The sequence below is a fragment of the Sphaerotilus mobilis genome (assembly GCF_004216565.1).
GTDB lineage: Bacteria > Pseudomonadota > Gammaproteobacteria > Burkholderiales > Burkholderiaceae_C > Sphaerotilus > Sphaerotilus mobilis.
Window position 1 is genome coordinate 1 of sequence record NZ_SGWV01000011.1, and the last position, 55,414, is coordinate 55,414.

The 55,414-nt window shown below is 69.3% G+C and carries 56 protein-coding genes and 1 tRNA gene (1 of these 57 cut by a window edge); 34 read left to right on the top strand and 23 right to left on the bottom strand.

Going from position 1 to position 55,414, the window contains the following annotated elements:
* Positions 1-153: 153 nt before the first annotated feature.
* A complete protein-coding gene (locus tag EV685_RS15225; RefSeq protein WP_130482918.1) occupies positions 154-483 on the bottom strand; it encodes a DUF3579 domain-containing protein in 330 nt (109 codons plus the stop codon).
* Positions 484-781: 298 nt separating this feature from the next.
* On the opposite strand from EV685_RS15225, the gene EV685_RS15230 reads away from it, so the two are divergent.
* Genes EV685_RS15230 through EV685_RS15285 form a run of 13 tightly spaced genes read left to right on the top strand, consistent with a single transcriptional unit; the run spans position 782 to position 12,569 of the window.
* Positions 782-1,993: an aspartate aminotransferase family protein gene (locus EV685_RS15230; RefSeq protein WP_130482919.1), complete on the top strand. Its 1,212-nt coding sequence runs from the start codon at positions 782-784 to the stop codon at positions 1,991-1,993.
* Positions 1,990-2,952, top strand: coding sequence for an ornithine carbamoyltransferase (gene argF / locus EV685_RS15235; RefSeq protein WP_130482920.1), 963 nt, complete (start codon positions 1,990-1,992; stop codon positions 2,950-2,952). Before EV685_RS15230 ends, argF begins: the two co-directional genes overlap by 4 nt.
* Positions 2,952-4,340, top strand: coding sequence for an AMP-binding protein (locus tag EV685_RS15240; RefSeq protein WP_242615616.1), 1,389 nt, complete (start codon positions 2,952-2,954; stop codon positions 4,338-4,340). The genes argF and EV685_RS15240 overlap by 1 nt, the downstream gene beginning before the upstream one ends.
* 56 nt (positions 4,341-4,396) lie before the next feature.
* Positions 4,397-4,741 carry an ApeI family dehydratase gene (locus EV685_RS21050; protein WP_242615617.1) on the top strand — a complete coding sequence of 115 codons (345 nt, stop codon included), beginning with the start codon at positions 4,397-4,399 and terminating at the stop codon, positions 4,739-4,741.
* Positions 4,731-5,696, top strand: coding sequence for an acyl-CoA synthetase (locus tag EV685_RS15245; protein WP_130482921.1), 966 nt, complete (start codon positions 4,731-4,733; stop codon positions 5,694-5,696). Before EV685_RS21050 ends, EV685_RS15245 begins: the two co-directional genes overlap by 11 nt.
* The gene (locus tag EV685_RS15250) at positions 5,671-6,282 is read left to right on the top strand and encodes an outer membrane lipoprotein carrier protein LolA (RefSeq protein ID WP_242615618.1); all 612 of its coding nucleotides are present in this window, start codon (positions 5,671-5,673) and stop codon (positions 6,280-6,282) included. The genes EV685_RS15245 and EV685_RS15250 overlap by 26 nt, the downstream gene beginning before the upstream one ends.
* Before the next feature lie 16 nt (positions 6,283-6,298).
* Positions 6,299-7,150, top strand: a complete 852-nt coding sequence (locus EV685_RS15255; RefSeq protein ID WP_242615619.1) for a polysaccharide deacetylase family protein — start codon at positions 6,299-6,301, stop codon at positions 7,148-7,150.
* Positions 7,151-7,156: 6 nt separating this feature from the next.
* On the top strand, positions 7,157-7,936 hold the full coding sequence (locus EV685_RS15260; RefSeq protein WP_130482922.1) for an SAM-dependent methyltransferase: 780 nt from the start codon (positions 7,157-7,159) through the stop codon (positions 7,934-7,936).
* A complete protein-coding gene (locus EV685_RS15265) occupies positions 7,933-9,135 on the top strand; it encodes a beta-ketoacyl-[acyl-carrier-protein] synthase family protein (protein ID WP_130482923.1) in 1,203 nt (400 codons plus the stop codon). Before EV685_RS15260 ends, EV685_RS15265 begins: the two co-directional genes overlap by 4 nt.
* Positions 9,132-9,950 (top strand): beta-ketoacyl synthase chain length factor, encoded by an 819-nt coding sequence (locus EV685_RS15270; RefSeq protein ID WP_130482924.1) that lies wholly within the window; start codon positions 9,132-9,134, stop codon positions 9,948-9,950. The genes EV685_RS15265 and EV685_RS15270 overlap by 4 nt, the downstream gene beginning before the upstream one ends.
* Complete coding sequence (locus EV685_RS15275; protein ID WP_130482925.1) at positions 9,947-10,441, top strand: hotdog family protein; 495 nt, start codon at positions 9,947-9,949, stop codon at positions 10,439-10,441. Before EV685_RS15270 ends, EV685_RS15275 begins: the two co-directional genes overlap by 4 nt.
* A gap of 17 nt (positions 10,442-10,458) precedes the next feature.
* The gene (gene fabG, locus EV685_RS15280; RefSeq protein WP_130482926.1) at positions 10,459-11,202 is read left to right on the top strand and encodes a 3-oxoacyl-ACP reductase FabG; all 744 of its coding nucleotides are present in this window, start codon (positions 10,459-10,461) and stop codon (positions 11,200-11,202) included.
* A 41-nt stretch (positions 11,203-11,243) separates the two neighbouring features.
* A complete protein-coding gene (locus tag EV685_RS15285; RefSeq protein WP_242615620.1) occupies positions 11,244-12,569 on the top strand; it encodes a cation:proton antiporter in 1,326 nt (441 codons plus the stop codon).
* On the opposite strand, the gene EV685_RS15290 is transcribed toward EV685_RS15285, so the two are convergent.
* Genes EV685_RS15290 through EV685_RS15305 form a run of 4 tightly spaced genes read right to left on the bottom strand, consistent with a single transcriptional unit; the run spans position 12,514 to position 16,128 of the window.
* Positions 12,514-13,335 (bottom strand): glycosyltransferase family 2 protein, encoded by an 822-nt coding sequence (locus EV685_RS15290; RefSeq protein ID WP_130482927.1) that lies wholly within the window; start codon positions 13,333-13,335, stop codon positions 12,514-12,516. The genes EV685_RS15285 and EV685_RS15290 overlap by 56 nt on opposite strands.
* A gap of 8 nt (positions 13,336-13,343) precedes the next feature.
* Entirely contained in the window at positions 13,344-14,114 is a 771-nt protein-coding gene (locus EV685_RS15295; protein WP_130482928.1) for a lysophospholipid acyltransferase family protein, read from the bottom strand.
* Positions 14,115-14,137: 23 nt separating this feature from the next.
* Complete coding sequence (locus tag EV685_RS15300; RefSeq protein ID WP_130482929.1) at positions 14,138-15,058, bottom strand: MipA/OmpV family protein; 921 nt, start codon at positions 15,056-15,058, stop codon at positions 14,138-14,140.
* 32 nt (positions 15,059-15,090) lie between these two features.
* The gene (locus tag EV685_RS15305; RefSeq protein WP_130482930.1) at positions 15,091-16,128 is read right to left on the bottom strand and encodes a chorismate transformation FkbO/Hyg5 family protein; all 1,038 of its coding nucleotides are present in this window, start codon (positions 16,126-16,128) and stop codon (positions 15,091-15,093) included.
* Positions 16,129-16,331: 203 nt separating this feature from the next.
* Here EV685_RS15305 and EV685_RS15310 point away from each other — a divergent pair, with 203 nt between their 5' ends.
* Genes EV685_RS15310 through EV685_RS15320 form a run of 3 tightly spaced genes read left to right on the top strand, consistent with a single transcriptional unit; the run spans position 16,332 to position 19,131 of the window.
* A complete protein-coding gene (locus tag EV685_RS15310; protein WP_130482931.1) occupies positions 16,332-17,075 on the top strand; it encodes a metallophosphoesterase family protein in 744 nt (247 codons plus the stop codon).
* Between the two features lie 52 nt (positions 17,076-17,127).
* On the top strand, positions 17,128-18,603 hold the full coding sequence (locus EV685_RS15315; RefSeq protein ID WP_242615621.1) for a serine/threonine protein kinase: 1,476 nt from the start codon (positions 17,128-17,130) through the stop codon (positions 18,601-18,603).
* A gap of 12 nt (positions 18,604-18,615) precedes the next feature.
* Positions 18,616-19,131 carry a 3'-5' exonuclease gene (locus EV685_RS15320; RefSeq protein ID WP_130482932.1) on the top strand — a complete coding sequence of 172 codons (516 nt, stop codon included), beginning with the start codon at positions 18,616-18,618 and terminating at the stop codon, positions 19,129-19,131.
* 14 nt (positions 19,132-19,145) lie between these two features.
* Here EV685_RS15320 and EV685_RS15325 read toward each other — a convergent pair whose 3' ends face one another.
* The 9 genes from EV685_RS15325 to EV685_RS15365 form a co-directional block, all read right to left on the bottom strand.
* A complete protein-coding gene (locus EV685_RS15325; RefSeq protein ID WP_130482933.1) occupies positions 19,146-20,363 on the bottom strand; it encodes a beta-ketoacyl-[acyl-carrier-protein] synthase family protein in 1,218 nt (405 codons plus the stop codon).
* A gap of 14 nt (positions 20,364-20,377) precedes the next feature.
* Positions 20,378-20,617 carry an acyl carrier protein gene (locus EV685_RS15330; RefSeq protein WP_130482934.1) on the bottom strand — a complete coding sequence of 80 codons (240 nt, stop codon included), beginning with the start codon at positions 20,615-20,617 and terminating at the stop codon, positions 20,378-20,380.
* 144 nt (positions 20,618-20,761) lie between these two features.
* Entirely contained in the window at positions 20,762-21,442 is a 681-nt protein-coding gene (locus EV685_RS15335) for a phosphatase PAP2 family protein (protein ID WP_207224843.1), read from the bottom strand.
* Between the two features lie 17 nt (positions 21,443-21,459).
* The gene (locus EV685_RS15340; RefSeq protein ID WP_130482935.1) at positions 21,460-23,130 is read right to left on the bottom strand and encodes an NAD(P)/FAD-dependent oxidoreductase; all 1,671 of its coding nucleotides are present in this window, start codon (positions 23,128-23,130) and stop codon (positions 21,460-21,462) included.
* Between the two features lie 40 nt (positions 23,131-23,170).
* Positions 23,171-24,061, bottom strand: coding sequence for a beta-ketoacyl synthase chain length factor (locus EV685_RS15345; RefSeq protein WP_165396823.1), 891 nt, complete (start codon positions 24,059-24,061; stop codon positions 23,171-23,173).
* The gene (locus EV685_RS15350; protein ID WP_207224844.1) at positions 24,061-25,320 is read right to left on the bottom strand and encodes a beta-ketoacyl synthase N-terminal-like domain-containing protein; all 1,260 of its coding nucleotides are present in this window, start codon (positions 25,318-25,320) and stop codon (positions 24,061-24,063) included. The genes EV685_RS15345 and EV685_RS15350 overlap by 1 nt, the downstream gene beginning before the upstream one ends.
* Complete coding sequence (locus EV685_RS15355) at positions 25,317-27,659, bottom strand: MMPL family transporter (protein ID WP_242615622.1); 2,343 nt, start codon at positions 27,657-27,659, stop codon at positions 25,317-25,319. The genes EV685_RS15350 and EV685_RS15355 overlap by 4 nt, the downstream gene beginning before the upstream one ends.
* 12 nt (positions 27,660-27,671) lie before the next feature.
* Complete coding sequence (locus EV685_RS15360; RefSeq protein ID WP_130482936.1) at positions 27,672-28,301, bottom strand: COG4648 family protein; 630 nt, start codon at positions 28,299-28,301, stop codon at positions 27,672-27,674.
* 18 nt (positions 28,302-28,319) lie between these two features.
* Positions 28,320-28,604: a phosphopantetheine-binding protein gene (locus EV685_RS15365; RefSeq protein WP_242615623.1), complete on the bottom strand. Its 285-nt coding sequence runs from the start codon at positions 28,602-28,604 to the stop codon at positions 28,320-28,322.
* A 165-nt stretch (positions 28,605-28,769) separates the two neighbouring features.
* Here EV685_RS15365 and EV685_RS15370 point away from each other — a divergent pair, with 165 nt between their 5' ends.
* From EV685_RS15370 to EV685_RS15385, 4 genes are all read left to right on the top strand, one after another.
* Positions 28,770-30,128: an argininosuccinate synthase gene (locus EV685_RS15370; protein WP_130482938.1), complete on the top strand. Its 1,359-nt coding sequence runs from the start codon at positions 28,770-28,772 to the stop codon at positions 30,126-30,128.
* 25 nt (positions 30,129-30,153) lie between these two features.
* Positions 30,154-30,474 (top strand): pyrimidine/purine nucleoside phosphorylase, encoded by a 321-nt coding sequence (ppnP, locus tag EV685_RS15375; protein ID WP_130482939.1) that lies wholly within the window; start codon positions 30,154-30,156, stop codon positions 30,472-30,474.
* Between the two features lie 196 nt (positions 30,475-30,670).
* A complete protein-coding gene (locus tag EV685_RS15380) occupies positions 30,671-31,186 on the top strand; it encodes a putative pterin-binding protein (RefSeq protein WP_165396824.1) in 516 nt (171 codons plus the stop codon).
* A gap of 23 nt (positions 31,187-31,209) precedes the next feature.
* Complete coding sequence (locus EV685_RS15385) at positions 31,210-33,651, top strand: ATP-binding protein (RefSeq protein WP_130482940.1); 2,442 nt, start codon at positions 31,210-31,212, stop codon at positions 33,649-33,651.
* 53 nt (positions 33,652-33,704) lie between these two features.
* Here the strand turns inward: EV685_RS15385 and EV685_RS15390 are convergent, their stop codons facing one another.
* The 4 genes from EV685_RS15390 to alr all read right to left on the bottom strand — a co-directional run bounded on the left by EV685_RS15390 (position 33,705) and on the right by alr (position 37,143).
* Positions 33,705-34,118, bottom strand: coding sequence for a hypothetical protein (locus EV685_RS15390; protein WP_130482941.1), 414 nt, complete (start codon positions 34,116-34,118; stop codon positions 33,705-33,707).
* Between the two features lie 113 nt (positions 34,119-34,231).
* A complete protein-coding gene (gene radA, locus EV685_RS15395) occupies positions 34,232-35,599 on the bottom strand; it encodes a DNA repair protein RadA (RefSeq protein WP_130482942.1) in 1,368 nt (455 codons plus the stop codon).
* Positions 35,600-35,647: 48 nt separating this feature from the next.
* Positions 35,648-36,049, bottom strand: coding sequence for an alternative ribosome rescue aminoacyl-tRNA hydrolase ArfB (gene arfB, locus EV685_RS15400; protein ID WP_130482943.1), 402 nt, complete (start codon positions 36,047-36,049; stop codon positions 35,648-35,650).
* Positions 36,046-37,143, bottom strand: coding sequence for an alanine racemase (gene alr, locus EV685_RS15405; RefSeq protein WP_130482944.1), 1,098 nt, complete (start codon positions 37,141-37,143; stop codon positions 36,046-36,048). Before alr ends, arfB begins: the two co-directional genes overlap by 4 nt.
* 225 nt (positions 37,144-37,368) lie before the next feature.
* On the opposite strand from alr, the gene lplT reads away from it, so the two are divergent.
* Together lplT and EV685_RS15415 are read left to right on the top strand one after the other, a co-directional pair.
* On the top strand, positions 37,369-38,646 hold the full coding sequence (lplT, locus tag EV685_RS15410; protein ID WP_130482945.1) for a lysophospholipid transporter LplT: 1,278 nt from the start codon (positions 37,369-37,371) through the stop codon (positions 38,644-38,646).
* 9 nt (positions 38,647-38,655) lie between these two features.
* Positions 38,656-39,585: a DMT family transporter gene (locus EV685_RS15415; RefSeq protein WP_275938356.1), complete on the top strand. Its 930-nt coding sequence runs from the start codon at positions 38,656-38,658 to the stop codon at positions 39,583-39,585.
* A 23-nt stretch (positions 39,586-39,608) separates the two neighbouring features.
* Here the strand turns inward: EV685_RS15415 and EV685_RS15420 are convergent, their stop codons facing one another.
* Complete coding sequence (locus EV685_RS15420) at positions 39,609-40,454, bottom strand: response regulator transcription factor (RefSeq protein WP_130482946.1); 846 nt, start codon at positions 40,452-40,454, stop codon at positions 39,609-39,611.
* A gap of 255 nt (positions 40,455-40,709) precedes the next feature.
* Between EV685_RS15420 and EV685_RS15425 the strand changes: the two genes are divergently transcribed.
* A complete protein-coding gene (locus EV685_RS15425; RefSeq protein ID WP_130482947.1) occupies positions 40,710-41,903 on the top strand; it encodes an amino acid aminotransferase in 1,194 nt (397 codons plus the stop codon).
* A 28-nt stretch (positions 41,904-41,931) separates the two neighbouring features.
* Here EV685_RS15425 and EV685_RS15430 read toward each other — a convergent pair whose 3' ends face one another.
* Together EV685_RS15430 and mscL are read right to left on the bottom strand one after the other, a co-directional pair.
* The gene (locus tag EV685_RS15430) at positions 41,932-43,422 is read right to left on the bottom strand and encodes an aldehyde dehydrogenase family protein (protein ID WP_165396825.1); all 1,491 of its coding nucleotides are present in this window, start codon (positions 43,420-43,422) and stop codon (positions 41,932-41,934) included.
* 267 nt (positions 43,423-43,689) lie between these two features.
* Positions 43,690-44,115, bottom strand: coding sequence for a large conductance mechanosensitive channel protein MscL (gene mscL, locus EV685_RS15435; RefSeq protein ID WP_130482949.1), 426 nt, complete (start codon positions 44,113-44,115; stop codon positions 43,690-43,692).
* Positions 44,116-44,371: 256 nt separating this feature from the next.
* Between mscL and petA the strand changes: the two genes are divergently transcribed.
* From petA to EV685_RS15470, 7 genes are all read left to right on the top strand, one after another.
* Positions 44,372-44,968, top strand: a complete 597-nt coding sequence (gene petA / locus EV685_RS15440) for a ubiquinol-cytochrome c reductase iron-sulfur subunit (protein WP_130482950.1) — start codon at positions 44,372-44,374, stop codon at positions 44,966-44,968.
* An 18-nt stretch (positions 44,969-44,986) separates the two neighbouring features.
* On the top strand, positions 44,987-46,387 hold the full coding sequence (locus EV685_RS15445; RefSeq protein WP_130482951.1) for a cytochrome b: 1,401 nt from the start codon (positions 44,987-44,989) through the stop codon (positions 46,385-46,387).
* 25 nt (positions 46,388-46,412) lie between these two features.
* Complete coding sequence (locus tag EV685_RS15450; protein WP_207224845.1) at positions 46,413-47,195, top strand: cytochrome c1; 783 nt, start codon at positions 46,413-46,415, stop codon at positions 47,193-47,195.
* Between the two features lie 125 nt (positions 47,196-47,320).
* The gene (locus tag EV685_RS15455) at positions 47,321-47,935 is read left to right on the top strand and encodes a glutathione S-transferase N-terminal domain-containing protein (RefSeq protein ID WP_130482952.1); all 615 of its coding nucleotides are present in this window, start codon (positions 47,321-47,323) and stop codon (positions 47,933-47,935) included.
* A 15-nt stretch (positions 47,936-47,950) separates the two neighbouring features.
* Positions 47,951-48,517: a ClpXP protease specificity-enhancing factor gene (locus EV685_RS15460; protein WP_130482953.1), complete on the top strand. Its 567-nt coding sequence runs from the start codon at positions 47,951-47,953 to the stop codon at positions 48,515-48,517.
* Between the two features lie 84 nt (positions 48,518-48,601).
* A tRNA-Thr gene (locus EV685_RS15465) sits at positions 48,602-48,677 on the top strand.
* 37 nt (positions 48,678-48,714) lie between these two features.
* Positions 48,715-49,113: a YbaN family protein gene (locus EV685_RS15470; protein ID WP_130482954.1), complete on the top strand. Its 399-nt coding sequence runs from the start codon at positions 48,715-48,717 to the stop codon at positions 49,111-49,113.
* Here EV685_RS15470 and dinB read toward each other — a convergent pair.
* On the bottom strand, positions 49,074-50,294 hold the full coding sequence (gene dinB, locus EV685_RS15475; protein ID WP_242615649.1) for a DNA polymerase IV: 1,221 nt from the start codon (positions 50,292-50,294) through the stop codon (positions 49,074-49,076). The genes EV685_RS15470 and dinB overlap by 40 nt on opposite strands.
* Positions 50,295-50,486: 192 nt before the next feature.
* Between dinB and EV685_RS15480 the strand changes: the two genes are divergently transcribed.
* The 4 genes from EV685_RS15480 (at position 50,487) to EV685_RS15495 (ending at position 55,109) form a co-directional block, all read left to right on the top strand.
* Positions 50,487-51,779, top strand: coding sequence for a DUF5666 domain-containing protein (locus EV685_RS15480; protein WP_130482956.1), 1,293 nt, complete (start codon positions 50,487-50,489; stop codon positions 51,777-51,779).
* Positions 51,780-51,875: 96 nt separating this feature from the next.
* Entirely contained in the window at positions 51,876-53,339 is a 1,464-nt protein-coding gene (gene tldD, locus EV685_RS15485) for a metalloprotease TldD (protein ID WP_130482957.1), read from the top strand.
* Positions 53,340-53,616: 277 nt separating this feature from the next.
* The gene (locus EV685_RS15490; RefSeq protein ID WP_130482958.1) at positions 53,617-54,735 is read left to right on the top strand and encodes a 3-deoxy-7-phosphoheptulonate synthase; all 1,119 of its coding nucleotides are present in this window, start codon (positions 53,617-53,619) and stop codon (positions 54,733-54,735) included.
* Between the two features lie 71 nt (positions 54,736-54,806).
* Complete coding sequence (locus EV685_RS15495) at positions 54,807-55,109, top strand: hypothetical protein (RefSeq protein WP_130482959.1); 303 nt, start codon at positions 54,807-54,809, stop codon at positions 55,107-55,109.
* On the opposite strand, the gene EV685_RS15500 is transcribed toward EV685_RS15495, so the two are convergent.
* On the bottom strand, positions 55,103-55,414 hold the 3' portion of the coding sequence (locus EV685_RS15500; protein WP_130482960.1) for a cob(I)yrinic acid a,c-diamide adenosyltransferase. 291 nt of this gene lie beyond the right edge of the window; 312 of the gene's 603 nt are visible here — the last part of the coding sequence; its start codon lies off the right edge, out of view; its stop codon occupies positions 55,103-55,105. The two genes, EV685_RS15495 and EV685_RS15500, sit on opposite strands and share 7 nt — an antisense overlap.

The window sequence follows — 55,414 nt, forward strand, 5'->3', positions numbered from 1 at the left end:
ATGATAGTGCGCATTCGCGTGTGAAAGTAGGTCATCGTCAGGCTACTATCCCCAAACCCCCTCAGTGAAAACTGCAGGGGGTTTGTTCTTTTGGGGAAATGAAAAGCGTAGATATATCGGCGGCCTGTTCGCCGATATGCCGTTGCACGCTGTTCAGCACGACTTGGGTGTGTCTGGAAGCAGACAGGCTTCGTTGACCTGAAGATCGTTGTCGCGCGCGAAGTTCATGACGAAATCCCAAGCCATTGGTTCGATGTCTCGGAGTGCTTCGTTCACCACCACGCACTTCACTTGACCGACCACCATGGGGACGCAATAGGGCGAGTAGCCGATCGCAGCGAAACGGCTGTTGGCCATGCCGCCAGGACGAAATGCCGACATCGCGCCTGCCAGGCGCTCCGCCCAGTCGCTTGGACGGAAGGTGCGGCCGTCGCGGGTGAGGCCTTGGATGAAGATCTCGCGGGATTTGTTCGTCGTGCTCATGCGGCCTCTACGCGCCCAAGGGAAGTGCCCCATGGCGCCCAACCCGGTATTGTGATGCACCGCACAAGCAGATGCCGTGCCGTGGAATCTGACCATGACAGGCCGACACCGGGTTTCGGACATCTTCCCGCATCCGCCTGTCGCCGGGCTTGCCGTGGCAGCCGTTTGAGCGCATGGGGGGCGACGGGTGGCGCACCGTTCGACAGCATCGGCGCGTGCGTGGCCTTGCCTACAATCGTGCAGCGCGCCGCTGTAGTCGGTGCGTTCTTTTTTCTGCCTTCCGTCTGGAGATCCTGGGATGACCGCCGTTGCCGATGTGCCCGTGTCCGAACCGCATGTGATGAAGACCTATGGCCGCCTGCCGATCGCGATGTCGCATGGCCGAGGCTGCCGCGTCTGGGACACCGCCGGTCGCGAATACATCGACGGTCTCGGTGGCATCGCTGTCAACACCCTGGGGCACGCTCACCCGAAGTTCGTGGCAGCCCTCCAGGACCAGGTCAGCAAGCTGATCCACTGTTCCAACTACTACCACGTGCCTGGGCAAGAGGCGTTAGCCGCCAAGTTGACCGAACTGTCGGGTCTGACGAACGCCTTCTTCTGCAGCACTGGTCTGGAAGCCAACGAGGCAGCGCTGAAGCTGGCGCGCAAGTTCGGGCATGAGAAGGGCATCGAGCGCCCGGAGGTCATCGTCTACGAGAAGGCCTTTCATGGCCGTTCGATCGCGACGCTGTCGGCGACCGGCAATCCGAAGGTGCAGGCGGGTTTTGGTCCGCTGGTCGAGGGCTTCGTGCGCATTCCGCTGAATGACCTCGCTGCGGTCGAGGAAGTCGCCCGCACCAACCCCAACGTCGTCGCCGTGTTCCTGGAGACCATCCAGGGCGAAGGCGGCATCAACCCGGCGCGTTGGGACTATCTGCGCGACCTGCGCGCGCTGTGTGATCGCCAAGACTGGTTGCTGATGCTCGACGAGGTGCAGTGCGGCATCGGCCGGACCGGCAAGTGGTTCGCACACCAGTGGGCCGGCATCGTCCCCGACGTCATGCCGCTGGCCAAGGGACTGGGCTCGGGTGTGCCGATCGGCGCGGTGGTCTGCGGTCCGCGTGCGGCGCACATCTTTCAGCCGGGCAACCACGGCACGACCTTCGGCGGCAATCCGCTGTCGATGCGGGCGGGTGTCGAAACGATCCGGATCATGGAAGAGGACGGCCTGCTGGACAACGCCGAGCGTGTCGGCGCTCACCTGCAGAAGTCACTGGCTGAAGTGCTCGCCGGCCTGGCTGGCGTGGTCGAGATCCGCGGCGCCGGCCTGATGATCGGCATCGAGCTGGACCGGCCCTGTGGCGAGATCCTCAGCCGCGCGATGGAAGCGGGCCTGTTGCTCAGCGTGACAGCCGACCGCGTCATCCGGTTGGTGCCGCCGCTGATCCTCACCGTGGCCGAGGCCGACGAGATCGTCGCCAAGCTCGCGCCGCTGGTCCGCCACTTCCTCTCCGCCGCCGACGCATGAAACCGGGCCAGAGCCTCATGAAGCACTACCTCCAGTTCAAGGACCTGCGGGCCGAGGAGTATGTCTACCTCTTCGAGCGCGCTCGTCTGATCAAGACCCGCTTCAAGAACTACGAGAAGTACACGCCGCTGGTTGATCGCACGCTGGCCATGATCTTCGAGAAGGCCAGCACGCGCACCCGCGTGAGCTTCGAGGCTGGCATGTACCAGATGGGCGGCTCGGTCGTGCATCTGACGACCGGCGACAGCCAGCTCGGTCGCAGCGAGCCGATCGAGGACTCGGCGCGTGTCATCAGCCGCATGGTCGATCTGGTGATGATCCGCACGTTCGAGCACAGCAAGATCGAGGCGTTCGCCGCCCATTCGCGCGTGCCGGTCATCAACGGCCTGACCAACGAGTTCCACCCCTGCCAGATCCTGGCCGACCTCTACACCTTCCTGGAACACCGCGGCACGCTCAGCGCCGCCGGGGTCGACCTGGGCGGTCTCAAGGGCCGGGTCGTGGCCTGGGTCGGCGATGGCAACAACATGGCCAACACCTGGCTGCAGGCCGCCGAGGTGTTGGGCTTCACGGTGCATGTGAGCACGCCCAGCGGCTATGGCGTCGACCCTGCGGTGGCGGGCGTGCGCGACAGCAAGTGCTATCGCGTCTTCGACGATCCGCGCGAGGCGTGCGCCGGTGCCGACCTCGTCACGACCGACGTCTGGACCAGCATGGGCTACGAGGCCGAGAACGAGGCTCGCAAGAAGGCCTTTGCGCTCTGGTGCGTCGATGCCGACATGATGTCGCGCGCCAAGCCCGACGCGCTGTTCATGCACTGCCTGCCCGCCCATCGGGGCGAGGAAGTGACCGCCGACGTCATCGATGGCCCACAAAGCGTGGTCTGGGACGAGGCCGAGAACCGCATGCATGTGCAGAAGGCGCTGATGGAGTACCTGCTCCTCGGCCGCATCGGCTGATGGTGGGGTCGGTCGACGCCGACCGGTCGCTGCTGGCGGGTGACACGCTCGAGGCGCCACTCGCCTGGCGGGCGGGACAGCCGGTCAGCCGGCGCCAGTATCTGGCCGATGTCGCCGAACTGGCCCGCCGCTGGAAACCCAAGGGTCCGGCGCTGGCCTTGACCGGCGACCGCTACCGATTCGCGCTGGCGTTGGGCGCCAGCCTCCTGCACGGCCAGCCTGGCCTGCTGCCGCCGAATCACACGCCGGACATGCTGGCGCGGCTGACGCGGCTTTTCCCGGGCGCAAGTGCGTTGGCCGACACCTTGGCGCTGGACGAGGCCCGCATCGGCGGCATGCCGGCGCAGGACTTTGTCGACCTGCTGGGTTCGCACGCCGACGAGCCGTCACCGGCTGCGGTCGAACTGCAGGCCGACACCGTCGTCGCGCAGGTTCTGACCTCCGGTTCGACCGGTGCGCCGATGCCGCATCCCAAGGTCTGGGACCGGCTGGTGCTCAACATCGCCGCCGAGGCCCGCCGCGTCGCCGAACACCTGGCTCGGCCCGACCTGCGCGGCGTCGTGCTGGTGGGCACCGTGCCGCCGCACCACATGTACGGTTTTGAGTCGACGGTGCTGCTGGCGATGCGCGGTGGCGCCTCTTTCGCCACCGAGCGGCCTTTCTTCCCGGCGGAAATCGCCGACGTGCTGGCCGCCCTGCCGCGTCCGCGTGTGCTGGTGACCACGCCTTTCCATTTGAAGAACCTTCTGGACGCGAGCATCGCGCTGCCGCCGGTCGACCTGGTCATCAGTGCGACCGCGCCGCTGTCGCCGCAGATGGCCGCCCGCGCCGAGGCTGCGCTGCAAGGCCCGCTGATGGAGATCTACGGCTGCACCGAAGCTGGCCAGGTGGCGACCCGGCGCAGCACGGCGGGCCCGGAATGGACCACCTTTGATGGCCTTTGGTTGAGCGGGGATGGCGCCGAATCGGTCGTCCAAGGCGGCCATGTCCAGCAACCCACGCCGCTGGCCGACGTGCTGGAGGTGATCGATGCCCAGCGTTTCCGATTGCTGGGCCGCTCCAACGACCTGATCAACATCGCCGGCAAGCGCAGTTCGCTGTCGCACCTGAACTTCCACCTCAACAGCATCGAGGGCGTGCGCGATGGCGCGGTGTGGCTGCCGCCACATGACGAGGCCGGCGGTGTCGAGGCGGTCCAGCGCCTGACCGCCTTTGTCGTGCCCGAAGCCGGCCTGACCCGTGAACACCTGCTGGCGCGGCTGCGTGAACGTGTCGACGCGGCTTTCCTGCCGCGCCCGATCGTGTTCGTCGACAGCCTCCCGCGCGACCCGACCGGCAAGCTGCCCACGGGCCGGCTGGCGGAACTGGCGACCTCCTTGAAGCGATGAACCGCGCGGCACGTCTGGCCTGACGTTCAGACGCCCGCCGCTGCACCTGACACCCCATGCCCACCGCCGACCACACGGTCCCTGTTGACCATCCGAGCTTTGCTGGCCACTTCCCCGGCCATCCCATCCTGCCTGGCGTGGTGATGCTCGCGCAGGTGAGCGAGTGCCTGCTTGCGGATGTGCAGGCGGCCACCCTGCTCGGCGATGCGCCGCGTCTGGGGGCCGTGAAGTTCCTTGCGCCGATCGGGCCGGGCGCAAGGCTGCGCATTGGCTGGGACTGCGGGGCCACGCGGGTGAGGTTTGACGTCACCTTGCTGGACAGCGCCGGCGCGGCTGAGCGCCCGGCCGTGAGTGGCCACTTCGACGCCCGACCCGCCCCAGGAGCGAACGATGTCCGCTGAGTCCGGTCCGTCGACCGAATGGACCCGCCAGCGCGAACGCAGCAACTTGCTGGCCCTGACGCTGATGCGCTGGATCGCCATGGCGCTGGGCCGGCGCGTGGCGCGCGGCGTGCTGCACCCGATCACGCTCTACTTCTTGCTGACCGGCGGCGCGGCCTCCCGGGCCTCGCGCCAGTACCTGACCCAGGTGCTGGGCCGGCCGCCGCGCTGGGCCGAGCGCTACCGCCATGTGCACCACTTCGCCGCGACCATCCTCGACCGCGTCTACCTGCTGCAGCGCCGCTACGAGGCCTTCGAGATCACGGTGACCAACCCCCACCTGCTGCTGGATCAGGTCCGGGCCGGCCGTGGCGCGATGCTGGCGGGCGCTCACATCGGCAGCTTCGAGGTCCTGCGCTCGCTCGGCGAGGACATGAAGGACCTGCGTGTGGCCATGCTGATGTTCGAGGACAACGCCCGCCAGATCAACGCGACGCTGCGTGCCATTGCACCCGACACACCGCTGCACGTGATCGCCCTGGGCCGCATGTCGGCGATGCTGGAGTTGCGGGCGTGGCTGGACAGCAATGGGGTGGCCGGCCTGCTGGCCGACCGCACGCTGCGCGCGCCCGGCACCACGGCGATGCAACGCGGCGGCGTGCATCGGCTGAACTTCCTGGGTCAGCCGGCGTCCTTCTCCGATGGCCCGTTCCGGCTGGCGATGATGTTGCGACGGCCGCTGCTCTTCATGGCCGGGCTGTACCACGGCGCTCACCGCTACGAGTTGCGCTTCCTGGAGATCGCCGACTTCAGCCAGCGACCGACCGACGGGGCCACGTCCGAGGTCGTCCTGCAGCGCGCGGTGCAGCGTTATGTCGAGATCCTGGAAGGCATCTGCCATGAGACACCCCACAACTGGTTCAACTTCTTTGACTTCTGGGCCGACGACGATGCCGACACCTCCCCGCAGACCTGAGCACCGCGTCGCCGTCCGGACCTGGCTCGCCGCCAGCATCTTCGCGGCCAGCAGCCTTCTGTCGCCCGCCTTCGCCTTCGGCCTCGAAGACCTGATGCGCACGCTGGCCAGCGTCAAGGAGGGCGAGGCCAGCTTCACCGAGAAGCGCACCGTGTCCTCGCTGGACCAGCCGCTGCTGTCGTCCGGGCGGCTCAGCTTCACAGCGCCCGACCGCTTCGAGCGTGTCACCCTCAAGCCCCGCCGCGAGGCGCTGCAGGTCAACGGCAACACGCTGACGATGAGCCAGGGCAGCCGCAGCCGCACGCTGGCGCTCGATGCCGTGCCCGAGGCGCAGATCATGGTCGAGGCGGTGCGTGGCACGCTGACGGGCAACCAGGCGGCGCTGCAGAAGTACTTCAGCACCCAGGTCAGCGGCGCGGCCGAGCGCTGGGCGCTGGACCTCAAGCCGCTGGACGCCAAGCTGCGCGGCAGCATCGCCACGATCCGCGTCAGCGGTCGACAGGCCGAGGTGCAGGAGATCGTGCTCGACCTCGCCGACGGCGACCGCTCGGTCATGAAGATCGAGCCGGCGATGGTCTCGCGCTGAACGGCGTCGTGCCCGCGTGAACACCGCCGCCGCGATCACCCCCGCCGCCCGCTGGTCCTGGCCGCCGCTGCTGCGCGCCAGCGTCGTGCTGCATGTGCTGGTCTTGCTGACGATGCTGGTGTGGCCGTTGCTGTGGCCCTGGGCGCTTGCGCTGCTGGTGGCCAACCATGCGGTGATCGTCCTTGGCGGCTTGTGGCCACGCGCCGACTGGCTCGGCCCCAACCTGCTGCGACTGCCGGCAGCGGCGGCCGCGCGCGGCGAGGTTGCGCTGACGATCGACGACGGCCCCGACCCGGTGCTGACCCCCGCCGTGCTGGACCTGCTGGATGCGGCCGGTGCCCGGGCCACCTTCTTCTGCATCGCCGAGCGGGCCGAGCGCCACCCCGAGCTGGTCCGCGACATCATCCAGCGCGGCCACAGCGTGCAGAACCACAGCCTGCGCCACCGGCACACCTTCTCGCTGCTGGGACCGCGTGGCTACGCCCGCGAACTGGCCGCCTCGCAGGCTGTGCTGACCCGCCTGACCGGACAGGTGCCGCGCTACTTCCGCGCCCCGGCCGGCTTGCGCAATCCCTTCCTCGACCCGGTGCTGCACCGCCTGGGCCTGACCCTGGCGAGCTGGACCCGACGCGGCTTTGACACCCGCGAGCGCGACCCGCACCGGGTCTTGGCCCGCCTGAGCCGTGGTCTGGCCGGCGGCGACATCCTGCTGCTGCACGACGGCCATGCCGCCCGCACGGCCGAAGGGACGCCCGTCGTGCTGGCGGTCTTGCCACCGCTGTTGGCGCTGCTGCGCGAGCGGGGCCTGAGCGCGGTGACGCTGTCGCAGGCCTGCCTTGAACGCGACCCGAACCCGCCGACCCGCTGAAGCCCCATGACGACCCAGACCCAGCGCGCGCCCGCGCCGATCCGACCCGACGCCGCCTGGCGTCGCCTGCTTGAACAGGCCACCGTGCCCTACCGCAGCGCCGGCCGCTTCGCCTGGCATTTCGCGCGCGGCAAGCTGGGCCGCGACCCGGTCTTCCGCCACCTGCTGGAAAGCGGCCTGCTGCGCACGCAAGCCCGCATCCTCGACATCGGTTGCGGCCAGGCGCTGCTGGCGCACCTCGTGCCGGCGGCCCAGCAGGCCGCTGCCAGCGGGCAATGGCCGCAGGACTGGGCCACCGCGCCGAGCTTGTCGCACTACACCGGCGTCGAACTGATGCCACGCGACGTGGCCCGCGCCCAGGCCGCGCTGGCCGGCCGCGAGGGCGGCGACCAGGCCCATGTGTTGTGCGGCGACATGTGCGAGGTCGCCTTCCCGGACTGCGACACGGTGGTGATCCTCGATGTCCTGCACTACGTCGACATCGCCGCGCAGGACGCCGTGCTGGCACGGGTGCATGCGGCGCTGACGCCCGGCGGCGTGCTGCTGCTGCGCATCGGCGATGCCGACCGCCGGCCCGGCTTCGTCGCCAGTCAATGGGTCGACCGGCTGGTGACCTGGACCCGCGGCCACCGCGTGCCGCCGACCTGGGGCCGGCCGCTGCGCGACTGGCTGGCGACGCTGGCGCGGCTCGGCTTCGTCGCCGAAGCCCGGCCGATGAGCCAGGGCACGCCGTTTGCGAATGTCTTGCTGGTCGCGCGCAAGCCTTCCGAAGGATCCTCGACATGACGCCCCTGCCCATCACCCACCACACGCTCAGCACCGCGCTGGGTCTGGGGTTGGCCGAACACGCCGCAGCCCTGCACGACGGCCGCAGCGGCCTGCAGCCTTGCGACTTCCCTGACGTCACGTTGCCCGGCTGGATCGGCGTGGTGCGCGGCCTGGACGACGTGCGCCTGCCGGACGCGCTGAGCGACTGGAACTGTCGCAACCACCGTCTGGCGTGGCTCGGGCTGCAGCAGGACGGCTTTGCCGACGCCGTCGCGCAGGCCCGTGATCGCTGGGGCGCACACCGCGTCGCTGTCTTGCTGGGCACCAGCACCTCGGGCATCTACGAGACTGAACTGGCCTACCGGCGCCGCGACGACGGCCCGGCAGGTCCGAACAGCGGCGCATTGCCGGCCGATTTCCGCTACGGCGAGACCCACAACACCGGCGCGCTGGGCCGTTTCGTCGCGGCGGCGCTGGGCCTGGCCGGCCCGACCTGGGTGGTGTCGACGGCCTGTTCGTCCAGCGCCAAGGTCTACGCGTCGGCGCAGCGTCTGATCGAGGCCGGCTGTATCGACGCGGCGGTGGTCGGTGGCGTCGACAGCCTGTGCTTGACGACGCTCTACGGCTTCAACGCCCTGGAGCTGTTCTCGCCCGACATCTGCCGACCCTGGGATGCCAACCGCAGCGGCTTGTCGCTGGGCGAAGCCGCCGCCTTCGGGCTGTTGCAGCGCGAGGCCAGCGAGCCGCCGGCCGGCTGGCTGCTCGGCTGCGGCGAGACCAGCGACGGTCACCACATGAGTTCGCCCCATCCCGAAGGCGTTGGCGCCATCGCCGCGATGCGCATGGCGCTGGCCGATGCCGGCGTGGCGCCCGAGGCCATCGACTACATCAACCTGCACGGCACCGCGACGCCGGGCAACGACGCCTCCGAGGACCGTGCCGTTGGCGCCGTCTTTGGCGACCGCGTGCTCGGCAGTTCCACCAAGGGCGCGACCGGCCACACGCTGGGCGCCGCCGGTGGCGTCGAGGCCAGCCTGAGCCTGCTGGCGATCCGCGAGGGCCTGATGCCCGGCGGCCTGCACCGCCTGACGCCCGACCCTGATTTGCACATCGCCTACCTGGGCGAGAACCGGCACGCGCCGGTGCGGCGGGTCTTGAGCAATTCCTTCGGCTTCGGGGGGTCCAACGCCTCGCTGGTGTTCGGAGGCCAGCCATGAGCGCCGCGCTGAGCGTCTTCGTGCGCGCCGTCGCGCTGGTCGGCCCCGGGCTGCCCGACTGGGCCGCTGCACAGGCCGTGCTGACCGGTGCCGTGTCCTGGGCCCACGCACCAACCGCGCTGGCCGCGCCGCAGCGCCTGCCTCCGGCCGAACGGCGACGCGCCGGTGCGGCGGTCAAGGCCGCGCTGGTGGTGGCCGAGCAGGTCGTCGCCCAGGCGGGCATCGATCCGGCCACGCTGACGACGGTCTACACCTCTTCCAACGGCGACGGCGCCAACTGCCACGCGCTGTGCGAGGCGCTGGCGCTGCCACAGCGCCTGGTTTCGCCGACGCGCTTCACCAACTCGGTCCACAACGCGCCAGCCGGCTATTGGCACATCGCGGTCAGCGGCCGCGAGGCCTCGACCAGCCTGTGTGCCCACGACCACAGCTTCGCCGCCGGCCTGATCGAGGCCATCGGCCTGGTGCGCACGCGCCGCCAGCCGGTGTTGCTGGTGGCCAGCGACAGCCCCTACCCGGAGCCGCTGCAGGCCTGTCGGCCGATGGTCGACGTGGTTGGCGTCGCGCTGATCCTGTCGCCCCAAGCGGCGGTTGCAGGGCAGGGCGATCTGGCCCGGCTGAGCGTGGACCTGGTGCCGGGCGACGGCGTGGCCGACACCCGCTGCGACGACGCCGGCCTGGAGGGCCTGCGCACACAGGTGCCGGCCGCCCGCGCCTTGCCCTTGCTGGCGGCCATCGCGCGGGGCCAGCCCGCCGGTGTCGACATCGCCTGGCCGGCCGGCCCGGCGCTGCGCATCGAGGTGCAGCCGACATGAGCGCCGTGCCGCGCCAGACCGACCGCGCCGGCATCGCCGCGCGCATCCCGCATGCCGGCACCATGTGCCTGCTCGACCGGCTGATCGGCTGGGACGAGGCCCACATCGTCTGCGAGGCCGACAGCCACCGCGCGCTGGACCACCCCTTGCGCAGCGCCAGCGGCCTGCTGGTCGGCGCCGCGATCGAATACGCCGCGCAGGCCATGGCCCTGCATGGCGCCTTGCTGGGCGAGTCCATGGCCCAGACCGCAAGTGGCTCAGACCTTGAGCCACCCAAGCCGGGCTTCCTCGCCAGTGCCCGGGGCGTCGACTTCGGCCGCTGGCGGCTCGACGACCTCGAAGGCCCCTTGCGCATCGAGGCCGTCCGCCAGGCCGGCGATGCGCAACAGATCCTCTACCAGTTCAGCGTCCGCTGCGGCGAGCTGATGCTGGCCTGCGGGCGCGCGGCGGTGGTGCTGAACACGCCGATCGCGCCCGCCGCATCGACCTGAATCCCTCTGGACCCGACATGACTGAATCCGTGAAGACCCCCGCCCGGCGGGCCCTGGTGACCGGCGCCAGTGGCGACCTTGGCTCGGCCATCGCGCGCCGGCTGGCGCAGGCCGGCGTGCATGTCATCGTGCATGCCAACAGCCGCCTGTCAGCGGCCCAGGCGCTGGCCGATGCCTTGTGCGCCGAAGGCCTGAGCGCCGAACCCGTCGCCTTTGACGTCACCGACCGGTCGGCCAGCGCGGCGGCGCTTGAGGCGCTGCTCAAGGCTGGCCCGATCCAGATCCTGGTCAACAACGCCGGCATCCATGACGACGCCGTCTTCCCCGGCCTGCGGCCGGAGCAGTGGGACCGCGTGCTGGACGTGTCGGTCAACGGCTTCTTCAACGTGACCCAGCCGCTGACGCTGCCGATGCTGCGCACCCGCTGGGGCCGCATCGTCAACATCGGCTCGGTTGCCGGCATCACCGGCAACCGCGGCCAGGTCAACTACGCGGCGGCCAAGGGCGCGCTGCACAGCGCCACCAAGGCCCTGTCGCTGGAACTGGCCAGCCGGGGTGTCACGGTCAACGCCGTTGCACCGGGCATCATCGCCTCGGCCATGGCCGACGCGGTCTTCGACGACAAGCTGATCGCCAACCTCGTGCCGGTCAAGCGTGCCGGCCGGCCTGACGAGGTCGCCGCGTTGGTCGGCTTCCTCTGCGGCGACGAGGCGGGCTACATCACCGGCCAGGTCATCTCGGTCAACGGGGGCATGGTTTGAACGCGGCCTCTGCGGCCTCGGCAGCGACGGCCGCCGCGAACGTGCATGCCGGCGAAGCGCTGCTGTTCGCGGTGCTGATGCAGCTCGTGGTGATCGTGCTGGCGGGCCGCCTCGGCGGGGCGGTGGCTCAGCGTCTGGGCCAGTCGACGGCGGTCGGCGAGATCGTCACCGGCCTGCTGCTCGGCCCCTCGCTGTTCGGTGCGCTGGCGCCGGAGCTGTTTGCCCTGGTGTTCCGCTCGACCGGGCCACAGACGCTGACCATCCTGTCGCAGATCGGCCTGTTGCTGCTGATGTTCCAGATCGGCCTGACCTTCGACTTCGGCCACCTGTCGGCACGACACAATCGCCGCGCGGTCTGGTGGGTTGCACTGGCCGGGCTGGTTGCTCCCTTCGGACTGGGTTGGGGCCTGGGCTGGGTGATGCCCGAGAGCCTGCAGACCAGCGCACCGCGCTACGCCTTCGCGCTCTTCGTTGGCACCGCTTTCTCGATCACCGCGCTGCCCATCCTGGGGCGCATCCTGATGGAGTTCGGCTTGTCCCGCACGCCGCTGGGCGTCATCACCATCAGCGCGGCGGCGATCAACGATGTGGTCGGCTGGCTGCTGCTGGCGCTGGTCACCGCGCTGTCGACGGCGGCCTTTTCGGCCGGCGCTTTCGCCCGCGAGGTCGCCGGCGTGCTGGCCTTCGGCGTCGTCAGCTGGTTCCTGCTGCGACCGCCGCTGGAGCGCTTCATCGCCTGGCGCCTGAAGGCCGACAGCGGCGAGATCGGCCCGACCGCCATGGGCGTGACCATCGCGCTGGTCTTCGCGATGGGCATGTGCACCTACCAGCTCGGCATCTTCGCGATCTTCGGCGGCTTCATGGCCGGCGTGCTGCTGCACCGCCAGCACGCCTTCGCCGAGGCCTGGCAGGCCCGCGTCGGCGGTTTTGTGCAGGTCTTTTTCCTGCCGATCTTCTTCACCTACACGGGGCTGCGCACCGACATCGGCTCGCTGTCGGGCGCCAGTGCCTGGGGCTGGTGCGCGGGGCTGATCTTCCTGGCCACGCTGGGCAAGTTCGGCGCCTGCTCGGTGGCGGCTCGGTTCGCGGGGCTGTCTACACCGGCGGCGCGACTGGTCGGCATCCTGATGAACACGCGCGCGCTGATGGAACTCATCATCATCAACGTCGGCTACGACCTGGGCGTCATCGGCCGCGAGGTCTTCACGATGCTGGTGCTGATGGCGGTCTTCTCGACCCTGGTGACGACGCCGATGCTGCGGCGCTGGCTGCCGGCGCTGCGCGGCGATGCGGTGCTGACCGGCCGCGAGCTCAGTCCGAGTTCCGTCCCAGGTACTGGAACGGCGGCTGGCGCAACCAGCGCTTGACCAGCAGCAGCGGCAGGCGCAGGCCGAACTCGATCATCAGGCGGGTGTGCATCCACGTCAGCAGGACGTTGTCGCGCAGGTAGTGGAAGTGCGAGACGCCGCCTTCGGCCGCGCTCAGGTACTTCACCGGCGCCTTGCGGTTGATCGGTGCGACGCCGCGCCAGGCCAGGCGCACGACGGCCTCGGTGTCAAAGTCGAAGCGGCGCATCCAGGGCTGGCGGCGCATCACCGCCATCAGCGGCTCGATCGGGTAGACACGAAAGCCGTAGAGCGAATCGTGGATGCCCGCGCCCAGTGTCTCCAGGTTGGTCCAGCCGTTGGAGACCCGCCGGCCGCGCACCCGCAACAGCGGCGCGGAGGCGTCGAACACCGGCTCGCCCAGCACCATCGCGTCGGGATGTTCGAGCGAGGCCGACATGAAGGCGCGGATCAACGCGGCCGGATGCTGGCCGTCGGAGTCCATCGCCAGCACGTGGGTGTGGCCGGCCGCGCGGGCGGCCTGCAGGCCGTGCAGCACGGCCGCGCCCTTGCCCTGGTTGTGAGGCAGCACGAGCACATGCAGCAGCGGGTCGGCGGCGGCCATCGCCTGCAGTCCTGCTGCGGTGCCGTCGCTGCTGCCGTCGACCACGACCCAGACGGGCGCCCATTCGGCCCGGGCCGAACGCACCGTCTCATAGACCTTCGGGCCCGTGTTGTAGCTGGGGATCAGCAGCGCGTGGGTGGGATGGGGCGTGTCGACGCGGGCGTCGTTTTGGGTCGTCGTCATGGGGTGGCTCATCGACGGGGCTGCTTGGCCAGTTCTTGTTCAAGGTGTGACTGCAAGGCATCCATCAGCACGCCGGGCGCCTCTGGATCATCGGCCGCCGGCGCTGCGAAACGCTGGCCCAGCCGCAGCCGGTAGACCATCGGCACGGGCGGCAGGCGCCAGATCGGCCAGCCCTTGGCGAGGAAGGGCGAGTCGGTCTCGATGATCACCGTCTGCACGGGCACCTGGGCGCGTTGCGCGATCAGCGCGATGCCGCCGCGCAGCGGCTGCAGCCGATCGCCTTCGGTGCGGGTGCCTTCGGGGAAGAGCACGAGCTGCGCGCCCGCTTGCAGTTCCTCGACGGCGCTGCGCACCAGCAGGTGCGGCACGTCGTTGGCGATGTAGCGCGCCAGCCGGGCACCAGCGCCGAGGAAGACGTTGCGCTGCAGGCCCGCCTTCATGATGCAGACGCTGCGCGGCAGGCGCGCGACGATCAGCATCGCGTCGGCCATGCAGGGGTGGTTGGCCGCGACGATCAGGCCGCCCGGCTGGTCGGCCAGCGCGTCCAGCGCCCGGGCATCGATGCGCATCAGCCCGCTGGCCCGGCCGCAGACCCAGTAGAAGCGGTAGCCCCAGGCGATCACCGCCCGGCCCAGGCGCTGACCGAAGGCGGCCGGCAAGACCGGGTGCAGCAGCATGGCCAGCACGGACCAGCTCAGCGACAGGACACCCAGCCAGGCGACCAGCACCCACAGCCAGGCGACCAGCACCGCGCGCAGCGGCCCGCGCGAGGGGGACAAGGACGGCGCGCGCAGCAAGTCGATCAGTCCGGTCGCATGACTTGTTCGGACGAGTTCGCGAAGATCCACGACATCGCCACGCCGCCACTGAGGTTGCTGCGCGAGCGCACCAGCGGGCTGTCGCCGAACACGGCGCCGCCGACGTGGTCATAGCGCAGGAAGGCGCCAATCCAGTGCCGCTCGAAGCGCCGCGAGGTGCCGACCAGCGCCTGCCAGCCGCCGTAGCCGCCGCGCGCCTGGTAGGCCGGTCGGCCCGCGATGGCCTCGGCCGCGCTGACGCCGTAGATGCGCTGGTTGACCCCTTGCGACGCCCACAGCGGTCCGGCCACAAAGCCCAGCCGCCAGGGCGTGCCCGTGCTCACCGACAGGTCCAGGTTGGGCGTGAAGACATTGCCGACATGGCGTGGCGAGGACTCCAGCGTCAGCACCGCGCGCACCGGCACCTCCAGGTTGAGCCGCAGCCCGGGCGTGCGCAGCAGCGTGCTGCGCAGCTTGGGACCGATCTCGAAAGTGGCCGGCACGCGCCGCATGCCGGCGCGGGCGCCGCTGTCGTCGGTGTAGACCGGCGGGCTGGCGTTGAGGCTGACCTCCAGTTCGGCGAAGGACGTGTCGAGCAGCACCGCACGGGCGCCCTCGCGGTCGGCCCGCAAGAAGTTTCCGCGGTAGACCACGAAGGGCAGGGGCAGCACATAGCCGCGGTAGCTGTCGGCGCCCCGGTAGTCGGGCAGGCGCAGCAGGCTGGCGCCCACGCCCAGTTCCCACAGCGGCAGCGCCTTCATGACCGGACGGGCCGGCGCGTCCGGCGTGATCGCAGCACCGTCGGTGACCGGCAGGGTGCGCGGGCCGGCGCTCGTCGCGTCCGGGCTGTCGGCCGCCTGCACGCCAAGGGCGCAAAAGACGGGGGCGAGCGCGGCGGCCAGTTGGCGGCGGGAAAGTCTGGTCATGCGGGTGGGCTCCGTGGCGTATTTCTTGACGTTCAGCACGAGGGGTTGAGGACGGCCTGGGCCTCGATCTCGACCAGCAGCTCGGCCCGGCAGACATCGGCGCGCAGCCAGACGGTGCGGTCCAGCGCGGCGACATCGTGCCGCAGCCAAGCGGCCAGGACGGCGCGGACGCTCGCCAGATCATCGGCGTGGCGCAGGTAGACCGTCAGGTCCAGCGCGCGGCGCAGCGTGTTGGGCTCGCCCTCGACCTGGGCCAGCAGCACGTCGATGTTGCGCAGCGACTCGCGCGTCTGCTCGGCCACGTCGCCCGGGTGAACGCTCTGGTGGCCGACGATGCTGGCGGTGCCGGAGATGAACAGCAGGCTGCGCCGCTCGGACAGGCGCAGCTCGGCCGCGCGCGAGAAGGTCGGGCTGACCGGGCCGTGGTCGTTCGGGTAGCGGTAGGCGCTGACCTGGCGCGGGTTCTCGATCACGCGCGGGTCGATGCGGCCAGCCAGCAGCGCGACGCTCAGCGCGCCGGCTTCGGTGCCCAGCGCACAGGCGGCCGGCGCGCCGTCGAAGGCCGCCTGGCCAGCGGCGACAAAGGCCTGCTGGCGGCCGATGTTGAACTGGCGGTAGCGCTCCAGCCGACCGGCCGGGCTGTCGGTCTCTGCGTTGATGTCGGCGAGGTAGTTCCAGAAGCGCGCCGGCTGCGTCAGACCGTGGCGGGCCATCAAGCCGAACAGCCGGGTGTAGGCGATGCGCGCGGCGCCGATCAGGCCGTCCGGCGTGGCGGTCTCGTCGACCGTGATGCGGGCAAACAGCCAGTCGCCGTCACAGGCCCAGTGCAGCGCGGCGGCGCCGTCGAGGTCTTGCGCGACGGTCGCCGGGCGCGGGCTCCACCATTGTTCGGTGACCGGCGCTGCCGGCCAGATCAGGCATGGCGCGGCGGGCTGGGGCGGCCGCGCCGGGGACTGCGGCTGATGCACCCGATGAACCAGCAAGAAGGGCGATGCCGGCGCGCCGTCTTCGGGTGCCCCGACCTGCCGGATCGGCAGCAGGCTGTCAGGGGCAGGAGGGGGCACGGGCATGAAGGGCGTCTGGCGTCAGGGTTGCGCGTGGCGTCGATGCCATCGGCAGGAACCCTGAATCTTACGGGGCGGCATCGCAGGGCTTGCCGGACAGCGCGGCGTCAGCGCCACGCCTCAAGCTTCCTGCCACGGCAGCCGGCCGCAGCCCCGAGGCTATCCTTGACCGCTGTCCCGCCACCCGGCCGACACGCACACCCATCGCCATGAAGCTCGCCCTCATCACCGACATCCACGCCAACCGCGAGGCCTTCGAGGCCGTGCTGGAACAGGCCCACCTCCACGGCGCCGAGCGCATCGCGCTGCTGGGCGACTTCGTCGGCTACGGCGCCGATCCGGCCTGGGTGGTCGAGCGGGTGCAGGACCTGGTCGCGCAGGGCGCCATCGCGGTGCGTGGCAACCACGACGACGCCATCGTGCTCGGCCCCAGCCCCAACCTGGTCGAGGACGCCCGCCGCGCCATCGCCTGGACACGCGAGCAGCTCAGCCCGGCGCAGATCGAGTTCCTCGCCAGCCTGCCCTACAAGGTCGAGGACAGCGGTTGCCTCTTCGTGCATGCCAATGCCCATGCGCCGACGGGCTGGGAATACATCACCGGCCGCAGCGAGGCGGTGCGCAGCATGCACGCGACCGACTGCCGCCACACCTTCTGCGGCCATGTGCACCACCCCACGCTCTATCACATGTCCAGCACCGGCAAGATCGCCGACTTCAAGCCGGTGCCCGGCGTGGCGGTGCCGGTGCCGGGCCACCGCCAGTGGCTGGCCATACCCGGCTCGACCGGCCAGCCGCGCGACGGCAACCCGGCCGCCTGCTGGGCCATGTTCGACAACGCCCGCGCCACGCTGACCTTCCACCGCGTGCCCTATGACCACGAGACCACCGGCGCCAAGATCGTCGCCGCCGGCCTGCCGCGCACGCTGGCCACACGACTGGTTGACGGCACCTGAGCGCGAGCGCTGAGCACAGCGCCGACCGGACATCCCGAGGGAGAACGCGACCTTGATCGACGACACCGCCAGCCTCTCGCCGCTCAATGCTGGCGACGTCATCGACGGCTTCGAGCTGATGGAGCGCCTGCACCAGGGCGGCATGGCCAACCTCTGGCGCGTCAGCCATGCGGAACACGGCAGCGCGTTGCTGATGAAGGTGCCGCGCATCAAGGGCGGCGAGGACCCGGCCACCATCGTGGGCTTCGAGGTCGAGCAGATGATCTTGCCGACGCTGCGCGGCGTGCACGTGCCACGCTTCATCGCCCGGGGCGACTTCATCACCCGGCCCTACATCGTGATGGAGCAGATCGCCGGCGAGTCGCTGCGGCCGCGCCTGGACCAGGCGCCACTGCCGATCGACGAGGTCGTCAGCCTCGGCATCCGGGTGGCAACCGCGCTGCACGACCTGCACCGCCAGCACGTCATCCACCTCGACATCAAGCCCAGCAACATCCTGTTCCGGCCGAGCGGCGAGGCGGTGCTGGTCGACTTCGGCCTGAGCCGCCACGACCACCTGCCCGACCTGCTCGACGAGGAGTTCAACCTGCCCATGGGCACCGGGCCCTACATGTCGCCCGAGCAGGTGCAGTTCGTGCGCAGCGAGCCACGCTCGGACCTGTTCGCGCTGGGCGTGATGCTCTACCACCTGGTGACCGGCGCGCGCCCTTTTGGTGCGCCCACCAGCGTGCGCGGCCTGCGCGAGCGGCTCTATGCGCGTCCGGTGCCGCCGATCACCTTGCGGCCGGACTGCCCGCCATGGCTGCAGGAGATCATCCTGCGCTGCCTCGAAGTCCATGCCGACAAGCGCCACCCGAGTGCCGCCCACCTCGCCCAGGATCTGGCCAACCCGACGGGCGTTCCGCTGACCGAACGGGCCCGACAGCGTGACACCGGCACCCAGCTGCAGCGCCTGAGTCGCTGGTTCAAGGCACTGGGCGCCGAGCCGGTCGAGCGGCCCAGCGTGTCCGAGCAGCTCAAGCGCGCGCCCATCGTCATGGCGGCGGTCGACGTCAGCGGCGCGACCGATGACCTGCTCGACCTGCTGCGCGAGACGGTGCGCCGCATCGTCATCACCGAACAGGGCGCGCGGCTTGCTTGTGTCAGCGTCATGAAGACCAACCGCATCGGCATGGACGAGCTGACCGACAAGCAGGGCAACAGCCTGCACGTCAAGCAACTGGTCGGTCTCAAGCACTGGGCCCGGCCGCTGTCACAGGCGCTCGGGCTGGCCGACAACCGGCTGACCTTCCATGTGCTCGAAGCGCCCGATGCGGCCACCGCCATTATCGAGTTCGCCCGCCGCACCCAGGTTGACCACATCGTGATGGGGGCGCGCGGCAACTCGGCGCTGCGGCGCTACCTGGGCAGCGTGTCGTCTGAGGTGGTGGCGCAGGCCGAATGCACCGTGACGGTCGTGCGGGTGCCGAGCGCGTCGACCGGCGAGGCAGGCGTTGCCGCCGACGGCCGCGAATCCGGCGCGGCCTGATCACCGTCGCACATGGCCAACGCCCGGCCGCCCGATCCCGCTGGACTGCCTTGGGTGCTGGACGTCGAGGCCTCCGGCTTCGGCCGCGGCAGCTACCCCATCGAGGTCGGTTTTGTCGGCCCGGCCGGCGAGGTCGGCTGCACGTTGATCCAGCCCGAGACGGACTGGACCAGCTGGGATCCCGCCGCCGCCCGCATCCACGGCATCGCCCGCGAGTTGCTGCTGATGCACGGCAAGCCCGTCGACGTGGTGGCCCGGCTCCTCAACGAGCAGCTGGCCGGCCAGGTCGTCTACTGCGACGCCTGGGCGCACGACTACGTCTGGCTGGCACGGCTGTTCGATGCGGCGGACATGGCGCCCGCCTTCCGGCTGTGTGACCTGCGCGAGCTGCTGGTCCAGGATGAGCTGGACCGCTTCGACGCCGTGCGTGAGCGTGTGCGACGCGACCTCGCCAGTCCGCGCCACCGCGCCAGCGCCGATGCGCGGGTGCTGCAGCTGAGCGTGGCGGCGGTGCGGCGCGGCGGCTGAGCCGCCAGGCGGGATCAGACCCGCTTGAAGACCAGCGACGAGTTGGTCCCGCCGAAGGCGAAGGAGCTGCTCAGCGCCGCGTCCAGCGGCCGGACCAGCGCCTCTCCCGCTCGTGCCAGCGGCACGTCGCACAACGGGTCCGGCGTGTCGCAATGGGCCTGCGGCGGCAGTTGCTGGCGCTTGAGCGCCTGGATGGTGATGACCGCTTCGAGCGCGCCGGCCGCGCCCAGCAGATGGCCATGCAAGGCCTTGGTCGAGCTGACGCGCAGGCCGCTCAAGTCCTCGCCCCAGACGCCGCGGATGGCTTCGCACTCGACCGTGTCGCCCGCCTTGGTCGCCGTGCCGTGGGCGTTGACGTAGCCGATGTCCGACGGCGTCAGGCCGGCCAGCTGCAGGGCCGCCCGCAGCGCGCGTTGCTGGCCCTGCGCATCGGGCTTGGTCAGGTGGGTGGCGTCGCAGCTCAGGCCCCAGCCGGCCAGCTCGGCGTGGCGCGTCGGTGCCTGACGGGCGGCGGCACGTTCGGCGCTTTCGAGCACCAGGAAGGCCGCGCCCTCGCCGAGCACGAAGCCGCTGCGATCGGCTGAGAAGGGCCGGCAGCAGCGCGCCGCCGCGTCGCCGCCGGGCGTGAAGCTGGCGAGCGTCTGCATGGCCTGCCAGGTCAGCACGACGCCAGGCACGATCAGCGCTTCGGTGCCGCCGGCGATGGCGATGTCGACCTCGCCGCAACGCACGGCCTTGGCCGCCTCGGCGATCGCGACCGATGACGAGGCGCAGGCCACCGCATAGGTCAGCACCGGTCCGCGCACGCCCAGCCGCATCGCCACATGGGCGGCTGGGGCGTTGGGCATGAAGGCGGGGATGGTCAGCGGCGAGACGCGCCCGTTGCTGGAACGGTAGGCCGCTTCCAGCGCCGAGGCGCCGCCCATGCCACAGCCAACGTAGATGCCGATGCGTTCGGGCGCGGCATGCGCAAGGCCACCGGCATCGCGCACCGCCAGGTCGGCGGCCGCGACGGCCAGCTGGCTGACGCGGTCGACGCCGGCGGTCTGGAGCTTGTTGAACCAGCGACTCAGGTCGATGTCGACGGTGGCCGCCGCTGCCGGCTTGGCCAGGTCCATCGCCAATTCGTGCACCGCCGAGCGGCCTTGCACGATGGCGTCGAACACGCTGTCGGCGTCATGACCGTGCGGGGCGACGAGACCCAGGCCGGTGACAAGGACGCCGGAACTCACGAGCCGCGTCGCATTCAGGCGGCCTGCGAGGCGCGGACCTTGTCGACCACCAGCGCCAGGGCGGCCAGGGAGTCGACCTGCGAGTCCTCTTCCGGGAGCTTGATGCCGTAGTGGTCCTCGACCGCGAACAGGAACTCGACCAGCGCGAGCGAGTCGATGCCGCTCTGGGCCATGGAGGCGTTGGGGTCCAGTTGGGACGGATCGAGGCCGTACTTTTCCTGGATCAGGGCCTGAAGCTCAGGGAGCGAACTCATGTGATGGTTTCCGTGGTCTGGCGGCTGGCCGGTCGGCGCATCGATGTCATCGAGGTTCGACCGGTCGGAGCCCGGCTTGACATGCGGCCGGTGCAGGGCCTCCCGTGCACCGTTTCCGGACTCGTCCGCAAGCGGTCGATGATATCAGCGGCCCCCTGCGGGAATGTCCTGCGGACCCCCTTCGGCACGTGGCCCCCAGCGCAGTGCGGCCAGGGCAAACAGGCCGCCCAGAAGCGTGCCGGCGACGGCATCGAGGGCGACGTGCTGCTTGGTCGCCAGGGTCGAATACGCGATCGCCAGGAACCACGCCAGGTTGACGACATGCCAGACACGCGGCGAGCCGAGCACCGTCAATTGCCGCCTCAGCCACAGCCCCGAGTAGGCCGCAGATGCCACATGCAGCGACGGGCAGGCATTGCCCGCAGCGTCGACGCCCTGCAGCAGCGCGAAGCCGGCATGGCCGGACACGTCGACGCCGTGCGGCGGTACCGCGTTGGGCCAGAAGTAGAAGCAGGCCAGGCCCGTCAGGCACATCGCCGCAGCCCATACGCCGTAGGCGATCAAGCGGCGCAGCGTCAGGAACAGGCCGGGCGAGATGCCGACATAGACCCACAGCGACACATAGGCCGCCAGCCAGCCCGGCTGCAAGGGAATGGCCTGGTCCAGCCAGGTCAGCGGCATGACCGTCACCGGGTAGGCCGGATGCCGCAGCAGGTGGAAGTAGCCGATGAAGAACAGCCACATGAAACCGCTGATGCCGAACACCTTGACCCACAGGTGGCGGCGCCAGCAGCGCCACAGCGCCGGGTAGAAGCCGTCGGGCATCGTGTGCGCGACGCGGCTCAGGCCGGCACGCGCTCGGGCGCCTCGAACAGCATCGGCTCGTAGGCATGCACGCTGCCGTCAGGCAGCAGCGCGTCCAAGGCCGGGCAGGCGAGCGCCGGGTGATCGGCGCGGACCCGCTCGCGCAGCTCCAGCGCCATCGCACTCAGGCGTCGTGTGGCCTCCTGGATGCGGGCCTTGAAGCCGTCCGCATCGAGCGTGTCCTTCAGGCTGCCGTTGAGGTCGACGAACCACGGCACCGAGGCCTGGTCCAGCATCACCGGCAGGTTGCGACGCTGGCTGTGCTGGCCCCAGGTGCGCAGCAGCGCCTGCACCTCGACGTTGAGGCGCTGGCACAGCTGCAGCTCGTCGCGCAGCTGCGAGAGCGCACCCAGGTCGGCCAGCTTGTCGTGGAAGAAGAGCTGGGCCAGCACGCTCCAGTAGTAGGTGTAGTCCCAGAACACCTTGGCCGGCAGCACCTCGGGATCGCCGAACAGCTCGTATTGATCGACGTACAGCGCCAGCGTGCTGTCGTAGAAGGAGCGGAAGATCTGCTCGAAGACCTGGGTGTGCGCCTCCAGCTTCAGGCCGGCGCGGTCACGCATCACCAGCTCGGTGATGTAGGTGTTGCCGATGCCGATGAAGTCGCTGCCGGGCGAGTAGAAGGGGTCCAGGAAACGCCCCGCCTCGCCGGCCAGGGCCCAGCGGTCGGCCGAAAAGATCTGGGCGCAGTCGTAAGAGAAGCGGCGGAAGAAGGCGAAGTCCTGCAGGTCGTCGCGGCGCGGGTCGAGCTCGTCGAACAGGGCTGGCTGGTACTGGGCGAACCAGTCCATTGCCTTGTCGAAGGTGTCCATGGTCTCGACCGGATGGATGCGCGGGTCGGCCACGATGCCCACCGAATGCGAGCCCGAGGACAGCGGGATCAGCCAGACCCAGTAGCCGCGCCCGACCAGATGGTTGGTCGACAGCCAGCGCGTGGGCGTGACGCAGCGGGCCTGCCAGGCCGGGTCGTCGCTCCAGCGGTCGATCTCGATGTGGCCCTTGACGCGAAACCAGATTGCATGGGCCGGGTGGGCGTTCTCGCGCGCCAGGCCGAGCTGGCGCTTGATCAGCCCGGCACGGCCGCAGGCGTCGATCACCCAGCGCGCTTGCACGGGCGACTGGGGCTCGCCGGCGCGCTGCCAGGCGATCTCATGCCGGCCGTCGCCCGCGCCCTCATGCAGCGTGACCTTGCGGATCAGTGCGCCATCGATGAAGCGGATGCCGCGGCGCAGGCATTCCTCGCCAAGGAAGTTCTCGAAGCTGCCGCGATCGATCTGGTAGCTGGTCACCGGCAGTGGCCGGCTCGAACCGAGTTCGGTGACCTGGTCGATGTCGCGCCGGCCTTCGGAGAAAAAGAAGCGGAAGCCGAACTTGCGCAGTTGCTGGCTGCGCAGGTGTTCGCCCAGACCCAGCACCTGCTCGAAGTAGTGGGCACCGATCTCGACCGAGGACTCGCCGACCTTGTGGCAGGCCAGCGGCACCGGGTGGCTGCGCCGCTCCAGCACGAGGATGTCCAGCGTCGGGTCGCGCTCGCGCAGCTGCAGGGCCAGCGTCAGTCCGGCCAGGCCGCCGCCCATGATGACGATGTCATGCGTGGTGGCGGCTGTCGTGTCGCTCGCGAGGTCGTGCGGGGCGGCGTTCGTGCTCATGCGGGGGCGGTCCTGGAAGGCGGGCGGTATGGCCGGGGCATCATGCCTCAGCCCCTCTGGCGTTGTCTTGCGCGGGGACGGCTGTGTCGGTGTCCAGACGTTCGAGCTGGAGGGCCAGGCCCGTGCCGCCAGGCTGCGCATCCAGTGGCAGGTCCAGCGCCAGGTCGCTTGGGTCGCGGTCGGCGGACGTCAGCGTCGCCAATGCCTCGGCCAGCGGCAGGGCATCGGCCATGGCGTGTCCCGCCAGGGCCCGCGCGGCGGCGCTGCGCAGGTCGGGCGCGAGGCCCACCGGCCCGGGCGCCAGCCGCATCGCCACTGTTGAACGGGGCGTGCGGCGCGGACTCAGCACCAGCGCGAAGGCCAGCAGGCCGCGGTCGACATGGACCTGGGCGAGCCGGCCGCTGGCGGCGGTGTCCAGCGCCACCAGCAGCACGGGCACCTCGTCGGCCAGGCACAGCGTGGCGGCCTCGAACAGCCCGGCGGCAAAGCCGACATGCTGTTGCGCCAGCGCGCTGCTGCCCTTCTGGCAGCCGCTGGCGATGGCCCAGTAGCCCGAGGCGGCGTTGTGCACCGAATGGTGGAAGCGCGTGGGCGAGAGCAGCAGCGGATCGGCCGCCAGCGTGCTGCACAAGGCGTCGACGATGGCCAGGTCGCCATGTGTCGAGGTGAAGACGCTGGCCGGCGGATCGTCGCCCAGCCCGGCGGCGGCGACGGCCGCCTGCGCCACCTCCAGCGCCAGCAGCACCGAATCGGGCGCGCGACGGCGTTCGTTGGGCGCGAGCATCGCCGCAGCCGGGCGCTTGCGGGTCGCGGCGGGGGTGTCGTCGACCGGCATGGGCTCGCCGCGCAAGGCCTTGGCGGCCGTCGCCCAGTCCGGCCAGGCGGCGGTCCAGCAGGCGATGCCGTCGATGTGGATCTGACCGGCGCTCATCACCGTCCCCCGGCGCGGCCGAACAGCAGCACGCAGTTGTTGCCACCGAAGCCGAAGGCATGGCTGGCGACACGGCGGACCTGCCCGTCGCGCTCGCAGGCCAACCGCAGCTGCTGCGCAAAAGGCGCCGGCAAGGCCGCATCCACCACGTGCGTGCCGATGCTGCCCGGCAGCCCCGCGCCGGCCAGCGCCTGCAGCCCGGCCACCGCCTGCACGATGCCGGCCGCGCCCATGGTGTGGCCGGTCAGGCCCTTGCTGGCGCTGGCATGCACGTCGGCGCGGTAGCGGCGGGCGACCAGGGCGGCCTCGACCTCGTCGTTGCGCGCGCTGGCGGTGCCATGCAGCAGCACCAGGTCGATCGCGTCGGCGCGCAGGGCGGCACGGGCCAGGGCCTCGTCCAGCGCCCGCTCGGCGCCCAGGCCTTGTGGGTGCGGGCTGGACATGTGGTGGGCGTCGTTGGACTCGCCGTGGCCGATCAGGCAAGGCGTGGCCGGGTCCTCGCCGGGCTCCCAGCGTTCGAGCAGGGCGTAGCCGGCGGCCTCGCCGATGCTGATGCCGTCGCGTGCCGCGTCGAAGGGCCGGCACGGCGATGTCGACACCAAGCCCAGCGCGCGGAAGCCGAACAGCACGCTGGCGCAGAGGGCGTCGACGCCGCCGACGACCACCGCGTCAACCCAGCCCAGCCGCAGCCAGCGTTCGGCGCTGGCAAAGACCTTGGCGCTCGACGAGCAGGCGGTCGACACCGTCAGCGCCGGCCCGGCCACACCCAGCGCGCGCTGCACGAAGCCGGTGATGGCGTGCGGCGTGTTCAGGCTGGGGTGGCGCAGCGAGGCGGGCACCGGCGTGTCGGCGGGCCAGTCGCGGTAGGCCTGTTCGCTGACGCCGATGGTCGATGCCGAACTGCCCAGCAGCAGCCCGACCCGGTCGGCGCCCCAGCGTTGCACGGCGTCCTGGGCGGCGTCGACGAAGCCGTCGGCCTGCAGGCCGCGCCAGGCCAGGCGCAGGGCGCGCGAGGTCCGCTCGGTGCGGTCGCCGGGAAAGTCGGACGGCGCCGCCTCGTCCAGGGCGTCGACCGCGCCGACCCAGGTGGGCAGCGCCCAGGCCGGCCAGCGTGTGGCGTCCAGCGGCTGCAGCGCGGTGGTCGATGCGGCCAGCGCCTTGCTCAGGCTGCTGCGGCCTTGCCCGGCAGCGCTGGTGGCGGTCCAGGCGCGGACGGCCACCGGCGCGATCGGGCGGATCGGGCGGATCGGCGGCGTCATGCCGAACGATCCGCCGGGCGCGGCGCGAAGGCCGCCGACAGCAGCAGCGCCAGCAGTGCGCCCGGCGCGACCACTCGGCCCATCGCCGACAGTGCCGGAATGGCCGAGAAGGCCAGCAGCGCGAAGGACAGCACCAGCGTCAGGTTGGCCAGCGCCAGCGAGGCCAGCGTGTCGTCGTCGGGCTGCGGCTGCTCGCGCAGCAGGTCGAAGAACAGCGCGTAGTTCGAGCCCACGGCGACCACCAGCAAGAGCCCGATCAGGTGCAGGATGCCCAGCGGCACGCCGATTGCGGCACAAGCGCCCATCGTCAGCAGGACGGCCAGCAGCAGCGGCTGGCAGACCGCAACGAAGCGGCGCGGCGAGCGCAGCGACAGGGCGATCAGGCCGATCACCACCCCCGCGCCGATCAGCGCCTGGGCCTGCGCCTCGCCGAGGTAGCGCTGGTAGACCCGCTTGAGCTCGACGCCGATGTCGATCATCTCCACGCCATCCAGACCCGCCAGCGCGGCACGCACCCGGTTCGCGTCGACGCCCTTGGCCGGATCGGCCGGCGTCAGCGGCATCAAGGCCGTCCAGCGGCCGTCCGGACCTTGTAGCAGCAGCGCATTGACCAGCGGCGCCAGGGCACCGGCGGCGGCCTGCGCGGGGGTGTCGTCGGCCTGCTGGCGGGCCTGTTCGACGGCGTCGGCGAAAGGCTGCAGGCGGGCGGCTGGCAAGGGGCTGTCGACGCTGGCGGCGTCGAGCGCCTGCTTCAGGGCGTCCGGCGCGGGCAGGGCGGCGCGGCGCTGCTGCTGGGTCGCCAGGCTCGGCAGAAAGCGTGCGACGCTGCTGTAGCCGGCCAGCACATTGGCGTCGACCAGGCGATCCAGCCGTGTGCCGACCGCTTCGGCGCGCTGCAACACGGCCTCGGCATCGGCCGCCTGCACGGCGACCAGCGCGCCGCCGTCGTCGGCACCCAGGTCGGCGCGCAGGCTGGCGTCCAGGGCCAGCAAGGCCGGGTTGATGGGACTCAGCGAGGCCAGCTCGGTGCCCCAGATGCCACCGCGCGCGACCATCGCGACGACCGCGAAGATGCCCAGCGCCAGCCAGATCGCCCGGGTCCGCGGCAGCCAGCCGAACAGACGGCGCGCGCCCCGGCCGAGCTGGCGGCGCAGGCCCAGACCGCGGGCGCCGTCGGGCATCAGCACCGGCATCAGCCAGCGGGTCGTGGCCACGGCGGCCAGCAGGCCGGCGATCGAGAACACGCCCAGCTGCTGCAGACCTGGAAAGCCCGAGAACAGCAGCGCCGCGAAGCCGCAGACCGAGGTCAGCAGGCCGAGCCGCACCGTCGGCCAGTTCTCGCGCAGCCAGTGGCGCCAGCCGTCACCGTGGCCGCCGTGGCCACGGGCCTGGATCAGGTAGTAGATGGCGTAGTCGACCGCTTCGCCGATGAGGGTCGAACCAAAGCCCAGCGTCACGCCGTGCACGTTGCCGAACACCAGCCCGACCGCCGCGATGCCGGCCGCCACGCCGCTGGCCACCGGCAGCAGCGCCGTGCCCAGCGCCGCCAGCGAGGCGAAGGCGACCAGCAGCAGGGCGCTCATCAGCACCGTTCCGGCGGCAGCCAGCAGATGGACCTCGCGCTCGATGCCGGCGCGGCTGTCGACCGCGAACACCGGCGCGCCGGTCAGTTGCAGCGCCAGGCCCTGCGCGGCCAGCGGGGCGAAGTCGGCGCGGATGCGGTCAATGGCGCGCTGCATCGCGTCGAGGTCGGCGCCCGGCGCGCGTGTGCTGGCCATCAGCACCGCACGCGGCTCGCTGCGGCCGATCCAGACGCCGTCCTGCGTGCGCGGCGCACCCGCCGGGATCAGGGCCTCGGCGATGCGGCGGGTCTCGCCGGTCGGGTCACGTTCGAGGATGGGCTTGACCAGCGCACCGGCCGGCGTGCCCAGCAGCGACAAGGTCTCGTCGATGGCCTCGCGCAGGCCGTCGGCCTGGAAGCGCTCGGGCGTGATCGCCGGGCTGAGCGTGTAGCGGCGTTCGAAGACCCAGCGGCCGATGTCGGCCCAGGCATCGTTCTCGCCATTGCTGACCTGCTCGAACAGGCCGCTGTTGCGCAGCGCGGCAGCAAGCGCCTTCGATGCGGCTGCACGCTGTGCCGCGTCGCCACCGGTGATGCCCATCATCAAGGTGCGGGCCGGTGCGCCGCTGCGCACCTGGTCGATCAGCACCTGCTGGCGGGCATCGGCACTGGCCGGCAGGAAGGCCGACAGGTCGGCTACAAAGGGTGTGCGGGCGATCACGACCGCGCACAGCGCCATGGCCAGCAGCCACAGCGCAAGGACACGTCGGCGGTTCACGGCGTCACCGGCTCAGCGCGCCGCGTCGACCGCGCGCCAGGCCTGCCAGGCGCTGGCCAGCGTGACGCGTTCGAACTCGGGATGCAGGCGGTAGCGCAGCAGGTACTCGCCGATGAACAGCGCGATCGCGGCCAGCGGCGTCAGCACGTTGCAGTAGAAGCTCCACCAGGCCCAGGGTGCGAGGCGGTAGAGCAGCAGCGAGACGCCGATCATGGCGATGAAGTAGGCGCACCAGATCACGGTCAGTCGGCGCGTGTAGGCGCGTTGCGCATCGGGCAGGCTGCGCTGCAGGCGCGCGGCCATCTGCGTGATCAGCGGCGTCGAGCCCTCGCGCAGCGTGATGCCGAAGCCGTAGGCGAGGACCGCATGCATGGCGGCGTGCTGCAGCACGTAGAGCATCTCGACGCGGCTGCCGCCGTCGTGCTGCTGGACCAGCGCCAGCACCAGGCCCAGCCCGGCCGCGCCGAGCAAGGACGGCACATGGCGCTTGGCGATGCCCGCGATCAGCAGGCCGCCCAGCAAGGGGCCGAACAGCACCGCGATCGACCAGGGCTGTTCGGGCCACCAGGTCATCAGGCCATGCGACAACAGCGCGTAGCCTGCAAGGGCCGCAACGATTGCGGCGGTCCGCCAGCGCGACATCGGCCGTCTGCTCGTGTCTTACTGCGTGCGGTGGCGGGCGACGTGCTCGGCCAGGCTGCGCAGCGACTGGAAGATGCGCTGGTTGTTCTCGTCGTCCGACCGCAGCTGGAAGCCGTAGCGCTGCGAGACCGCAAGGGCCACTTCCAGGATGTCGATCGAGTCCAGCCCCAGGCCGTCGCCATAGAGCGGCGCGCTCGGGTCGATGTCGGCGGCGGCGACTTCCAGGTTCAGGGCCGAGACGAAGATGTCGGCCAGCTCACGCTCGATCACGGACGGGTCGGTGGAGGGGGTCGGGCTGGTCAAGGGGATGCTCCGCTGGATGGTGTTCTGGAAGGTCTTCGGGTGTGCGGGCCGGTCGGCCGCAGGGGCGCGATTGTAGGAGCCGGTCATCCGGCGACCTTCGCCCGGACGCATGCCAATAAAATGTCGGTTTGCTCTTTCAACGACCCTAGCCCCACTCCCCACACCATGTCCAAAGACATCAAGCGCGTTGTCCTCGCCTATTCCGGTGGTCTCGACACCTCGGTCATCCTGAAGTGGCTGCAAGATCAGTACCAATGCGAGGTGGTGACCTTCACCGCCGACATCGGCCAGGGCGAGGAGGTCGAACCGGCACGCGCCAAGGCGCTGAAGATGGGCATCAAGCCCGAGAACATCTTCATCGATGACCTGCGCGAGGAATTCGTCCGCGACTTCGTCTTCCCGATGTTCCGCGCCAACGCGCTGTATGAGGGCGAGTACCTGCTGGGCACCTCGATCGCGCGTCCGCTGATCGCCAAGCGCCTGATCGACATCGCCCGCAAGACGAAGGCTGATGCCATCAGCCACGGTGCCACCGGCAAGGGCAACGACCAGGTCCGCTTCGAGCTGGGTGCCTACGCGCTGATGCCCAACGTCAAGGTCATCGCACCGTGGCGCGAGTGGGACCTGCTGTCGCGCGAGAAGCTGCTGGCCTATGCCGACAAGCACAAGATCCCGGTCGACTTCAAGAAGCGCAAGGGCGGCGCGCCGTATTCGATGGACGCCAACCTGCTGCACATCAGCTATGAGGGCGGCATCCTCGAAGATCCGAACTTCGCGCCCGAGGAGAACATGTGGCGCCTGACGGTCAGCCCCGAGAAGGCACCGTCCAAGCCGCAGGTCGTCGAGCTGAGTTACGTCAAGGGCGACATCGTCGCCATCGACGGCGTCGCGATGAGCCCGGCCACCGTGCTGGAGACGCTCAACAAGATCGGCGGCAAGCACGGCATCGGCCGGCTCGACAAGGTCGAGAACCGCTACGTGGGCATGAAGAGCCGCGGCTGCTACGAGACCCCTGGCGGCACCATCATGCTGGCGGGCCACCGCGCGATCGAGTCGATCACGCTCGACCGCGAGGTGTTGGCGCTCAAGGACGACCTGATGCCGCGCTACGCCCGCATGGTCTACAACGGCTACTGGTTCGCGCCCGAGCGCGAACTGCTGCAGGTGCTGATCGATGCGTCGCAGCAGACCGTCAACGGCAACGTCAAGCTCAAGCTCTACAAGGGCACGATCATGTGTGTCGGCCGTGAATCGGCGACCGACAGCCTGTTCGACATGAAGATCTCGACCTTCGACGACGACGGCGGCGCCTACAACCAGGCCGACGCGGGTGGCTTCATCAAGCTCAACGCGCTGCGCATGCGCATCGCGGCCAACGCCAAGGCGGCGCGCAAGTCGGCGGCCAAGACCGCCGCCAAGGCCAGCCAGGCAGCCGCTGCGCCGGTGGCCGACAAGGCGCCTGCCAAGAAGGCTGCGGCCAAGTCACCCGCCAAGCGCGCGGCCGCCAAGAAGGCCGCCGCCTGAACCCGATCGACACGGAACCCACGACATGAGCAATCTGCAACTCGCCGTCGCCAGCGTCGGCACCCAGGCCAACGTCTACTTCGACGGCAAATGTGTCTCGCACGGCATCACGCTGGCCGATGGCACGAAGAAAAGCGTCGGCGTGATCCTGCCGGCCTCGCTGACCTTCAACACCGGCGCGCCGGAGGTGATGGAAACCGTCGCCGGCTCCTGCCGCATCAAGCTGGCCGGCACCAACGAGTGGCACACCTACGGCCCGGGCCAATCCTTCGATGTGCCGGGCAATTCGTCCTTTGACATCGTCGTCGAAGGCGCGCCGTATCACTATATTTGCCACTTCGGGTGATCTGGGCGTGACCGGTTGCCGGACCTGACGGTCTGGCAGCCGGGATGGCGAGTCCGCGCGGCCCACACCTCAAGAAAATGCGCCGACTGCCGAAACTGGCAAACAGCCCGCCGGATCTGGCGCGCTGAAACGTCCGGCGTCGGTTGCATCCGATGGCCGTTCCATTGCCATCCCGTCGCCCCACGAGGTGTGAAACATGTTGCTCTCCCGTCGCCACCTGATCGCCTGCCTGGCTGCCGCCACCACGGCGCTGGCTGCCGCCCCCGCCGCTCATGCACAGGACCAGCCCAAGGGCCGCGTCGTGCTGACGGTCAGCGGCAAGATTTCCAAGGCCAATGCGGCCGGCAAGGTCGAGTTCGACATGGAGATGCTCGCGGCCCTGCCGCAGCACAGCTTCACGACCATGACCCCTTGGTACAAGGAGCCGCGCAAGTTCACCGGCCCGCTGCTGCGGGATGTCCTGGCCGCCGCTGGCGTGCAGGGCAAGGTCATCAAGGCGGTGGCGCTCAACGACTACAAGGCCGAACTGCCAGTCGATGACAGCATCCGCTTTCCGGTCGTGCTGGCCCGCCTGATGGACGACAAGCCCATGCCCGTGCGTGACAAGGGTCCGCTGTTCATCGTCTATCCCTACGACAGCCAAGAGACGCTGCGCTCCGAGCGTTACTACAACCGCTCGGCCTGGCAGCTCAAGAGCCTCGAAATCGAATAAACACGGCTGCGACGGTGCCGGACGTGTCCTCAGCGGTCGAGGTGCCCTCGACGTTGTCCGCTGGACGCAGCCACGGTGACGTGGGCGGCGGCGGCGTGGGGCGCTGGCTGACCTTGCTGGCCGGTGTACTGCTGGCGGTTTTCGCCGGTGTCGCCTGGTTGCAGTCGCAGTCGCTGGCGCTGCTCAATGCGACCGTCCAGTACCAGGGCGACAACCTGGTCTGGAGCTTCTACCAGGTCGAGGCCGAGTTCGAGAAGCTGCGCAGCCAGACCCGTGAGCTCAGCTTCGACCCGTCACCCGACAAGGTCGAGTCGCTGCAGACCCGCTACGAGCTGTTTGTCAGCCGACTCAGCCTGATTGCCCCCGAGCGGACCGACGCGGTGCTGGTGCGACTGCCGCTGCAGGAGCAGGTGCTGCGTGACGTGAATGCCTTCGTCGCCCATGCCGATGGCGTCATCGGCCTCGACAGCAAGCCACCCATGGATGCCGCGTTCTGGCGCGACCTGGAGTCGCGCCTGCTGCCCCTGGCCGGTGCCATCCACGAGTTGTCCTTGCAGGCCAACCGCGGCATCGCCGAACAGGTTGCTGCCCGCAACGATGCGGTGCGCCAGCAGAACCGCATCGCCATCGGTCTGACGGTGTTCCAGTCGCTGTTGACGCTGCTGTTCGCCGTCATCGTGGTGCGCCAGCTGAGTGCCCTGCAGCAGCGCCGGGCCCACCTGGAGGCCCTGGCGATCAGCCTGCAGGAAGCTCGTCTCGAAGCCGAGCAGGCCAGCCGCGCCAAGAGCGCCTTCCTGGCCAACATGAGCCATGAGCTGCGCACCCCCTTCAACGGCCTGCTCGGCATGCTGTCGCTGCTGCAGCGCTCGCGCCTCGATGCCACCCAGGCCGACTACCTGCTGACCGCGCGCGAGTCCGGCGAGCACCTGCTGGGCATCCTCAACGACGTGCTGGACATCTCCAAGCTGGAGTCCGGCAAGCTCGAGATCACGACCGCACCGACCTTGTTGCACCGCGTGCTCGGGGACGTGCGCTCGGTGATGAGTCCGCAGGCCCAGGCCAAGGGCCTGCACTGGCATGTCACGCTGGCCGAGGACGTGCCGGTCTGCATCGACACCGACGCCAAGCGGCTCAAGCAGATCCTGTTCAACCTCGTGGGCAACGCGCTGAAGTTCACCGAGCGTGGCGAGGTCAGCCTGGTGGTCGACCGCCTGTCCGCCGACCTGCGCCAGGGCCGCTCGGAGCCGCTGCTGCGGCTGCGTGTCAGCGACACCGGCATCGGCATGGACGGCCCAACCATGACGCGGCTGTTCCAGCGTTTCAGCCAGGGTGACGAGACCATCAACCGGCGCTACGGCGGCACCGGTCTGGGCCTGGAGATCTCGCGTTCGCTGGCCCGCATGATGGGCGGCGACATCCAGGTCGAGAGCCGACCGGGCCAGGGCAGCGCCTTCACCCTCGTGCTGCCGCTGCGACTGGCCGATGAAGCGATCGACCGCAGCGACGTGGTGCCCGACTCGGGCTGGCGCGAGTCCATGGCCGCTGCGCTGGAGGCCAGCGAGCCGCAGGTGCTGCAGCCGCTGGACGTGCTGGTGACCGACGACCACCCGGTCAACCGCAAGTTCATCCACGCGCTGCTGGTCCAGCTGGGCCACCAGGTCAGCTTCGCCGAGGACGGCCAGCAGGCGCTCGACATGGTCAGCCGTCACCGCTACGACCTCGTGCTGATGGACGTGCACATGCCGGTGATGGACGGCATCGCCGCGACACGCGCCATTCGCGCGCTGGGCGGCGAGGCGGCTCGCACCCGCATCGTCGCGCTGACGGCCGATGCCTTCACCGAATCACGCCAGCGTGTCTTCGACGCGGGCATGGACGACTTCCTCGCCAAGCCGGTGCAGGTCGAAGAAATCGAGCAGTTGTTCAAGCGCCACTTCGGCGCGCGGGGGCGCATCGAGGCGCCGGCCGCTGAAGCACCGGCACCGGCCGCAACACCCGCCCCCGAACCCACGCCGGCATCCGCCGAGACCACGACCCTGGCGCCCATCCCCGTTCCGCCGCCCCCGGCGGCCACACCGCCGGCCGCGCCCAGGCGCCGCTTCCGACGTGGCGACGCCGCCCGAGTGCTCGACCTCGAGGCCATCGGCGAGGTCTGCGTGGCCGTGTCGATCAAGGGTTATGGCGATCTGCTGGGCGGCTTCCTGTCCGACGAGTCCGGCACGCTCGCCGACCTGCTCATGGTGCTGCGGCAGGCCGATGCGTCGCGGCTGAAGGCCGCTGGCCACAAGCTCAAGGGCGCAGCGGCCAACCTGGGCCTGCGTGAGCTGGCCGCGACGGCCAAGACGATCGAGCAGGGCGGCGAGACGCTCGACGCGGCGCAGTGCGAGGCCCTGGCCGCGCGTCTGGTCGAAGAGTTCGAGACCGCCCGCGCCCTGTGCGCCCGGATGGGCTGGATCGCGGGCTGATCACTGGTTGATCGCCGACGGATCACCAACGGATCACCGGGCGGCCCGGCGGATCAGCCGATCGGTGGCGCGTCGTCGTCGCTCTCGGCCCGGGCCATGGCCCAACGCACCAGCACGTCGCGCCGGAAGGTCAGCACCAGTTCATTGCCGCCGGCATCGCGCCAGCGCCACTCGTCGTGGTCGTTGTAGGGCTCGCCCAGGCTGCCGGTGATCTGCAGCACTTCCAGCCGGCTCAGGCCGGGCGACAAGCGCGCTTGTGTCATCACGACGCTGTCGACCTGACCCTTGGGCCGCTGGCCGGCGTTGCGCAGCACGCGGGTGGCGCGGTTGAACTGCAGCACGGCCCAGAAGGCGATCACGGTGATCGCCAGGATCAGGCCCTGCCAACCGTAGACCCAGGTGCCGACGATCACGGCGGCACCGGCCAGCAGGGCATTGACGGGCATGCGGGACTTGGGGAACTTCATGGTTGAACGACCGGAGTCGGCGAATGGAAGGCGGTGGGCATGCCGTCTGGAGGCGGCTTGAACGTGGCTCGAACGTGGCTTGAACGTGGCTCGAACGTGAGATGTCAGCAGCGTCAGGTCAAGGACCGCGCCAGCTCGATGGCCTGCTCGATGCGTTCGACCGGGTGCACGGTCAGGCCCTCGATCGGCTTCTTTGGCGCATTGGCCTTGGGCACAACCGCGACCGAGAAGCCGAGCTTGGCGGCCTCCTTCAGGCGTTCCTGGCCACGCGGCGCGGGTCGCACCTCGCCGGCCAGGCCGACCTCGCCGAAGGCGATGAAGCCGCGCGGCAGGGCCCGGCCGCGCAGCGAGCTCTGGATCGCCAGCAGCACGGCCAGGTCGGCCGCCGGCTCGCTGATGCGCACGCCGCCGACCGCGTTGACGAACACGTCCTGATCGGCGCAGGCCACGCCCGCATGGCGGTGCAGCACGGCCAGCAGCATCGCCAGCCGGTCGCGGTCCAGGCCGACGCTCAGGCGTCGCGGGCTGGGGCCGCCCGAGTCGACCAGGGCCTGCACCTCGACCAGCATCGGGCGGGTGCCTTCGAGCGTCACCAGCACGCAGGCGCCAGGCACCGGCTCGCCGTGGGTCGACAGGAAGATCGCGCTCGGGTTGGCGACGCCCTTCAGGCCCCGTTCGGTCATGGCGAAGACGCCGATCTCGTTGACCGCGCCGAAGCGGTTCTTGATGGCGCGCACCAGCCGGAAGCTGCTGTGCGTGTCGCCCTCGAAATAAAGCACGGTGTCGACGATGTGCTCCAGCACGCGCGGGCCGGCCAAGGCGCCTTCCTTGGTCACGTGGCCGACCAGCACGGTGGTGCAGCCGCTGGCCTTGGCCGAGCGCGTCAGATGGGCGGCACATTCGCGCACCTGGGCGACCGAACCGGGCGCGGAGGTGAGCTGGTCCGAATACAGCGTCTGGATCGAGTCGATGACGCAGAAGTCGGGCTGCTCCGCCTCCAGCGTGGCGAGGATGCGCTCCAGCCCGATCTCGGCCAGCACGCGCAGGTGCTTGCCTTCGAGCCCGAGCCGGCCGGCCCGCAGCGCCACCTGGGCGCCGGACTCCTCGCCGGTCACGTACAGCACCTTCATCTGGCGCGACAGCGCCTCGGCCGCCTGCAGCAGCAGCGTGCTCTTGCCGATGCCCGGATCGCCGCCGATCAGCACCACGCCGCCGGCCACGATGCCGCCGCCGAGCACGCGGTCCAGCTCTTCCTGGCCGGTGGGGGTGCGGGCCACCTCGGCCGCCTCGATGTCGGCCAGCGTGGCCACTGGCTGGCTGCGCGCGAGTCCCTGGAAGCGGTTGCGGCTGGCGCTGGCGGCGGGTTCGGCCGGGCCCTCGTCGAGCGTGTTCCAGGCCCGGCAATGCGGGCACTGGCCCAGCCACTTCGGGCTGGTGCCGCCGCAGTCGCGGCAGGTGTAGAGGGTCTTGTCGCGGGCCATAGGGGCGCGATTGTCAGCGTTCGGCGCAGCGTCTCGCGGCCGCGCCGGTCAGTCGGTCACCCGGCCGCGCATCGCCTTGATGCCCGAGCGCACCGACTTGCCCTCCAGGCGCCGCTGCTTGGAGCCGTAGGTCGGCTGGGTTGCCTTGCGGTCCTTGGGCACGAACAGCGCACGCTGCAGCAACTCGTCCAGACGGGCCAGCGCCTCGGCCCGGTTGGCCTCCAGGCTGCGCGATTCCTGGGCCTTGATGACGACCACGCCCTCGCGCGTGATGCGGTGGTCGGCCAGCGCGGCCATGCGCGCCTTGACCTCGTCGGGCAGGCTGGAGGCGCGGATGTCGAAACGCAGGTGGACCGCGTTCGAGACCTTGTTGACGTTCTGCCCGCCGGCGCCCTGGGCCCGGATCGCGCTGATGTGCACCTCGTGCGGCGAGATGCTCGGCGGCTTCATGGCGCGACGTGTGTCGGCACGCGCGGCGCCAGCGCACACATCAGCTCGTAGCCGATCGTGCCGGCGGCGTGCGCGACCGCGTCGATCGGCAGGCGCGTGCCGTGCGGGCCGTGGCCCCACAACGTCACCTCGGCGCCGACGGCGGCGTGTGGCAAGGGCGTCAGGTCGACCGCCAGCATGTCCATCGACACCCGCCCGACCGTCGTGCAGCGCACCCCGTCCACCAGCACCGGCGTGCCGGTGGGCGCGTGGCGCGGGTAGCCGTCGGCATAGCCGCAGGCGACGATGCCGATGCGCTGGGCGCGCTCGGCCCGGTAGCTGCTGCCGTAGCCGACGGTGTCGCCGGGCTGCAGGTCCTGCAGCGCGATCAGTCGGCTGCGCAGCGTCATGGCCGGGATCAGCTGCCAGTGGTCGATGTCGTGCTCGGGGAAGTCGGGCGCGCTGCCATAGCTCAGGATGCCGCTGCGGACCCAGTCGGCGCGCACCTCGGGCCGGTGCGCGTGGCGCAGGATGGCCGCGCTGTTGCCCAGGCTGCGTTCGCCGGGCAGGTCGTGCGTGGCGGCGACGAAGGCGTCCACGGCGGCGTCGATGCCCCGGGGTCCATCGGCGTCCGAGAAGTGCGTCATCAGCGAGATCTCGTCGACCTGCGGCAGCGCGTTGAGCCGCACCCAGGCGCCACGCCAGGCTTGCGGCGTGTAGCCGAGGCGGTTCATGCCGCTGTTCATCTTCAGGAAGACACGGTGCGGCTGGTGGGTCTTGTGTGCGGCCAGCCAGGCGATCTGCTCGTCGTGGTGGATGACGTGCCAGAGGTTCAGGCGCGAACAAAGCTCAAGGTCACGCGCCTCGAAGCAGCCTTCGAGCAGCAGAACGGGCCCGCGCCAGCCGAGGTCACGCACGCGCCGGGCCTCGTCCAGGTCGAGCATCGCCAGCCCGTCGGCCACCGCCAGCGCCGGCCACACCCGTTCGATGCCGTGGCCATAGGCGTTGGCCTTGATGACGCCCCAGAGCCGCGCGTCACCGGCCCGGCGTCGTGCGATGCCGAGGTTGTGCGCGATGGCATCGGGGTGGATCAGGGCTTCGATCGGACGCGGCATGCGCGGGATTCTGCCAGCCGACCCCGAGCTGAAAGAGCCGTCTGCGAGGCCTCCGTCACGCGGGCTCGCAGCCCCGGAATGGCGGGTATGACAGGAGCCGAAGCGCGTCAGGTGCCGTGCTATAACCCCGCCGCGATCACACGCGACCCTCGGTGCATCCCGGCCCTTCCGCCCGTCCTGGCGGGAGACGCCGTCCGACAGGGATCGCTCACCCACCTGCGCCGGATGAAAAAAGGTTTCTACACCATCATGTCAGCGCAGTTCTTCAGCTCGCTGGCAGACAACGCCCTGTTCGTCGCGGCCGTCGAACTGCTGCGCACTTCCGGGGCCGGGGAATGGCAACGGGCCGCGCTGGTCCCGATGTTTGCGCTGTTCTACGTCGTGCTCGCGCCTTTCGTGGGTGCCTTCGCGGACGCCGTGCCCAAGGGCAAGGTCATGTTCGTCTCCAACAGCATCAAGGTGGTCGGCTGCCTGCTGATGCTGTTCGGCACCCATCCGCTGCTCGCCTATGCGGTGGTGGGCCTGGGCGCTGCGGCCTACTCGCCGGCCAAGTACGGCATCCTGACCGAGCTGTTGCCGCCGTCCCAACTGGTCAAGGCCAACGGCTGGATCGAGGGCCTGACGATCGGCTCGATCATTTTGGGCGTGCTGCTGGGTGGTCAGCTGGTCGGCCCGCACATCGCGCCGTGGCTGACGTCCTTCGACCTGCCCGGCATCGAGACCGGCATCGACACCGCGCCGGAGGCGGCGATCACCTCGCTGGTCTCGCTCTACATCATCGCGGCGCTGTTCAACCTCTACATCCCGCGCACCGACGCGCCGCTGCAGCCTTTCCCGGCACAGCCGCTGGCGCTGGTGCGCGACTTCTCCGACTGCAACGCCAAGCTCTGGAACGACAAGCTCGGCCAGATCTCGCTGGCGACGACGACGCTGTTCTGGGGCGTCTCGGGCAACCTGCGCTACATCGTGCTGGCCTGGGCGGCGGCGGCGCTTGGCTACTCGACCACGCAGGCGTCTTCGCTGGTCGGGGTGGTGGCGGTGGGCACGGCGGTCGGCGCCATCGTCGCGTCGGTGGCGATGAAGCTCGACCAGGCCACCCGCGTGATCTCGCTGGGCATCGCGATGGGCTTGCTGGTCGTCGGCATGAACGTGATCGACAACGTCTGGGTGGCCGCGCCCTTCCTGATCCTGCTGGGCGGGCTGGGCGGTTTCCTGGTCGTGCCGATGAACGCGCTGCTGCAGCACCGCGGCCACAACCTGATGGGTGCCGGCCGTTCGATCGCCGTGCAGAACTTCAACGAGCAGGCCTGCATCCTGGCCCTCGGGGCCTTCTACACCGGCATGACCCGCGGGGGTCTCAGCGCCTTCGGCGCGATCACCATCTTCGGTCTGCTGGTGGCTGGCACGATGTGGCTGATCGGCCGCTGGCATCAGCGCAACCTGCGCGACCATCCCGACGAACTGGCCCGGCTGCTGGCCGTGGCCCGCAGCGACGGTCACTGAACGACCGACGTGGATGCCGCGCGCACCGCCGGTGCGGTCAGCCGCGTGAGCGGCTTGGCCGTGCTGGCCCTGATGTTCAACGCCTTGACCTGGGGTCTGTCGTGGTGGCCGTTCCGGCAGCTGCAGGACGCCGGTCTGCACGCCCTCTGGAGCACCGCGCTGATCTACGGCAGCGCGGTCCTGGTCGTCACCCTGGTCCGGCCCGGTGCCTGGCGACAGGTGCAACGTCACCGAAGCTTGTGGGCGATTGCCCTGGCATCCGGTTGCACCAACCTCGGCTTCAACTGGGGCGTGACCATCGGCGATGTCAGCCGGGTCGTCCTGCTGTTTTACCTGACCCCCTTGTGGACCGTGGTGCTGGCGCGCTGGCTGCTGCACGAGCGTGCCCATGCGCAGGTCTGGTTGAGGGTGGCGATGGCGCTGGGCGGCGCGGCGCTGGTGATCACCGCCGGCCATGAGACACAGGCGCCGAGAGCGGCGGCCATGCCCTTGCTGGCCGATGCGCTGGCGCTGGCGGCGGGCTTCTTCTTCTCGCTCAACAACGTGATGCTGAAGCGCTCGGCCGATCTGCCCGAGGAAGGCCGCGCCATGGCCATGTTCGGCGGCGGCGCGCTGGTCTCGCTGCTGGTGGTGGGGGCCGGCTCGCTCGGCCTGCCGGCGCTGTCGGGCCTTGGCCTGCAGGCACCGCCGCCGCTGCAGGCAAGCTGGCTGTTGCCGGCGCTGGGCCTGGCGGCGGCCTTCCTCGTGGCCAACCTCGCGCTGCAATACGGCGCGGCGCGGCTACCGGCCAATGTCACCTCGGTCGTGATGCCGTGTGAGATCGTGTTCGCCTCGCTGTCCGCTGTGTGGTGGGCCGGCGAGACCCTCACGCCGATGCTGCTGCTCGGCGGCGCACTGATCCTCGGGGCGACGCTGCTGGCGGCCTGGCAGGGGCGCTGAGCCCAGCCTGCCTCACGGCGAGCTCACTGCTGGATCGGCGCGGTCGGCTCGAACACCCGTTCGAAGGCGCGGTCGTGCTGGGCCAGCAGACGCACCAGCTCGGACTCGTCCAAAGGCGTCGTCAGATATGCGTCGCAGCCGGCGAACGTGGCGCGAATGCGGTCGATGGCACCGTGGTGGTGTGCCAGCGCCACGACCACCGGTGCGATGCCGCCGCCCGTCGGTCGACGCCGGATGCTGCGGCAGATCTGGTAGCTGTCGACGCCGTCCTGACCCAGGCCGAGGAAGACAAAGCCGTAGCTCTGGGACTCGCACAGCTCGATCGCCCGCTCTGGGTTGCGTGCCAGCGTCACGCCGTAGCCGCAGTGGCTGAGCATGTCGTCGAGCAGGCCCCGCTCGGCCGGGCTTGCGCTGACCACCAGCACTTCGTCCAGGCGCAGCTCGCCCTCCACCAGCACCGAGTTGCTGTAGCCCTCGCTGGTGTGAAAGTCGCCGACCTGCGCCGTGCTGTCCGCCGCCTGCTGGCGGGCCCGGCCGCTTGGCCGCTGCGTCTGGTGGCGCTGGGCCAGCGCATCGAGCGCGCGGCGGATCTGCAGTGCGTCGATCGGACGGGCCAGGTGGGCGCCGACGCTGGCTGGTGCGCTCGGGCCGCCCACCAGAACCGTGTCGCGCATGCGTCCGGCCCGGCCGATCGCCAGCAAGGCCTCGGGCTGCTCGGCATTGGCCACCACGAGGTCGCTGTCCTGCAGGTCCTGGCCGATCACGTAGCCGACAGGGTCGCGCGCAGCCGCCAGCCGGAAATAGCTTTCCAGCGTGCTGCGCTCGAAGGGCGCGAAGCCCACGAAGGCCACCCGGTGGGTGGATGTCATGCGTGATTCCCGGTGGTTGCCGTTACAGGTCGAAACGGTTGGTCATCTTTTGACGCCGGGCACCTTGGGTCAAGGTCATCCTTGGCGACGCGCAGGGATGACCCCGCATCCACGGGGGTGTCGGGTGCCGTGATGCATCTGCCGACGGCAAATTTGCCGATTCCGGTGACGCGTGCGGGCTGCGGACGCGATCCGATAATCCGGCGTTTTGCGCATTCAACGACCGGCCCTGCGGCCGCGCCACGGAGTCCAGCCATGTTCGAACACGTCGACGCCTACGCGGGCGATCCCATCCTGACGCTCAACGAGAACTTCCAGAAGGACCCGCGAGCCGACAAGATCAACCTGTCCATCGGCATCTACTTCGACGACGCCGGTCGCCTGCCCGTCATGGGCGCCGTGCGCGAGGCTGAAACGCAGCTGGCACAGGCGATCGGTGCGCGCTCCTACCTGCCCATGCTCGGCCTGCCGGACTACCGCACGCAGGTCCAGCAACTGCTGTTCGGCGCCGACCATCCGGCGATCCGCGACGGCCGCGTCGTGACGCTGCAGACGCTGGGTGGCTCGGGCGGCCTGAAGGTCGGCGGCGACTTCCTGAAGAAGTACTTCCCCGGCTCAGCCGTCTGGGTCAGCGACCCGACCTGGGACAACCACCGCGCCATGTTCGAGGGCGCCGGTTTCCAGGTCCACACCTACCCCTACTACGACGCCGCCACCGGTGGCCTGCGCTTCGACGCGATGCTCGAGACCCTGCGCGGCCTGCCGCGTCACAGCATCGTGCTGCTGCATGCCTGCTGCCACAACCCGACCGGTGTCGACCTGAGTCCGGCGCAGTGGCGCGAGCTGATTCCCGTGCTGGTCGAACGCGAGCTGCTGCCCTATGTCGACATCGCCTACCAGGGCTTCGGCGACGGCATCGCCGAGGACGCCGATGCGATCCGTGCGCTGGCCGATGCCGGCATCGCCTTCTTCGTCGCCAACAGCTTCTCCAAGAGCTTCTCGCTCTACGGCGAACGCGTGGGCGGCCTCAGCGTGGTTTGCCCGACGCCGGCCGAGGCCCGTCTGGTCGAGGGCCAGTTGCAGATGGCCGTGCGCAAGAACTACTCCAGCCCGCCGACCCACGGTGCGCGCATCGTCGCCCGTGTGCTGGGCACGCCGGCATTGCAGCAGCAGTGGTCCGACGAACTGGCTGCCATGCGCCAGCGCATCCAGGCCATGCGCCAGCGCCTGCATGCGGTGCTCGGCGAGATGCTGCCGGGCCGGGACTTCGGCTACTTCCTGAGCCAGCGCGGCATGTTCAGCTACACCGGTCTGAGCGCGGCTCAGGTCGACACCCTGCGCGAGGTTCACGGCGTCTACCTTGTGCGCTCCGGACGGATGTGCGTGGCGGGCCTCAACACCGGCAACGTCGAGGCCACGGCGCGCGCCATGGCGGCGGTGCTGAAGTAAGCGCGCCGGCAGCCGCGCTGGGCTGGATTCAGGCGTCGTGCTGGATGCGCATGGACTTGATGCGGGTGTAGCGCTCGCGCAGGTCCATGCCCCAGGTGGCCAGTGACGGCGCCTGACCGGCCGCGGTGGACGTGCCCGGATCGTCGCTGCCGTTGATGCTGATGCGCTCGCCGCGCAGGCCATGCGCCAGTCGCCACTGACGGGCCCCGTCGCGGGTCCAGATGCTGGCGCCGCGCAGCGGTTCGCAGGCATGGACCAGCGCGATGGCCTCGTCCTCGTCGTCGAAGGGGATCACGACCTGCACCGGCCCCGCAGGGTCGACCGCGATGCGCCGGGTCCAGGCGGCGGTCCAAGGGGTCAGCAGGGTCGGCCGGACCCAGTAGCCGCCCAGGCCGGCGGCCTCGGTGTCGATCTCGCCTTGCGCCACCAGCCGCAGGCCGCTTTCGCCGGCAAAGGCGATCTGGCTCTCGACCTGGTCGCGCCGATGCGGCGAGGCCATCGGGCCCAGGTCCCGATCGGCCAGCGCCGGTCCGACCCGCAGCTGGCGATAGCGCTGCGCCATGCGGTCCAGCAGCTCAGCTTGGGTGCCGCGCCGGACCAGGATGCAGGTCGGTCGCGCCAGGCTCTGGCCCGAGCGGTGCACGGCCGCTGCAACCAGCTCGGGCACGGCGCGGTCCAGGTCGGCGTCCTCGAACACGAGGTGCGGAAGGCTGCCGACCTGCAGCACCGTGAGGTCCTTGCCATGGCGGCTGGCCAGGGCCCGGACGGCAGCGGCGGTCTGGGCCGATCCGGCCACCGTCACGTGCGCGACGCCCGGGTGTTCGACCAGCGCCGCACCAGCCTCCTGACTCAGGCCCGGCACCACATTGAGCGTGCCCGCCGGCACGCCGGCCTCGTGGCAGATGTGGGCGAACGCCAGCACGCTGAGCACCACCGTCTCGGCCGGCTTGACGATGCAGGCGTTGCCCGCCGCCAGCGCCGCGCCGACGCAGTCGCCCAGCAGCGGCAGGTTGCCTTGTGTGGGCAGCATCAGGCCGACGATGCCCAGGGGTTCGCGCCAGCTCAGCAGGGTCTGGCCCGGCATGACCGCTTGGGCACTGCCCGAGGTCTGGCCGATCTGTGCCGCCCAGCCTTCGAGGCGACGCGCCAGTGCGGTCGCATCGGCCCGGCCGCGTGACACGGGCAGGCCGGCGTCCAGCGCCTCCAGGTGTGCCAGCTCATCAACCCGCTCACGCACCAGGGCGGCGATGCGTTGCAGGCACAGGCTGCGTTCGTGTGGACTGGCCTGGGCCCAGCTGCCCGGCTCGTCCGCGCGCAAGGCACAGCGTGCGGCCTGCACGGCGGCGTCAATCTCTGGCGCACCGGCGCGGGCGATCCGGCCCAGTTCAACACCGGTCGAGGGGTCGATCAGCGGCAGCGTGTGCAGGCCCTGCGGCCGACGCCACTGGCCGGCGATGCAGACCAGCGCCGGGTCGAAGGGGAGAGGGGCGCGCAGGCTGGTGGGCAGGGTCGGGGCCAATCGGGGTCCTTGCGACCCTCGGGCCAGGCTTGCGTCGGCGGTCCGTGGGTCGACGTTGTTGCAGCGCCGACGAGGTGCGTTGCATCTTAGGAGTCGACCCCCCGACCTTGTGGTGCGCGCACGTCAGGTGTGTATCGGGTTGCTGCCCCGTGGCGCGCAGGCCACGAGGTTTGTCACGACTCGCCGCGACGTCGTCAACCAGGCCGCCGCAAGCCGGCCGTCATCCCCTCGGGCAATCGCCCGCCGAACCCGGCGGGCGAGGCCCACTCAGCGCTTCAGAGAGTCGCGGATCTCGCGCAGCAGCACGATGTCCTCGGCCGGGGGCGGCGGCTCGGCCGGCGCGGCGGGGGCTGCGACGGGTTCGGCCTTCAGGCGGTTGATCTGCTTGATCATCATGAAGATGATGAAGGCGAGGATCACGAAGTTCAGCGCCACCGTGATGAAGCTGCCGTAGGCGAGCACCGCGCCAGCCTTCTTGGCTTCGACCAGCGTCGTGGCGGTCTGACCGGCCAGCGGGATGAAGTGGTTGCTGAAGTCCAGCCCGCCGAAGATCTTGCCGACGATGGGCATGATGACGTCGCCGACCAGCGAGTCGACGATCTTGCCGAAAGCGCCGCCGATGATCACGCCGACCGCCAGGTCGACCACATTGCCCTTGACGGCAAAGTCCTTGAATTCGCTCATCACGCTCATGGCATCGATCCTCTGTGTGTCGTTCGGTTCTTTGGATTCGGTACCTCCTGGGTACCGGCGAGGCGTGCAGTATTCCCGGGGAGTCCGGGCTGTCAATCCGGCGCAACCGGGCCGCAGACGCTGTCGTTTTTTTGACAGCCATCGGGCGCAGCGCCGTGGCGGCCGGCTTGCCGGTGTCAGGGAATCCCGCAGGGCGTGGACTAGAATCGCGGGTTGCTCCCATAACAGACCGGTTTACTTTTCCACGAGGACTCACATGAGTGACCAGCAAGTCGACCAGGCCAAGCGGACATGGCTGATTGCGTCGAGCTGCGCAGGTGCGATCGGCGGCGCGGCCGTTGCGGTGCCCTTCGTCAGCACATTTGCTCCGTCCGAGCGCGCCAAGGCGGCCGGTGCGGCCGTTGAGGTCGAGATCGGTGCCCTGCAGCCCGGTGAGAAGCTCACGGTCGAATGGCGTGGCAAGCCGGTCTGGATCGTGCGCCGCACGCCCGAGCAACTGGCTGAACTGTCGAAGCTGGATGGCCAGCTCGCCGATCCCAACTCGGATCGCAAGGCCTACCCCACCCCCGAATACGCCAAGAACGCGGCCCGCTCGATCAAGCCCGAGTACCTCGTCGTCGTCGGCATCTGCTCGCATCTGGGCTGCTCGCCCAGCGACAAGTTCCAGGCCGGCCCGCAGCCCTCGCTGCCCGACGACTGGACCGGTGGCTTCCTGTGCCCCTGCCACGGTTCGACCTTCGACCTGGCTGGCCGCGTGTTCAAGAACAAGCCCGCGCCGGACAACCTCGAGGTGCCGCCGCACATGTACCTGTCCGACACCAAGCTGCTGATTGGTGAAGACAAGAAGGCCTGACGAGGAATCGAGGACAACATGGCTGAATTCAAAGAGGCTCCCGCCGACGCATCGGCGGCACTCAAGCTCCTGACCTGGGTCGACAACCGCTTTCCGGCGTCCAAGCTCTACAAGGAGCACCTGTCGGAGTACTACGCACCGAAGAACTTCAACTTCTGGTACTTCTTCGGTTCGCTGGCGCTGCTGGTGCTGGTCATCCAGATCGTCACCGGCATCTTCCTGGTGATGCATTACAAGCCGGATGCGGCGCTGGCCTTCGCATCGGTCGAATACATCATGCGAGATGTCCCATGGGGCTGGCTGGTGCGCTACATGCACTCAACCGGCGCCTCGGCCTTCTTCGTCGTGGTCTACCTGCACATGTACCGCGGCCTGATCTACGGCAGCTACCGCAAGCCGCGCGAACTGGTCTGGATCTTCGGCTGTGCGATCTTCCTGTGCCTGATGGCCGAAGCCTTCATGGGCTACCTGCTGCCGTGGGGCCAGATGTCCTACTGGGGCGCCCAGGTGATCGTCAACCTGTTCGCGGCCGTGCCCTTCGTGGGCGAGGACCTGGCGCTGCTGATCCGCGGTGACTATGTCGTCAGCGACGCGACGCTCAACCGCTTCTTCAGCTTCCACGTCATCGCCGTGCCGCTGGTGCTGCTGGGTCTGGTGGTTGCGCACATCATCGCGCTGCATGAGGTGGGTTCGAACAACCCCGATGGCGTCGAGATCAAAGCCAAGAAGGACGAGCGCGGGATCCCGCTGGATGGCATCCCCTTCCACCCCTACTACTCGGTGCACGACATCATGGGTGTGGGCGGCTTCCTGATGATCTTCACCGCCATCGTGTTCTTCGGCCCCGAGCTGGGCGGCTATTTCCTGGAGTACAACAACTTCATTCCGGCCGACCCGCTGAAGACCCCTGCGCACATCGCGCCGGTCTGGTACTTCACGCCGTTCTATTCGATGCTGCGTGCGACCACCGACGTGATGGTCAACGTGCTGAGCGTGATCGTTGCGCTCGGCGCTGTGCTGACGGTGCTCAAGGGCGGCCTGTCCGGCAAGGCCAAGGGCGCCGTGCTGATCGGTGCGCTGGTCGGCATCGCCCTGCTCAAGACCTTCGACGCGAAGTTCTGGGGCGTGGTGGTGATGGGCGGTGCGGTCATCATCCTGTTCTTCCTGCCTTGGCTGGACAAGAGCCCGGTCAAGTCGATCCGGTACCGTCCGACGTGGCACAGCTATCTGTATGGCGTCTTCGTGGTGTTCTTCCTGGTGCTGGGCTACCTCGGCATCCAGCCGCCGTCGGACATCGGCACGCTGGTGGCCCAGGTCGGCACGCTGTTCTATTTCGGCTTCTTCCTGCTGATGCCGTGGTGGAGCCAGATCGGCGAGTTCAAGCCGGTCCCGGACCGCGTCACGTTCGAAGCCCACTGAGTCGGCACACGGAGCCATCACCATCATGATCAAGCGTATTGCCGCCTTGCTCGCTTCCCTGGTTGCCTGCGCCGCGTTGCTCGCGCCGGCCGCGCACGCCGCTGGCGGAGGCATCGCCTGGGACAAGTTCCCGGCCGAAAAGATGCAGGACACCGCCGCCCTCCAGCGCGGCGCCCAGCTGTTCGTCAACTACTGCCTGAACTGTCACTCGGCCGCCTACATGCGCTACAACCGCATGCGCGACATCGGCTTGAGCGAAGAGCAGATCAAGGCCAACCTGATGTTCGCCACCGAGAAGGTCGGCGACGTCATGAAGGTCAACCTCGATCCGCGTCAGGCCAAGGACTGGTTCGGTGCCACGCCGCCCGACCTGACCGTGATCGCCCGTTCGCGCGCTGGTTCGGGTGGCTCGGGCGCCGACTACCTCTACACCTACCTGCGCACCTACTACGTCGACGACACCAAGGCGACCGGCTGGAACAACCTGGCCTTCCCGAGCGTGGGCATGCCCCATGTGCTGTGGGAACTGCAGGGCATGCGCCGTGCGGTCTACGAGGATCAGGTCGACGCGCACGATCCGAACAAGAAGATCCACGTCTTCAAGGGCTTCGAGCAGGTCACCCCCGGCAAGCTGAACGCGCTGGCCTATGACAGCGCGGTCGGCGACCTGGTGGCCTACCTGCAATGGATGGGCGAGCCCGCACAGACCACCCGCGTCAAGCTGGGTGTCTGGGTGCTGCTGTTCCTGACGATCTTCACGACGATTGCCTGGCGCCTGAACGCGGCGTTCTGGAAAGACGTGAAGTGACGGCCTGACCGCCAGGGGCCCCTCAGAGGCCCTCGGCGTGGGCGCGCAGTGGCGGGCAACCGTTGCTGCGCGATTTTGTTTTTGTGTCCCGCCTTTTGTGCGTCCTCTTGGGAGCGACTCCAGCCATGATGGTCCTCTACTCCGGCACCACCTGCCCCTATTCGCATCGTTGCCGTTTCGTCCTGTTCGAGAAGGGCATGGATTTCGAGATCCGCGATGTCGACCTGTTCGCCAAGCCCGAGGACATCGCGCTGATGAACCCGTACAACGAGGTTCCGATCCTGGTTGAGCGCGAACTGATCCTGTACGAATCGCACATCATCAACGAGTACATCGACGAGCGCTTCCCGCACCCGCAGCTGATGCCCGGTGACCCGGTGGCACGTGCCCGTGTGCGCTTGTTCCTCTTCAACTTCGAGAAGGAACTGTTCGCCCACGTCAACGTGCTGGAAGGCCGTGGCGTGCCCAAGGGCAACGACAAGCAGTTGGAGAAAGCCCGTTCGCAGATCCGCGACCGCCTGACCCAGCTCGCGCCGATCTTCCTGAAGAACAAGTTCATGCTGGGCGACGACTTCTCGATGCTCGATGTGGCCATCGCGCCGCTGCTCTGGCGCCTGGACTACTACGGCATCGACCTGTCGAAGAACGCGGCGCCGCTGCTGAAGTACGCCGAGCGCATCTTCTCGCGCCCGGCCTACATCGAGGCACTGACGCCGTCCGAGAAGGTGATGCGCAAGTAAGAAGGCGCTGCGACGATGCCCATCCCGACCGCACCGGACGCCCAGGCGTCCTCGACCCGGCCCTACCTGATCCGGGCTTTGCACGACTGGTGCACCGACAACGGCTACACGCCCTACATCGCCGTCTACGTCGATGCGAGCGTGCAGGTGCCGATGGAGTACGTGAAGAACCACGAGATCGTGCTCAACGTCGGCATCGACGCCACCAATGGCCTGAGCCTCGGCAACGACTATGTCGAGTTCAAGGCCCGGTTTGGCGGCGTCGCGCGCGACATCATCGTGCCGGTCGACCACGTCATCGCCATCTACGCCCGCGAGAACGGCCAGGGCATGGCCTTCCCGGTGCCGACCGAATCGACGCCGATCGTCGGTGGCGACCAGGTCGGCGGCCCGTCCGACGGCGCGCAGGCACAGACCCAGGACGGCGCGCCGGCACCGGTGGTCGGGCTGCGTCTGGCCAGCGTGCCGGGCACGGATGCCTCGACGGCCGAGGGCGTGGCCGACACCAACGGCGGCGATGACGACCCCGTGCCGCCGACATCGGGCGGGGCTCCCCGGCCCTCGCTCAAGCGCATCAAGTAGGCCTGCCCGGCGGCTCTCGCAGCCCTGCAGGACCCCACGAGACGCCCTCTACAATCGCGCCTCGTTTCACGTCTGACCGACGCAGCCGGCTTAGCTCAGCTGGTAGAGCACCCGCCTTGTAAGCGGAAGGTCGTCCGTTCGATTCGGACAGCCGGCACCAACGCTGCGTCAACCACCTCCCGTCCCACGACACCGCGATGAAACGATCCCTGTGGATGCTGGCCGGCGCGATCAGCCTGATCGTCGGCATCGTCGGGATCGTGGTGCCGCTGTTGCCCACCACCCCCTTTGTGTTGCTCGCGGCCGCCTGTTGGTCACGCGGCAGCGCGCGCTGGGAGCGCTGGCTGCTGGCCCATCCCCGCTTCGGCCCGATGGTGATCGGCTGGCGCCGTGACCGTGCCATTCCGTTGCGGGCCAAGCAGATGGCCACCGTGATGATGGCCGCCGGCAGCGCCTGGGCCTGGACCCGCCTGCCGAGTCTGCCCTGGCTGCCTGCGCTGTGCTGCGCGGCCGTGCTGGTCTGGATGTGGCGACGTCCGAGCGCACCGCCCGAGGTTCAGGCGCCCGCCTCGTCTTCGAACAAGGACATCGAGTAGCCATCGCCGCCGTTGCCGCTCGGCACCCGTGGCTTGGCTGCGGACGCCGTCGCGGCCTTCTGAGGCGCTGTTGCCGCTGGTTCCTGGACGATCGCACCCGGCCGGCTCAGGTTGCCAACCCGCACGCCCAGCAGCCGGATCCGGCGTGACAGCGTGATGCGCTTGAGGCACTGCCCGGCCGCCGCGCGGATCACCGCGCCGTCGTCTGTGGGCCCGGGCAGCGTCAGGTCGCGGGTGACGGTGCGGAAGTCGTCGAAGCGCAGCTTGATGCCCACCGTGCGCCCGACATAGCCCTTGCGCGCGAGGTCGTCGCCGACCCGTTGGCACAGCGTCGTGAAGATGTCGGACAGCCGGCTGCGGTCGTTGCGCGGGTGCAGGTCGCGATCGAAGGTGGTTTCGCGGCTCATCGACACCGGTTCGCTGTTGCGCACCACGGGCCGGTCGTCGCGGCCGTGGGCAGCCTCCAGCAACCACGCGCCGTGGTGTTCGCCGAAGTGCTCAACCAGCCAGGCCAGCGGCTGTTGCGCGAGTGCGCCGATGGTTGGCACACCCAGCTCGATCAAACGCGCGCTCGCCTTCGGACCGACGCCATGGATCCGCCCGACCGGCAGCGGCCAGATCCGCGTGGCGATGTCCTCGGGCATGACCACCGTCAGGCCGTCGGGCTTGTCCAGGTCGCTGGCGATCTTGGACAGCAGCTTGTTGGGCGACAGGCCGATCGAGCAGCTCAGGCCGGTCGCGGCGCGCACGTTGTTCTTCAGCTCCCGGGCGATCGCGCGCAAGCCACCCAGCGGGTCGTGTCCGACCGCCTCACGCGCGCCGGGCAGGTCGCTCAGGTCGATGTAGATCTCGTCGATGCCGCGGTCCTCGATGGTCGGCGCCAGTTCGGCCACCGCTGCCTTGAACAGCCGCGACATGCGCCGGTACTCGTCGAAATCCGCCGGAAGCAGGACGGCGTGCGGCGCCAGCACAGCGGCCTTCATCAGCCCCATGCCGGAGTGGACGCCGAAGGCGCGCGCTTCGTAGGTCGCGGTCGTCACCACGCCCCGACCGACGTAGCCAGTGAGTGGCGCGCCCTCCAGCGCATCGGCCGGAGCCGACCGCCGCCCACCCACCACCACCGCCTTGCCCCGCAACCCGGGACGACGCGCCAATTCGACCGATGCATAGAACGCGTCCATGTCGAGGTGTGCGATCAGCCGATCGGGGAGGGGAGATGTCACGGTTGTTGCGTCGGACGCGCGTTCAGCTTGGCAAGTTTGACTTACAAGAGAGGCTTGCGAACCGACGCAGAAGATGGGATGATTTCCCACATCGAAGGCCAGAAGACACAGACCACCCGTCTCAGCCGCCGCAAACCAAGGAGTCACACCATGTCACCACAGATCTCTCGAGACACCGTTGCGCCGGCCAAGCGCGTTTTGCAACTGACGCTGGCTGGCGTGTTCGCTGCCGTGATCGCGGCCTGCGGCGGCGGCGGTGTGGGCGCGGGCGGCACCGGCGCCACGGCATCCGGCACGGTCAATGGCTTTGGTTCGGTGGTCATCGGTGGCGTGCGCTACGACGACAGCGGCATCTCGGTCTCGGGCGAGGACGCGTCGGACGACAGCAAGCTGCGTCTGGGCATGTCGGTGGACGTCTCTTTTGATGACAGCAGCTGCACCACCGCCGCCACGCCTGTCTGCGTCGCAAAGGCCTTCGAGATTCACAGCGATCTGGCTGGTGAAGTGACCGCCGACACGCTGGACGTGAATGGCAACGGCACGATCGAAGTGTTGGGACAGACCATCGCGGTGACGAACAACACCTTCATCCACCGCTCGTCGGGCGTGTCATCCGCGCTGGGTCTGGGTACTGGCCAGATCGTCAAGGTCCACGGCCGTCGCGCCGCGGCTGCCGCCGCCACCGACTGGGTCGCCACCTATATCGAGATCAAGGCCGCGACCGATGCGGGTCTCGCCGGGCTGAGTAGCAGCTTCCAGTTCCGCCTCGCCGGTGCACTGACCGGCACCGCTGGTAACTACCAGATCGGCGGAGAGCCGGTCGACTTGACCGGGATCACCGTGCCGAGCGGCACAAACCCGTTCGTGCGCGTGCGCATCACGCCGGCAGCCGTTAGACCCGCCAACGGCTGGGACGTCGCGGAGCTCAAGTCGCAGCGCAGCCGTTCGCTGGAGCGCCGTGACCGTTCGCGTGTCGAAGTGCAGGGCTATGTTGAGTCGGCTGATGTTGATGCCGTAGCGAATACCACCACCCTCGTCATCAATGGCGTTGATGTCAAGGTCTCGGGAAGGTTGGGCGCCGTGGAATTCGAAGGCAGCGGCTTGGACTACGCGGCTTTGGCGGCCACCTCTGCGCTGCTCGAGGTGAAGGGCACCATTGACGTGAATGGCGTCCTGATCGCCACGAAGATTGAGTTGGAAGACGAGAATGAACGCGAGTTCTATGCCCTCGCCACGGAGATCGGACGCGTGGACACCGTTGCCAACACCTTCGTCGTCACCAAGCGCAACACCGATCCCATCACCGTGACTTACAGCGATACCACCCCTGGCGTGCTCGAAGTGAGTGAAGCCAGTCTCGGCACCCAGAAACTCGAGATCAAGGGCAATCTCGACCGCGCCACCGGCAACCTGATCGCCACCCGCATCAAGCGCGAAGACTGACACCACCCGAGTCTCGACACGACACGACCCCACGGCCCCCCGCCGTGGGGTTTTTCTTTGTGCGAAGGCCTTTCACCCCCTGCCTAGAATGGCTCCATGATCTCCCGCGAACCCACCCTCGAACGCCTCGTCATCGCCCGCCAGCTGCTGCTCGAGCCTTATGGCCTGAGTGATGCGCACCTCAGCCGGGCGCTCAACACGATCGCGGCGCACAAGGTCGACGATGCCGACCTCTACTTCCAGTACACCCGCAGCGAGGGCTGGAGTCTGGAGGAGGGCATCGTCAAGAGCGGCAGCTTCAGCATCGACCAGGGTGTGGGCGTGCGGGCGGTGGCGGGCGAGAAGACCGCCTTCGCCTACTCGGACGACATCTCCGAAGCCGCGCTGTTGGATGCCGCGCGCACGGTGCGCAGCATCGCGGCGGCCGGGCAGAGCAGGCGCGTCAAGGTCGACACGCCGCAGCAGGTCGCGGCCAGCCGCAGCCTCTACGCAGGCATGGACCCGATCGCGACGCTGGACAGCGCCGCCAAGGTTGCGCTGCTCGAACGGGTCGAGCGCATGGCGCGCGCCAAGGACCCGCGTGTGGTGCAGGTCATGGCCGGCCTGGCCGGTGAATACGACGTCGTGCTGATCGCCCGCGCCGACGGCACGCTGGCGGCTGATGTGCGCCCGCTGGTGCGGCTGTCGGTCACGGTGATCGCCGAGCAGAACGGTCGGCGCGAAATCGGCTCGGCCGGTGGTGGTGGCCGCTTCGGCATGGGCCACTTCCAGGACGACGTCATCACCCGCTACGTCGACCAGGCCGTGCAGGCGGCGCTGACCAACCTCGACAGCCAGGCCGCGCCGGCTGGCGAGATGACCGTCGTGCTGGGCTCGGGCTGGCCCGGCATCCTGCTGCACGAGGCCGTTGGCCACGGGCTGGAAGGCGACTTCAACCGCAAGGGTTCGAGCACCTTCGCCGGCCGCATCGGCCAGCGCGTGGCGGCCAAGGGCGTGACCGTGCTCGATGACGGCACGCTGGCCGACCGGCGCGGCTCGCTCAACATCGACGACGAGGGCCATGCCTCGCAGCGCAACGTGCTGATCGAGGACGGCATCCTCAAGGGCTACATCCAGGACGCCACCAATGCCCGTCTGATGAAGGTCGCTCCGACCGGCAACGGCCGCCGCGAGAGCTACGCCCACGTGCCGATGCCGCGCATGACCAACACCTACATGCTGCCGGGTGACAAGACGCCCGAGGAGATCATCGCCAGCATCGATCGCGGCCTGTACGCGAGCAACTTCGGCGGCGGCCAGGTCGACATCACCAGCGGCAAGTTCGTGTTCTCGGCGAGCGAAGCCTGGTGGGTCGAGAAGGGCAAGCTGCTCTACCCGGTCAAGGGCGCGACGCTGATCGGCAATGGCCCGGACGCTATGAACCGCGTCTCGATGATCGGCAACGACATGGCGCTGGACCCTGGCGTGGGCACCTGCGGCAAGGAAGGCCAGAGCGTGCCGGTGGGCGTTGGCCAGCCGACCCTGCGCATCGACGGCATCACCGTGGGCGGCACCGGCTGACGCGCGCTCCTGCGGAAAGCACGTAGGCCAGGCGTCAGGGGCCGCGTGCTAAAGTCATTGGCATGTCTCGGCACTCGTTTTTCTTTGCGACCTTTTGGTTCTCACCCCGCACCGGCGGAGGAGAGGCCTGAACGCACGCGCAAAGCAGCGACAGACCGATCAAGAACCGCCGGATGCTCCGGCGGTTTTTTTTTGCCCGTTTGACTTCTCTCTTTCCTTCCTCTGCCCTTCCCCTGCCCCTTCCCATTACCCCTTTCCGTCATCACAGGACCCGACCATGACCGCTCCGCACGACAACGCCGCCCATCGCTGGCAGGCCCCGATCGACAAGACCTCGCAGACCGATGACGAAAGGATTGTTGACGTGACCCCGCTGCCGCCGCCCGAGCACCTGATCCGCTTCTTCCCGATCCGCGGCACCGCCGTGGAAAGCCTGGTCTGCGGCACGCGCCAGAAGATCCGCGACATCCTGCATGGCCGTGACGACCGACTGCTCGTGGTGATCGGACCTTGCTCGATCCATGACCCGGTTGCCGCACTCGACTACGCCCGCCGCTTGCTGCCGTTGCGCGAGAAGTTCGCCGACACGCTCGAGATCGTCATGCGCGTCTACTTCGAGAAGCCGCGCACCACGGTGGGCTGGAAGGGCCTGATCAACGACCCCTACCTGGACGGCAGCTTCCGCATCGACGAGGGCCTGCGCATCGCGCGCCAGTTGCTGGTCGACATCAACCGCCTGGGCATGCCTGCCGGCAGCGAGTTCCTCGACACCATCAGCCCGCAGTACATCGGCGACCTGATCAGCTGGGGCGCCATCGGCGCACGCACCACCGAAAGCCAGGTGCACCGCGAACTGGCCTCGGGCCTGTCGGCACCGATCGGCTTCAAGAATGGCACCGACGGCAACATCAAGATCGCCACCGACGCGATCCAGGCCGCAGCCCGTCCGCACCACTTCCTGTCGGTGCACAAGAACGGTCAGGTCTCGATCGTCGAAACCCGCGGCAACGCCGACTGCCACGTCATCCTGCGCGGCGGCAAGGCGCCCAACTATGACGCGTCCCATGTCGCTGCGGCCTGTGCCGACCTGGGCGCGGCCAAGCTCGAACAGCGCCTGATGGTCGACTGCAGCCATGCCAACAGCAGCAAGCAGCACCAGCGCCAGATCGACGTCGCGCAAGACATCGCCGCGCAGATGGCCGCCGGCAGCCGCTCCATCTTCGGCGTGATGGTTGAAAGCCACCTGGTCGGCGGCGCGCAGAAGTTCAACCCGGGACAGGACAGCCCGGCGGCGCTGGCCTATGGCCAGAGCATCACCGACGCCTGCATCGGCTGGGACGATTCGGCCGCCGTGCTGCAGACCTTGTCCGACGCGGTGAAGGCGCAGCGCGCTTGATCCTGCGCTTGAAGGCGTCGATGCAGCCCCGCTAGCATCGACGCCAACCCCAAGATCTCGGAGAACACGACATGCCCCACGTCACCGTCAGCTGGTCCGAACGCGAGCAGCTCAGCCTTTCTGCCGAGGCCGGCCTTGATGCGATCGATGCACGTCGCTGGCTCGATGAGCAATTCGTCGCGCTGGACTGCGAGCCTCTGCGGGCCTCGGGCAAGGTGCTGGTGGCCGACAAGCTGCTCGCGCTGGCGGCCACCGGTGGGCCGGAACAGTTCGCCGACGCGGCCTGGGCGGCGCAGTACGCCCGCGCGGCGGTCGCGGCTTCCGGGCGTGAGTCCGTCCGTGTGGACGTCGCAACTGGCAAGGTCAGCTACTGACCGTCTTGGCCCTCGGCGTCCGCTGATTCGCTGCGCGTCAGACGCTCGCTGCGCCAGTAGACGTCGTCGCCGCCGAGCCCGTCGAGGTTGGCGCGGTTGAGCACGCGGGCCAGCACGAAGAGCAGGTCCGACAGGCGGTTGAGGTAGTGGCGCGGCGCCTCGTTGACGGCCTCGACACCGGCCAGACCGACGACGGCGCGTTCGGCCCTGCGGGCGATCGTGCGGGCCACATGGGCCAGCGCGGCGCTGCGGGTGCCGGCCGGCAGGATGAACTCCTTCAGCCGAGGCAACTGGGCGTTGTAGAG

Bases quoted from the DNA above. Each gene is read 5' to 3' on its own strand.
- lplT (WP_130482945.1), top strand. From the start codon at position 37,369: ATGAAAAAAGGTTTCTACACCATCATGTCAGCGCAGTTCTTCAGCTCG.
- EV685_RS15370 (WP_130482938.1), top strand. From the start codon at position 28,770: ATGTCCAAAGACATCAAGCGCGTTGTCCTCGCCTATTCCGGTGGTCTC.
- EV685_RS15350 (WP_207224844.1), bottom strand. From the start codon at position 25,320: ATGACGCCGCCGATCCGCCCGATCCGCCCGATCGCGCCGGTGGCCGTC.
- EV685_RS15480 (WP_130482956.1), top strand. From the start codon at position 50,487: ATGTCACCACAGATCTCTCGAGACACCGTTGCGCCGGCCAAGCGCGTT.
- EV685_RS15250 (WP_242615618.1), top strand. From the start codon at position 5,671: ATGCCGACACCTCCCCGCAGACCTGAGCACCGCGTCGCCGTCCGGACC.
- EV685_RS15390 (WP_130482941.1), bottom strand. From the start codon at position 34,118: ATGAAGTTCCCCAAGTCCCGCATGCCCGTCAATGCCCTGCTGGCCGGT.
- radA (WP_130482942.1), bottom strand. From the start codon at position 35,599: ATGGCCCGCGACAAGACCCTCTACACCTGCCGCGACTGCGGCGGCACC.
- dinB (WP_242615649.1), bottom strand. From the start codon at position 50,294: ATGGACGCGTTCTATGCATCGGTCGAATTGGCGCGTCGTCCCGGGTTG.
- petA (WP_130482950.1), top strand. From the start codon at position 44,372: ATGAGTGACCAGCAAGTCGACCAGGCCAAGCGGACATGGCTGATTGCG.
- EV685_RS15305 (WP_130482930.1), bottom strand. From the start codon at position 16,128: ATGCCCGTGCCCCCTCCTGCCCCTGACAGCCTGCTGCCGATCCGGCAG.
- mscL (WP_130482949.1), bottom strand. From the start codon at position 44,115: ATGAGCGTGATGAGCGAATTCAAGGACTTTGCCGTCAAGGGCAATGTG.
- EV685_RS15425 (WP_130482947.1), top strand. From the start codon at position 40,710: ATGTTCGAACACGTCGACGCCTACGCGGGCGATCCCATCCTGACGCTC.
- EV685_RS15490 (WP_130482958.1), top strand. From the start codon at position 53,617: ATGACCGCTCCGCACGACAACGCCGCCCATCGCTGGCAGGCCCCGATC.
- EV685_RS15335 (WP_207224843.1), bottom strand. From the start codon at position 21,442: ATGCCCGACGGCTTCTACCCGGCGCTGTGGCGCTGCTGGCGCCGCCAC.
- arfB (WP_130482943.1), bottom strand. From the start codon at position 36,049: ATGAAGCCGCCGAGCATCTCGCCGCACGAGGTGCACATCAGCGCGATC.
- alr (WP_130482944.1), bottom strand. From the start codon at position 37,143: ATGCCGCGTCCGATCGAAGCCCTGATCCACCCCGATGCCATCGCGCAC.
- EV685_RS15445 (WP_130482951.1), top strand. From the start codon at position 44,987: ATGGCTGAATTCAAAGAGGCTCCCGCCGACGCATCGGCGGCACTCAAG.
- EV685_RS15330 (WP_130482934.1), bottom strand. From the start codon at position 20,617: ATGAGTTCGCTCCCTGAGCTTCAGGCCCTGATCCAGGAAAAGTACGGC.
- EV685_RS15455 (WP_130482952.1), top strand. From the start codon at position 47,321: ATGATGGTCCTCTACTCCGGCACCACCTGCCCCTATTCGCATCGTTGC.
- EV685_RS21050 (WP_242615617.1), top strand. From the start codon at position 4,397: ATGCCCACCGCCGACCACACGGTCCCTGTTGACCATCCGAGCTTTGCT.
- EV685_RS15320 (WP_130482932.1), top strand. From the start codon at position 18,616: ATGGCCAACGCCCGGCCGCCCGATCCCGCTGGACTGCCTTGGGTGCTG.
- EV685_RS15270 (WP_130482924.1), top strand. From the start codon at position 9,132: ATGAGCGCCGCGCTGAGCGTCTTCGTGCGCGCCGTCGCGCTGGTCGGC.
- EV685_RS15450 (WP_207224845.1), top strand. From the start codon at position 46,413: ATGATCAAGCGTATTGCCGCCTTGCTCGCTTCCCTGGTTGCCTGCGCC.
- EV685_RS15275 (WP_130482925.1), top strand. From the start codon at position 9,947: ATGAGCGCCGTGCCGCGCCAGACCGACCGCGCCGGCATCGCCGCGCGC.
- EV685_RS15360 (WP_130482936.1), bottom strand. From the start codon at position 28,301: ATGTCGCGCTGGCGGACCGCCGCAATCGTTGCGGCCCTTGCAGGCTAC.
- EV685_RS15240 (WP_242615616.1), top strand. From the start codon at position 2,952: ATGGTGGGGTCGGTCGACGCCGACCGGTCGCTGCTGGCGGGTGACACG.
- EV685_RS15260 (WP_130482922.1), top strand. From the start codon at position 7,157: ATGACGACCCAGACCCAGCGCGCGCCCGCGCCGATCCGACCCGACGCC.
- EV685_RS15290 (WP_130482927.1), bottom strand. From the start codon at position 13,335: ATGACGACGACCCAAAACGACGCCCGCGTCGACACGCCCCATCCCACC.
- EV685_RS15420 (WP_130482946.1), bottom strand. From the start codon at position 40,454: ATGACATCCACCCACCGGGTGGCCTTCGTGGGCTTCGCGCCCTTCGAG.
- EV685_RS15245 (WP_130482921.1), top strand. From the start codon at position 4,731: ATGTCCGCTGAGTCCGGTCCGTCGACCGAATGGACCCGCCAGCGCGAA.
- EV685_RS15230 (WP_130482919.1), top strand. From the start codon at position 782: ATGACCGCCGTTGCCGATGTGCCCGTGTCCGAACCGCATGTGATGAAG.
- EV685_RS15345 (WP_165396823.1), bottom strand. From the start codon at position 24,061: ATGAGCGCCGGTCAGATCCACATCGACGGCATCGCCTGCTGGACCGCC.
- ppnP (WP_130482939.1), top strand. From the start codon at position 30,154: ATGAGCAATCTGCAACTCGCCGTCGCCAGCGTCGGCACCCAGGCCAAC.
- EV685_RS15380 (WP_165396824.1), top strand. From the start codon at position 30,671: ATGTTGCTCTCCCGTCGCCACCTGATCGCCTGCCTGGCTGCCGCCACC.
- EV685_RS15265 (WP_130482923.1), top strand. From the start codon at position 7,933: ATGACGCCCCTGCCCATCACCCACCACACGCTCAGCACCGCGCTGGGT.
- EV685_RS15470 (WP_130482954.1), top strand. From the start codon at position 48,715: ATGAAACGATCCCTGTGGATGCTGGCCGGCGCGATCAGCCTGATCGTC.
- EV685_RS15310 (WP_130482931.1), top strand. From the start codon at position 16,332: ATGAAGCTCGCCCTCATCACCGACATCCACGCCAACCGCGAGGCCTTC.
- EV685_RS15460 (WP_130482953.1), top strand. From the start codon at position 47,951: ATGCCCATCCCGACCGCACCGGACGCCCAGGCGTCCTCGACCCGGCCC.
- tldD (WP_130482957.1), top strand. From the start codon at position 51,876: ATGATCTCCCGCGAACCCACCCTCGAACGCCTCGTCATCGCCCGCCAG.
- EV685_RS15225 (WP_130482918.1), bottom strand. From the start codon at position 483: ATGAGCACGACGAACAAATCCCGCGAGATCTTCATCCAAGGCCTCACC.
- EV685_RS15495 (WP_130482959.1), top strand. From the start codon at position 54,807: ATGCCCCACGTCACCGTCAGCTGGTCCGAACGCGAGCAGCTCAGCCTT.
- EV685_RS15300 (WP_130482929.1), bottom strand. From the start codon at position 15,058: ATGACCAGACTTTCCCGCCGCCAACTGGCCGCCGCGCTCGCCCCCGTC.
- fabG (WP_130482926.1), top strand. From the start codon at position 10,459: ATGACTGAATCCGTGAAGACCCCCGCCCGGCGGGCCCTGGTGACCGGC.
- EV685_RS15340 (WP_130482935.1), bottom strand. From the start codon at position 23,130: ATGAGCACGAACGCCGCCCCGCACGACCTCGCGAGCGACACGACAGCC.
- argF (WP_130482920.1), top strand. From the start codon at position 1,990: ATGAAACCGGGCCAGAGCCTCATGAAGCACTACCTCCAGTTCAAGGAC.